A 57,451-nucleotide genomic window follows, 5' to 3' on the forward strand; every position below is an offset into this window, starting at 1 on the left:
AGAAGACCGACGAGTATGCCTACCAGTGGGCGACAGTCCAATTAGTCGGCAACGCTGTCCCGATCGTTCTTGACGCGCGGCCAGTTCGGAAGGGTGAGTCCCGTTTAGAAATCGTCGAGGACCTCTTGGATTCGGCCGAGGAACTGGTTCACGTCGACAACGTGCTGATGGACCGGGAGTTCGACAGCCAGCACGTTCTGGAGATGATTAGTCAGCGCGGGCTGTCGTACGTCGTGCCCAAGCGGATGCAGACCAGCGAGAAAGCCCAGGCCAAGCGCCTCCTCAAACGGGGAACGGACCGATACGAAACAGACCGGAAATTACATCTTGGGAATAACGAGTGGCACGAGACGACGCTGATCTACCGCCGGAAGGAGAACTCTGAGCACGATGACTATCGGCAGTATTCGGTGTTCATGTCGAATTGCGGGAGCGGGCACCTCACAGAGTACGGCTATCGCTGGGAGATCGAGAGCGGCTATCGCTCGATCAAGCGGTTCATGGCTGCCACCACGTCGAAAGATTTCGGGCTGTGATTCTTCTATTTTGCGTTTGCGTGCCTGTTGTACTCGATCTGGCCGGCTGTCGATCTACTCGTCCAAGTCGAGGCAACTGGCGAGTACGAGCATTCGCCGATCGTGACGGCGGATAATACGCTCACACTCTTGAAGAAGGAGACGGGAATCGGATAGACAGCCGCTCAAGTCCTCAGAATGCCGTTTTGAGTGGCAACACTGGATATAGTCTGGAAAATCGCCAAAACAGTTGATCAGCGGACAAGGATTATCTCCTCAGAGCCGTCCTGAGCCAGATTCCGTGATGAAATTCGGTCGAAACCACGCATCATAGCCCCGCTAAACCCCCTGTAGTCTCAACTTCACACTCCTCGGGAAGCCCTGAGATATCGACAGTGGCCAAGACCGGATAGACGTAGGACACATTCTCGAAAATCTCCGGAAGAGCCGCTTTTTGTTGCACAGTTAGAGTGGGTTTACTTCCGGATTTCACTTCGACGGGATAGTAAACCCAGAATCGACACCCAATGCGTGGCTCTCGGCGATCCCGGAAGTGGCGATCGCGAAAGAAAGCCCACAAAAAATGAGGCGGGAGTTTTAGTTGCCAGAAGCTCGGTTGCGGGATTTCAGGCGGCTTAGCCGTAATCGCCCACTCCGACATATAGATCAGGTCCGGCCGCCAGCTGACACTGTCAGGGATGGAGAGATCGTCCTTCCATTCATATCCACTGATTTCGGTTAGCTCGACTGATACTGAACTGTCCCGGACCAACTCGCGATATTCGTCGTTGGTATGCTCCTCAATTACACCAATTAACTCCGCTGCTGGTTCTCCGTGAAGGCCCTTCACGAGTCGCTCAGCCAACTTACCCCGTTTCTGGCGTATGAGGCGATGGTGTCCCATCGACTTACACCTCCTCGAGATACGCCCGCCGCTGTTCGAGTTTCACCTCTGCCGACCGCCTGTCGTAGTGCTTGTCCAGCACGTCCCGACTCACGTTCATCCGATCCCCAACCACCTCGGCCGGCACGTCTTCCGTCAGAAAATGCGTGATACTCCCACGCCGAATCGCGTGAGGGCTCACCGCCTCGGGACATTTCTTCTCACTCTCACCCGTACAATCGGGGCAGGGTTCGTTCCGAAAGCACGGCGCAGTCATTCGATAGACGTGATTTCGAATCGTACCCCGGTGCATCCTCCCACGTTTGGTCGTAAAGAGGGGATCCCGGCCGTAATCATCGGTTACCGCATTTCGATTCGTTTCGACATAGGCCTCGACGACATCCACTACAGTCGGCGAGAGGGCAATCGGCCGCTCCCCACTCACTCCATTCTTCAATTGCGTTCCTTCATCGGGTCGGTGAACCAGATCAATTCGGGCTTCCGCCGGATCGAAATCACCGACATCCAGCGAGTTTGCGGCCCCGAGTCGAATGCCCGTCTCCCAGAGAAGGGTGAAGATGGCGTGCTTGACCGAGGCGTAATGGAATTTCGAGAGGTGGGCTAAGATCTCTTGGGCGTTCTCGGCCTCAAGCGTCTCCTCACGCCGTTCCTGCTCCGAGTTGACGCGTGGAATCATCACCTTCTCGTAGAGGTCCGCAGGCACCGCCTCGACGGATGCCAACCATTTGAGGAACACCCGAAGCGTACTCATATGCTGATTCAGCGTGATTCGCTTCAGGTCTCCGTCTTCCTGCCGCCAGAGGCGGAATTCCTGGATGTCTCTCCCTGAGAGCGTGTTCAGATTCTCGATGCCGTTCTCCTCACACCACTGAATAAAGTGATTCGTTCGGTACTTGTGGGCCTGAACGGTCTGCTCCCTGTAGTCCGTGGACTTATGTTTCAGGTACAGCTCCTGGGCTTTTCGTGGCTCGATCGGTTCGAGGTCGTCGTTTTCCGTGCGCATTGTTCACACGGAATCCCTCTAGAAGGCCCCTCCCGCTCGGCGCGCGCGGTGAAGGGAAGGAACGCGTCTCGCGGTCGTTCCGCCCCGACCCACTCGTTTTCCGAACGGTTGTAAAGGGTCCGTTTTTGTGCCGTAGAGCGACTGTAACGCCAGTTTCGCTCTTTTTGGTGCCGTATAGACGGGGTTCTTTTTTCGAGAACCCAATCGTCTTTCGAACGGACCTCGCCTCCGTCTGGGATTCCGGAGAAGTGGAATTTGGCAGGCCAATCTCGAAGTGGTCACCGACGCCGTACGGGCGATGGCCGAGGACGGCTACGACGACCATTTCTGAGTCAGGGGACGCCGTCCTGCCAGTCGCTCCAGTTCTCGATGATGTCGTCGACCACTGTCGACCCGACCCGGTAGGCGTTTGTGATGCTCGGGATGAACCCGCCGGAATCCGCCTCGAGGCTCTCCATGACCGTCTGGTCGGGATGGGGCTGGTCGAAGTTCGACACGCTCCGGATCGAGAGATACCGGTCGAGGTGCCCGTGCTGTTTGACCGCCGTGGCGGTGGCGTAGTCCTCCATCTCCGTGGTCGCGTACGTCGACGCGCCGTACTCTTCGGCGATGTACTGCGCCTGATCGGATAACGTCGGCCCGTGCCAGTACTCCTCGCCGGAAACAGTGGTTCCGATGTCGATAAACGGGTCGCGATTGGCCGCTTCCTGGGGATACAGCTGGCGGTACTCTTGGGCGCGGTCGGAATCGGCCAGGTCGACGCCCTCGCTCAGGGTGACTACTCTGTCTACCAGATCCCCGTTCAGTTCGTAAACGTAATCGAAGGGGCGGCCGGGGTAGATCTGGAGTGCGAACTCCTGGTCGGGTCCCTCACCGCCGTCCAGGTCCTGGGGGTCGTCTTCCTGGGCCCACCGGTGTCCGAAGTCCCAGTTGGCTACGTAGTCGCTGACGAAGACGCTTCCCAGCGTTCCCACCTCCGGCGGCGTCCCGCTGATGCCGGCGCTGAGGAAGTAGGTGTCTTCGAAGTTGAACGCAGGTGAGGCCAGAATCGCCGCCACGGAGGGCCCACAGAAGCTGTGACCCATTCCCGTGAGTGTCGCGGCGACACCGTCCTCGTTGTAGAACACCGGGGCCCAGGCGCCCGGGACCTCCACTTGGTTCATGAGGTCGTACCCGTCGTACCACTGCTGAAACTCTCCGGGCGTATCCCCGGAGTACTCCCCCACCTCGAAGTGCGTAAAGACCAGTGCCTTCAGGTCGACCGGTCCGTCCGCTTCCTCGGTCGTCTGATCGGACTCTTCGGTTGTCTCGTCCGGTTCTTCGCTCGTCTGGGCGGCTGGTTCGTCCGAGGCACACCCCGCCAGGGACGTGCCGACTGCCGCCGCGCCAGTGGCTTTGAGATACTGTCGCCGTCCGAGCCCACGCTTGTCTTTTTCTGTCATCCACTGCCCGCCACCGAGGTAACGATCTTAAAGATTTTCTTGCATAGGGTACCACGATGGACGGCCCACGACGCCCCTTGGGTTCGCCCTGAACCGAAGGTGGAGGGGTGCCCTGCCGCTCTTCGGCGGACGGTGGGCTTCACCCATTATTTCACCATACTGGAAGGTTCTTTTCCGACGTGGCTCGCGAGAAAAAATCTTACTACTTAGGCGATGTAATCACGGTGGGCCTTGACTGTTAATTATCCTGAGGGGAAGTACTGAAACCGATTTCTGTAGGCTGCAGCCGGTTTCTGACAATTCCTGAGTAGATCTTTGTGAGTCTGCTGAATACATAGCGCGAGTTCAGTACCCCGCCGATATTACAAGCGGCCTCTGGATTTCGAATTGACGCGGTCATCGGGGCCCGGCACGACGCGGAGGGATATGGTCCCATACGGCGCTGGCAAAACATCGAGTAACTGAACGGGAAGGGCAACACCCATTTGCGAACCAATTACAAACATACCTATGGGATACTGGAACCGACTTCTGGTGGTCGATTTGACGAGCCGCTCGGTTGAGACGCGAGAACTCTCCGAGACGTTCGTCCGGCGGTATCTCGGGGGCGCGGGCTTTACAACCCGCCTGCTTTACGAGGCGGTCGGGCCCGAGGTCGATCCCCTCGATCCCGAGAACGTTCTGGCGATCGCGCCTGGGCTCCTCGTGGGGCCATCCGTCCCGACGGGCTCGAAGACGTCGTTTGGCTTCAAGTCGCCGTTGACTGGCGGCTACGGCAAATCCATCGTCGGTGCAAAGATGGGCGACCAACTGAAACGGGCCGGCTACGACGCAATGCTGATCAAAGGCGTTGCCAAGTCCCGGACGACACTCGTGATCGAGGACGAGGAGGTGCGGTTCGAGAGCGCAGCCGACCTCTGGGGGCTCGACACCTGGGAAACCGACGACGCGCTCAAAGAGCGATATGGCGAGCAGGTCCGCACGGCTGTTATTGGGCCGGCCGGCGAGAACCAGTCACGGATCTCCATGATCGAATGCGAGGACCGACAGGCCGGTCGGGGCGGTCCCGGTGGTGTCATGGGATCGAAGAACCTCAAAGCGATCGCGGTCAAGGGAACCAAAGACGTACCGGTCGCCCGACCCGACGAACTCGAGGAATTGAACCAGAAATGGCGGCTCGAAACCACCGGCCGGGGCGAGACAGAAGTCGAGGGGACCGGCTCCGCCACTGTCGACGTCGAGTTCGGCACAGGGGAAGCCTTCGATGTTAAGAACACCGTCCTCGGCATTTATCCGACCCGAAACTGGCAGTCGAGTTATTTCAAATCCGCGTACGATCGACTCGAGGACCCGGAGAACGATCGAGTGTCCCTCGACCCACGCTATTGGACCGAGAAGTACGTCAATACCAAACGACCGTGTCCATACTGCACGAAACCGTGCAGCCAGTACTTCGAGGCCGAGGACACCAAATACGGCGATATCGAGGTTGACGGCCCGGAATACGAAACCCAGTATGCCCTCGGTGGCAACGTCGGGATCGACGAGATCGAGGCCACGGCGAAAGCCAACGAGATCTGTGATCATTTGGGCCTTGACACTATCGACGCCGGCAACGCTATCGCGTGGGCGATGGAGGCCGCGGAACGCGGTCTTCTCGACGAAACGCACCTCGATTCGATCGAGGCGGATCTGGCATTCGGCAACGCGGACGCCGTTATCGAACTCCTCGAGAAGATAGGGAAGGGAGAGGGCGAACTCGCACAGCTCCTGATGGACGGCAATGCCCGGGCCGCACAGACTCTTGGCGCCGGCGAGGAGTTCGCCATCCACGTGAAAAACCAGGCGCCGGCGGGATTCGAAGCTCGGGGTATCAAGGGGATGGCCCTGGCCTATGGGGTTGCACCTCGTGGGGCAGACCATCTTTCATCCTGTCTGTACGCCTTGGAGATGGGTGGGGACTTCTGGAAATTCGAGGGGTACGATCGCCAGCGCATGGACGGAAAGGCCCTCGCCCTGAAAGCGATGGAAGATCTCATGATGGTATACGACATGACAGGGGTTTGCAAGTTCACCAGGGGGCTGACCCTCGCCGAAGGGGTTCGCGAACTGGTTAACGCGATGACGGGCTTTGACCTTTCGACGTCCGAATTGCTGACGGCGGGGGAGCGGACTTACAACCTCTCGAAAGGGTACAATCTTCGGGAGGGCTTTGACCGCTCAGACGACCGGCTCATCCCCAGATTTACCGAAGAAATCCCGAACGGACCGAGTGCCGGGGAATCCATCGACGAGGCAGCCTACGAGAAGGAACTAGACCGGTACTATACGGTTCGAGGCTGGGACAGCGCCGGTGTTCCCCTCGGTCAGACGCTCGAAGAACTGGATCTCGAGGAGATTATGGGTGCGATCGGCACCGCTCACGAACTCGTCGACTAAACGGAGGTGACGGACCAATGATTCCACCGATAGCTAACAAATTCGTCGCCGGGGAATCGGCCGGATCAGCTATCGACCACGTCAGGCAGTTGAACGGGTCGAACGTCAAGGGGATCATCAACCATCTCGGTGAGCATTATCCGGACACAGAGCAGGCTGCCGCGGATCGGGACGAATACTTCGATTTGATCGGCGCACTTGCGGACACAGCGGTGGAATCTGCGGTCTCGGTAAAACCGTCACAGATCGGTATGGAAATCGATGAGAAGGTTTTCCGGGAGAATCTCCAGGATATCGTTGCCCTCGGGGCTGAACGGGACGTGTTCGTCTGGGTTGATATGGAAGATCATACAACCGTTCAGGCCACCCTCGATGCCTATGTGGACTTCGCACGGGAGCACCCGGGAATGGTTGGCGTGTGCCTTCAGTCCAATCTCAAACGGACCAGAGAGGATCTTGAACGCGTCGGTGACGTGCCCGGCAAAATCCGGCTGGTAAAGGGCGCATACGACGAACCGTCGGAAATCGCTTATAGGGATAAAGCCCAGGTCAACAAGCGTTACCGTGCGGATCTCGAATATATGTTCCGGGAATTCGACGAATCTGCGGGTATCGCTGTTGGCTCACATGACATGGAAATGGTGGATTATGCCATCGATCTCGGCGGCGAGCACGTTCACGACTTCGAAACGCAGATGCTCATGGGCGTTCGGGGGGACAAACAAAAACAACTCGCCAGCCAGGGTATCGAGGTGTACCAGTATGTCCCCTACGGAAACAAATGGTTTTCCTACTTCTTCCGACGCGCCCGCGAGCGCAAAGAGAACATGTTGTTCGCCCTGAGAGCAGTACTCGAGTAGCCAGTATCGACCGGCTTACGCCTCCTCGAGGATTTGCTAATTGTCAACGATTACGCCATCGACCCCAGCGGCCCGCATCCGGTCTCCCGTTTCCCTGTTTGAAACAGTTCACGGGTTCACTACAAGCCCTCGTTCGTGACCTTCTCTGACCCGGTAAGGTCGACGAGTTCGTAGTGGGGATGGACGGCCGCTCCCCCAATCGATTTGGCTCCAGCCAACTCGGCCTCCCAATCAACAGCTAGCTCCGGTCCGATCAAGGATGCCGCCTTCGAACCGGGAATCGCCCGACTCCCAGACCACGGGATTCAGCCCCACATATCGCACCACCTCTTTGTCGGCGTCGAATCGGTCGATATCTCCAAGCTCGGCGTAGATCACCAGCGACGTGTAGTGACTGATTCCCGGAATCGTCATAAGCAACCGCGCCTCTCTCAATCCCTCGGCCCGCTCATCGATTCGTTTGTCGAGGTCGTCGATTTCCTCGGTTAGTGTCTCGATTACCGACAGATGCGAGGACAACAACCCATCCCACGGTGCCGGGAGTGATAGCCGTTCGAGGTACTCTTGGCCCCGCTGGGTGAGTGGCTTCACCTGGCGAGTGATGCCATTATCCAGGAGCACTGAGTGAATGGATCTTGTTGGCGTATTTCGTCCGTTCCTGCACCAGGTCAATGCGGCCCCGAACCAGTGAACGGCATTCCCTGATCTCGTCGGTTGGGACGTAGCTTTCGGGTACCGATTTTAACCACAGTAACCGAGACAACTCCTTGGCGTCGATCTTGTCGGTCTTCTTGTCGGTCTGAGCGATGGCTTTCAATTTCGGCGCCTGGCCCACTTTCACATCCAGATGCTCCGAGAGCATGTCATAGACGTAGTAGTAATTCGTGGTGGCTTGCAAAAGCGCCTCACCGCCAGCGTAGCGGTCCGCGATTGTTTCGAGGTCCTTATTCTTCAGACGAGTTTCCTCGATCAGTTCTCCGTCGGTATTGCGAACGGCCACCTGGGCCTCTCGTTTGTGAAGATCTATACCTAGGAACATCGTATTCTCACTCCGGGGCACCGGTGCGGCAGAAGAGTCTCAGGTATCCGGGGTTTCCCGGCTGGCATCCTCCGTGGCAGCCGGTCTGTGACGCCCCACTCTCGGCTTCCTTCGCACCTGGACCAGTCAGCAGCGCGCGGTTTGAACCGCCGAATACAGCTCGGTCTCTTGTGCCCCGTGCTTGGCCTTTCACCCTGCTATGGGAGCAGATTTTCCCATCGAGTCAGCAGTGAACTCTACGCCAGCAATCTCAAACCCCGCCCCGCCAGTCTCGCTGTTGGAGACGGCGATATCCCTCCCGTGGCCCTTGGCAATCTCCTGCACGATGTTCAACCCGGAGCCGGTGCTCTCATTTGCGGTCGAATAATCAACGGTGAACACCCCGTCACACCTATCTGGGGGAATACCGGGTCCGTCAGCGGGCACGAAGAACCCATCGCCGATATCTCCCACCGTTACAGGTACGACGGGATCGCGGGGGCATTCCTTTTCGAAGTAACTACCTTTGGGAAACTGGCGCATCCGATCTCTTGCCGGCGATGTTCCTGGCCGGTCTCGTATACCCGGCGCACTTCGGCGGGGCTGGCGGGGCATTCGGTGGATTCCTCGAAGAACGAACGGACGGCGAATGGGCTGAAGAGAGCAGGTAGCGAGCAGCGGACAACAGCCGAAGGAGGAACGCATTCTGAGACCGGATCGAGACGGCATGCCCCATAGTCGTCGAACCGGGACAAGACGGTGATGGAGACCGACAGGCTGTTCGGTTTGAAACCACACCAGACGGGTCTAGAAGCGCTTTTCATTGACCGGTCAAACCAGGACGTAGTGGCAGACGCTGAGCGAAAAGGAATCGACATGACGACGGGGGCCATCGGGCCCAAAATCACCTCCTTGGCCTGGCCGCTCGTGCTCGGCAACCTCTTACAGACCGCCTACAACCTCGCGGACATGTTCTGGGTCGGCCGGGTGAGTGGCGAGGCCGTCGCCGCAGTCTCCCTGATGTTTCCGCTCTCTTGGATGTTCGTCTCGACGGCAATGGGCATTACCGCGGCCACCATCGCCCTTGTCTCTCAGCACGTCGGAGCCGGCGAACGGCGAAAGGCCGACCGGGTAGTCGGGCAAACCATCCTCCTCGCCCTGACTGTCGCCGTCGTCCTCGCAACCGGCGGCTGGTTGGTCAGACACGGGCTCCTAGCCTCGATGGGGGCCGAGGGACGCGTCTTCACCGACGCGCTCGCGTACATCGAGGTAATCTTCATCTCGCTCCCGTTCACCTTCCTCTTTTTCGCGTTCCGGTCGGCGCTACAAGGTGCCGGTGACACCAGGACGGCGATGTGGCTCGTCTTCGTCTCGGCGGGGATGAACGTCGTCATCGATCCCTTCTTGATCCTCGGCTGGGGACCGTTCCTGCCGATGGGGACGCGGGGCGCCGCCTGGGCGACCCTGGCCTCTCGCGCGTTCGCGACCGCTGTCGCCGTCGGAATCCTCCTCCGAGGCGGCTACGGTGTCCGATTGCACCTCTCCGACTTATGGCCCGTGAAAGAAGATCTCACCCGCCTCGTCAGAATCGGCTATCCGGCGACCCTGGACGGGTGGGCGCGCAGTTCCGCGGCGGTCGTCATGGCCTCGTTCGTGACCCCGTTCGGCACGGCTGCCATCGCCGCGTACGGAATCGGCCTCAGAATGATGTCGGTCACGTGGTCCGTCGCTGGCGCGGTCGGGCAGGCGACGGCGACGGGCGTCGGGCAAAATTTGGGCGCGAACACGCCGGACCGGGCAAGCCGCGTGACCTGGATCGCCACCGGCGGTACCATGGCGTTTCTCGGCGCCGCGGCGGTGATCGGATTAGCTTTCCCGGAACCGCTCTACCGCATCTTCATCGACGATCCGGCCATCGTCACCGAAGGCAAGATGTTCATGTACGTCATCGCGCCCGTCTGGGCATTCTTCGGCGGCACCATGGTCATCCAGGGGGCGTTCCGGGGAGCGGGACAGACTGGAGTGGCAATGGGGCTCTCGCTGCTCTCACGGTGGGTTTTCCGGGTCCCCGTTGCGCTGGGGGTCGCCTTCTCGGCGACGGTAGCCGTCCCTTGGATCGACGCAATGGCGACACTCGGGTTCGGAATCGGCGTCGTCGGGGTCTGGATCGGCTTCGCCTTCGGCGGACTCGCCGCGTTCGTCGTCGCAGTCCTCTGGTTCAAACGCGGTAACTGGACCGAGGGGATTCTCGAGACGGGTAAAGATCCGCCCGTCTCGGACGCGACGGCAGACGCGACCGAGTAAAAAAAAAACGCCAGCCGACCAATCGATTATTGTCAATAAAATCAGTGTTGGGGAAGATTTAGTTGATTTGTCCAGCTACACGTTCTCTAGATACCCTCGCCGCTGTTCCAACTTTACCTCATCAGGTCGCTTGTCATCGTGTGTATCCAGCACATCCCGACTCACGTTCATCCAATCGCCCACAACCTCAGCAGGCACATTTTGAGTAAGGAAGTGCGTGATACTCCCCCGCCTATTGGAATGCGGACTCACAGCCTCGGGACATTTCTTCTTTTGGTCACCCATACAGTCCGGTCATGGTTTGTTACGAAAGCATGGTGCAGTCACCCGATAAAGTTATCTCCGAAACGAAGATCGAGTTATTCGCCCGTAAAAACGTGTTTTTCAGTCGATTTTTTGCGAATTTAATTTTCACAACTCATACGAACTCCGTATGCGGGTCGCCACCTTCTGGAATCTTTGTTCGGGAAAGTACTGGGTACTAATGAATATTGGACATTAGTTTCAAGCTCATTGGTTGATGTGTATGAGATACTTTTTCCAATTCGGATAATTTGATAAGTTGGCCGTGATGTATTTGGAGCATCTATGCATCAAGCTTCCCAACGTTGGCAAACTCGAAAGTGAGTATTTCTATCGGTAGCGGACGTTATTCGATTGGTTTGAGCTTATTTGAATCGTGCTACGGACTATGAGAAATGAAACAACCTCGCAGTGGCACATAGTCTGACGATTGCCTCAACCACAGTATCGATCTGCTATTTACTGACGGTAAGGGGGGTTCCAACCGAAGCACGTTCGGATTCGACATCGTGTAGGCCGTGATGATATTGTGCTCGTTAAGAAGGAGAGAAGCGAATATCGCGCTCGGATATTCCTCACTCATGCTTTTGCCAACACGGAGTTCATAGAACATTAACCCAAGCATCAGGCCTTTGCCACGGACTTCTGCGAGCATCTTATGCTCCGTAACCACTAACTTGAGTTCAAAAGGAAATACGCTCCCAGTTCGTCTGCCTCGTCTGGCAGTTCATCGTCGCGCAGAACTTCCAACGTCTTCAGACCTGCTGCACAGCCCCATATGTTGGTAAACGTCGAAGCGTGTAGCATCGCCTTATCGGGAGTACCATATCCTGCTTGCCAGACTTCGTCTGTTGCGATGTACGCACCTATCGGAATTGTCCCACCAAGGAGGTTTCTCCCAATCGTCATGATATCTGGTTCGGCGCCGTCGTGATCGTATGTCCAGAGTTCCCCAGATCGACCGAGACCGGTCTGGATCTCATCGGCAATGAACAGTGTATTTTCCCGCTCGCAGATGTGCTCTCCCTCTTTCAGGTAGCCTTCTGGCGGAACATGAATGCCAGCTTCAACCTGAACCGGTTCGACGATGAATACCGCGTACTCATCGCTACTCAATCGCTCACGAAGCGCCGTTGTGTCTCCAAACGGCACGGAGTTGAACCCAGGGACGAGCGGTGCGAATGGATCCCTCAAATCGGCTTTGCCTGTTGCTGAGACCGCTCCGAAAGTCGTTCCGAGATAGCCGGTATCGGTTGTGAGAATCTTCTCTTTTCCCGTACTGAATCGGGCCAACTTCAACGCCCCGTCAACAGCCTCAGAGCCGCTGGAACTGATGAACACTTGCTGTAGTTCGCCAGGAGTCACGGCCGCTACTGATACAGCGAGTGCTGAGGCCACGGCGGGAATCGAGACTTGCAAGAAATTGGGCATTTCTTGAACCTGTTGGAGCGCCTCATCGATAGCAGGATGGTTATGGCCGAGATTGAGTGAACCGTAGCCACCCAAGAAATCGTGGTACGCCTACCCCTCCATATCTTGTACCGTCGTCCCATGGGCGGTGACGAAGGTTTTCTCGAGGCCGAGCGTCGACAGCATCGACGCGAATTCGGGATTGATGTTTCGTTCGAACCGGGCCAATTTTTGGTTCTCTGACGCCTGAATCGCGTCCGTTAAGGGTGTGATTTCCGAGCTCATTACCTTATACTAACAGTTTATACCACCTAATAACAAGATGCACGAGGATGCGGGCCTTGATTCACTGAGACAGGGTGAGTACTCCTCTCACGGATAACTCCCGACCGTGAGGCGAAACCCGTATAGAATAGTAATTGTGGATTAGTTGCTGCATTCTCATCTTGCATTCAGCAAGCGGCGATTGTACAAATACAGATAATTACCAAAACCAGGCTGCTGAAATTAGCGCACACAGTCGGCTTAATGCCCGATTTCATTCTTCGCTGAACCGACCGCTCAGTACGCGTGCAAATTCACCGTCATTCCAAGCTAGCAACAGTCATTTTCATCGGGATTCCAGTCACACGCATCGCCCGTCGTGAGATTGTTCTCGTCGATGTATACGGAGAGACAGGCGTGGTTACAAAAGTACTCGGGGGACCCACAGTCATCGGTACAATCACGGACACAGATGGGGTCGTGGTCGAAGATACGAGAACCACAGTACGCACACGCCTCGTCAGCGTCAGGGGTTGTGACGGTTATAGACATACCCGCGATTAGGAATTTGCCACGGAAAATAGTTCCTCGGGAAGCGATGAGTAGTTCATCTGTATTGAGCGATCTTTCCCCGATAGTGGGGCTGACCCCAGTGCAAAACTCGCTCTATTCACGACGGATCAATTGTACCCATCTAATGGCACCCAAACCACGAGATGGATCGGGACCATCAATTCAGCATGTTCTGCCTTGTTCCCCTCTTACCCAATTCGGGATTTTGTTTTCTGCATCAGGCCATTTTCTAACCGATTTGGGGAGCCCAATTTTTTGGAACCACCAGTGTTTACTTTCTCTTAGCCAGGAGCAGTAAACACACGATGGTGCATGACGAAATCCTTCTCCCGATCGATGGGAGTAACGATCTAAATTGTCGTTTTAGTGGATGCTGTCTATAGAACGACGAAGATACCGGTAAACTGGGAACAAATGATCTTCAAGACGCTCAACCATACCACCGGAAGTTGCATACATTAATACTGGTAGGTCCAAATTATCGGTCGCTTTGATCACTTGATCGGGCGTACTGCCGAAGATCCATTGACTGAGACGCCTGTCTCTGGAGGCCCCGATTACCAATATACCACCCATTTCCGAGGCAGCCTCTACTAAACCGTTCGCGACCGACGGTGCCTCGACACTCCGTACTTCCACGTCCACTCCATCCAATTGGCTGATGGTTTCACCCGGATCTTCTTCCGTTTCCGATCCTATCGATCTCACTGATACGACCTGTATTGCCGCCCCCTGTTCGGCCAATGCGCGGACGGTCGATAACGAACCGATGTGGTGAGGACCGCCTCCTGCGCCAACTATCACATTTTCAATAACCGGGTCCCCCCGATCCCCAAACCCGGAGGCAAATATGACATCACAGGGTGCCTTGAACTCGACTGCCTGGGTTAGTTCTGGCCGTTCTTCGGGATATCCCATCATAACGAGATCGGCTTCGTCCTCTCTGGCAGTCTGCACGATGTCGAACGCGATGTCTCGTGATGTGTGCCCCTCAACGGAATAGGCCACGTCTAGCTCTTGCCCCTCAAGCGTGGATTCGATTCGTCTCGCTCGAGATGCTGCGGTGTCCGTGACCATTTCGTGCGGCGTCTGATCCTGAATCTCTGTCACGTTGAGCACCTGTACGAACGGCTCCTTGTCCCTGCCTTGAGCCAGTGTTTTAGCAAGACGCACGTATTGAGGGGCTCTGTCGGGACGGGCTACCGAGACGAGCACTCTGAACGTCTCATCTTTGGTCGACACTGAGGCTTCAGCTGATTCGGGGAGTTCGCTCATTGGCTCCGGTTTCTCAGTTCCTTCTGAGGCCGTATCAGGTGTCGCGGGGACAACTTTTTGGTATAGCTCCGCCATTTCGGGCTGTCCTCCCCACAGTAGATAGGCGACCACAAGAAGTGTAATCAGCACGACCCCAGTACCCACACCCTTTGGTGGCAAGTTGTAAATCAACGCCAGGTTTGCAATGATTCCCAAAATCGGCAGGAGGGGAACACCTGGCACTCTGAACCCGCGTTCGATGTCCGGAAATTTCCGACGATGGACGATTAACGCTACGTTAACGACTGCGAGGGGAAGGAGGAGATTGAGCGTCGCGAATCCAGTTAATGCCGTCAAACCCAAATTCAGTCCGAAGGGCGCCCCTTCAGTCGGGAAGAGTGCGATGAAGAACACGATCATCGCCACGATTGTCGCCGTGACCGTGGTAACGCTCCAAAATGGCGTTCCGTATTTCGGATGAATGCGAGTAAACGGTCGGGGGGCCTGCCCCCGCTGTCCCATCAATGATCCGATGCCGGATGCTGCTAATATCGAAGCATTCGAAGCTGACACCATCGAAAAGACCGCTCCAGCCACAATTAGGGTCCGCCCCAACGGTCCGAGGAATCCCTCTGCTACCAACCCCAACGCCGTTTCGCCCTCTTCAGCAACAACCGCCGGGGGAACCGTGGAATTTGTCATAGCTACAATTACCAGTGCATAAAGAATCGTCACGGTCACGATACTCGCAGCGATGGCTCGGGGAACGGTCTTTCGTGGTTCAATGATTTCACCCGCGCTCGCGGCAATAGCCGAGAATCCGAAAAACGTAATGAAGGCCAACGCGGCGACCGTGATGATGCCAACAGCATCGGCCTGGAATTGGGCGGTGAAGTTTGCAGTGGCCGTCGCAGGTCCCCTGAAGGCAAAGGCACCAGCAATAAAGGCCAAGAGGACCGCTACTTTTGCTCCAGTAACCATCAATTGGAACGTGCCCGATTCTTCAGTTCCACGAGCGTTCAATACGCCCAAAAGCACCGCCGCGAGTATTCCAACACTCCCGTGGGGGAGCCAATGCAACGACTCAGGGATGATAAATCGGACGAACCATTCATCCATTGTTGCCAAGTAGAAGGCCGTTGTTCCGGTGTATCCGAGAAAGAGCGAGCCCCCAACGCTGTAGGTAAGCAAGCGACGGTCTTCGAACGTTCGTGAATTGAACAGGTAACCTCCGCCGTTTTGGGAGTAAATGGATGCAAATTCTGAATAGCTTGCTGCCGTGATTCCGGCGACGACAGCCGCGATAACGAATCCGATCACGGCACTCGACCCGATCATCGCCACTGCGGCTCCAGAAAGCGAGAAAATCCCTGCGGCGATCATTGTTCCAAGGCCGATAGCGTAAGCGACCTTGAAGTCAAGGGTCCGAGTGTGCTCTACCATTGGTTTCGCTATAAGTCAAAGAGACGTTGAGAGAACAGGTACATATAAATTTTCAAATAACGCGTGCTGAAATCGTGGCGATTAATGAGCACGCTTCGAGGCATTTTGTTCAGAAAATCTGAGATGTCTCGGTGACTTTTCCAACTGCCGTGACTAACGGTTCTGTTTTTGTTTTCTCGTCTTTTTGCTCGTTTTACCTTGGCTGGGTTACCATTTTCTCCTATTGGGAAATGTCAAATCTCCGTATCCTCATTTTCATGGAAATACCAACGCGAAAGATTTGTGCTGTTTCGGTTTTACTTAGCACGGATTTATTGACGGCCAGCTAATAAATTCAGATCCGCGTGCTGAATATAGAGGATGTAGTCAGCAGGAGGTGATCGGCAAGTTTGAGGGCTCGGTGTCAATTCACAATTGGTAGTTCAATCACAAATACACTTCCCTCAGGATCGTTATCTTCAATCCAGATTTGGCCACCGTATTGATCAACAAGCGAGCCATTCCAAACATGTAACTAGTAAGCAAGTCAAAGGTTAACATATGTCCGGGGACGAAACCGACACCAAAGCGATCGTGAAGGAGTACCTGAAGGCGTTCAACGAGCAGGACTACGAGGCCCTCAAAAAAAGGGCGGCCGAGGATATGGTCGAGCACGGAACAGAGGAAGTTCTAGAAGGTATCGACGAGGTGGTCGAGTATCTACAATCCTACTACGAGATGTTCCCAGATTACGCCGGGCAGATGGACGCCATTATGGCCGAGGACGACCTCGTGACTATCAGGTACACGGCCCAGGGAACCCACACCGGGTCGTACAAAGACATCGATCCGACCGGGCAGTACGTGGAGTGGCCTGGGATGGCCATGTATCGAATCGAAGACGACCAGATCGCCGAGGTCTGGGTCGAAGAGGACAGGCTCTCACTTGTCGAGGAACTCAAGAACTTTGACATTTCCGATTATTACTTCGAACTGGGTGGGTGACAGTGTCATTTCGGGATTACAGGTTTTTCAGGGACACACCCTTCGATACACAAACAGAAAGATCGGTTATTTCCTGAATATATGAAAGTAGGTGGCTCGTAAAAGCGTCTCGTCTCCTGAGCTAATGGGGAATTGATGTTTGAGAGCTGAGAACCGACGGGAAATCGAATCACCATCGCGCTCCCCACCTGACTGACTTCGTTCCTCTTTTCGGCCAGCACTCTTTGAGCGGTTCGAGAGAAATCAACTGTGAGTCAGTTTGTTGTGGTAACCAAATGAGCGATATGCGCCTTCTATTCAGCACGGGGATCTGGTGCCTATTCAGATAGTAATCAAAACAGGCTGGAAGATACAGACCTTCTATTCTGCAAGAGTGTAACCAGTACTCTCAATGGTTTAGCGACGATTGAGGTCCATCGTCACGATAATATCATGCGGTACGTTTACCTCGAAACGGAGCGTCCCTGGAGTGATAAATAACAAGTTTGATATGTCACAAGCCGAGCCCGCTACCATGATGCAGACTGTCGAGTTTGGTTTCCCCATGAAGATTATGTTGCCCAAGCTCCGCTATGTATGGATTCTCATCGATAATTCTGAAGCGAATTGTGTCTTCGGCCGTCTCCATTCGGTCGATTAGTTCGGGCCTGGTCCCGAATGACTGCAGATTATCAGTGACCGTTTTGTGCAGCTGACAGAAGACGACCGTTACCAGGGTCATCATACATACATAAATACTAATGGGATCGCGAAAACATTCAATGTAGAATGAAACAACCGTGGTCCGGCCTGATTACCGAACCGGCGGTGTTTTTGGTGGGTCTGATGATCTTGTCGATGGTCGCGGTAGGCGGGGTAGGGGCACAAGAAACAGCGTTTCCGAACGATATTACAATTGAAACCGTAAACAGTGAGGACGCGGGCCAAGTGAACGATGTCGATCTTGGGGGGCCGCGTGAATTTGATGTTACTGTCGGTGGTGTTGAAGAATTCGGGGAACGGTACAGCTGGACTATATTCATTGATGGTGAACGTAACAGTGAAAAGATTGCAGATGATTCGACAATCACGGTTCGTTTCCAACCTGAAGAATTACAAGAATTTGAGGAAGGTTCCGAACATACCGTGGAAATTCGATTGAGTCAACGGGAGAAATCTGTCGCTGCGGAAACGACAGTCCGCTTCCAAAATATTGATGACGGAAGTGGTGAACAGTCCGTGAATCTCCCTGACTCCATTTCAATTGAAACAGTAAACGGACAGGACGCAGGACAAGTGAACAATGTTGAACTTGTCGAAGGTGGTGAGTTTGAAGCGACAATGGGTGGCGTAGAGACATTTGAGGACGGGTACACTTGGAAAGTCTTGATCGATGGAGAAGTCACTCGCGAGACGGAAGCAGTGGATCCGACTGTCCGAATCCTTCTGGACGAGACTATAGAAGAACTAGAAGAGGGGGACACGCACATGCTAGAGATCCAGTTGACTTATCGCGATCAGTCTGTTGCGGCGGACACGCAAGTTCAATTCACCAATCTTGCGGAAGTGAAAAGTGGGAGAGAGGAGTTTGTCACTTCCGAGATGATCGCATTGCAGAGAACACAAGGGGTGCCGGCAGGCGTTCCAGCGGAACCGAAACCAACCCAAAAGGTCACGTTGAACGGTGAATTTGAAGATGGTGTCGAACGGACTAACGTAGAATTATCCGCTAAACTGTTTGGTGAGGGGCGGTTGCCATCTGGGATGGAAGTCACATCGGTTTCTGCAACATCGTCGGCCTGGGAAGTCGATGCAACACCGACCGACGACGGATTCGACTTGCAGATAGCGGGAGACGGCGGGCCTGAATCGGGCGAAATACAGTTAACGATTAATTTTGACGCAACTGGTGTGTACGAAGAAGGGAATGACGTGAACCGAGATATACAGTATTTGATCGAGGACTCGGAAGGAGAAGCAGCAGGGTACATCGATACGTACCTTTGGGAAGTCCCGTTTTACGTTGTTGTCGAGAACCCACAAGGTGAACGACTTACACCGAACACTGAACGTGACAACTGGAAAGATTACTACACTAGGCGTTCGCCTCCGTTTGGCCCTGATATCGACGTGTTTGTCGGCGACGGAAAGCAAGTCACCACCAGCAGATCTCCACCAACTGAAGATGGAGTCTGGACAATGGGTCACCGAACGAATCATTATCTCCGTGTTACCGTCGACGGCTACGCTGATCCTGTAATCCCGTTGGAGGAAATCGACCCAAATAACCACCTCAATTCGGAGAATCCTTACGTTGTCGAACTGTCGGAGGGTGGCGAAGTAGCGGTTACTCTCTCCGATCAAGACGGAGAACCGCTCCCTGATGGATCCCTCGAAGTCACCGACACGAATGACATCAAGTATAATCTACGAGCAGACGATGACGGAGTCGTCAGAGCTCACCTTGCACAAGGGGAGTACACCGGGACGGCATTCGCATACACGGCATTGCCGGAAACCGACATTCAGTTATCAGTGACGGAAGGTGAGCGAACGGAAGCCGGATACAGCCTTGTTGCGCCGGAAGTCGTCTCGGCGGACGTAGAACACATAGGTGGGACGGAACCCGAGATGGATTCGATTAGCGTCGATTCGATTTACTATGAAGGAGCGATGATTATCAGCCTTAAACCTGAGGGGGCTGATCCGATTAGTCGCGACCAAGTTGATGATTTCGGAGTAGATAAAGAACTACACGACATTTCGGAATTGGGTGTTGATGATACCACGGAGTTCCGCATCACACTCGAACTTGATTCCTTCGAGCCGAATAGTCTCTTGTGGGCTGCCAGGGACGCCAATTGGGAAGTCGTTGAGAGTGGAGAAGAGACAACTGTCGTTGAGATAGAGACGAAAGCCACGGAAATTCAGAAAATCGACGAGATACGCGCCGGGTTCGGCGATGCAGATAGCACCAATTGGCCCAGCGAGGAGCAGGACGTGGCCGACGAAGCGTACGATTCGGTTGTGGAATTTTGGTTGTGGGATACTGATCAATTGAGTATAGCCGCCGATTATTTGAGAGGAATGAGTGTGACGACAAATGCACAAGTCTTCAGCCTTCCCGAAATGGAGGAAGGTGAACTCTCAATATACATGGCCGCACCTGGTCGAACCGTTGACGGAACCGACCACTCCGGGTATTACCAGGCCTATCTTCCAGACGAACTTCTCGAAGAGTGGAATGTTGAAGACCCAGAAACCGAGCTTCAAGTGACCTGGGCTGGCGAAGAAGAGGAGTTCGATGTCCAAACAGTCGAAGAAGGGGTCTATCTTGAGATCCAACCCGTTCATTATTCGGATGGTCAGATGAGTGTGAAGTCCCTGACCTACGAGCCCGACATGGGTTCTTCAGGAGGGTTGCTGGGGACGCTTCCATGGTATGTTTTGGGTGTTGTGGTGTTGGTTGTTGTGATCGTCATTGGCGGTGTAATCTTATTGGACAAAGGATAGGTTGCTATGGAAATCGTTTGCCCGCACGATAGATAGGCAAAAGGAAAACTCATGCGCAATTTACGCTATCCGTCCATCAATCCCCCATTTTCGTAATATAATACTCAAATCATTCCCAAAATTCGAGATCTCACTTTTTGTTGAATATGCGTCTTCTATTCAGCACTCATCTATTGGTAACACAGGAGTAGGTTCAGCTCACGGTGCTGAATATACACAATGAGTTCAGCATGGTTCTATTCACAAAATCCGGGTCGGTTCGGACTTCTGAGATGAATGGTAAACCCGCAATGGCTGACAGCAATCTCCCGCTGGGCTCCAATCACAAAGATTGACATCCTCCCCGCCCTGAAGGGTGAGGCTTGCGCTTGAAAATCACGTCACCGGCCATTTCCCGCAGACTGTCCGACTGCAAGGTAAATCGTTCCTGCCAGCAGTTACTCCAGAGTAGTGGCAGACACCCGTAGTGAAACCATATAATACGTGAATATTTGAGTCGTCCCGGTATCGCTGTATCGACTCGTCCGTAAAGTACCGAACCAACTTTCTCATCGGTATTCGAAGCTAGGGTATGCAGCGAGACCGCGTCGAGCCACAGGTAACGGATCTCCCAGGCGATCGGGGGCAGGATGTCGTCGAGTACCACCACGTCCATGCAGCGCCGAGCACCTACGTCTACGAGTTCGTCTGGGATCACTCCGAACCCGCGATCGGACCGTTCTGTACCGACGTCGACGGCAACGTGGTGATGGACTTTACCGCCCACGTCGGTTCGATGCCACTCGGTTACAACAACCCAAAGATTCTCGACCCACTTGCGGAGTTCGATCTGGTTGATCCGCTGAAAATCGCCGGACAGGACTTTTATCTTCCCGCCGCTGAGGTGCTCGAAGACGCGGCCCTCCCCGGCCCGGCGGACCTGATGGACCGGCTGACCGACATCTCCAGCCAGTACGAGATGGATACCGTCTTTCTCTCGAACACCGGTGCGGAGGCCGTCGAGAACGCACTGAAGATCAGCTTCGATCACACTCATGGGAAGTATACCATCACCTTCGAGGGCGGCTTCCACGGGCGAACACTCGGCACGCTTTCCCTGAACCGTTCGAAGGAGATCTACCGCAGACAGTTCCCCGAGATTTCGGGGGTGGAGGACATGCCATTCTGTACCAATGCCTCCTGTACCTCCGAGAGCTGTGAGTGTGGCTTTTTCTTCGACGATACGTCCTCCCTCCGAAAGATGCTCGTCGAGAAATCGGCCTACGTAAACAGCGACGAAGTCGCCGCACTGGTGATAGAACCGATTCAGGGCGAAGGTGGGTACCGCTTCCCGAGCGAGGCATTCATGCAGGAAATCGCGGATATCTGTGATGAAACAGGGATCCCGCTCGTCGTGGACGAGGTCCAGTCAGGGATAGGCCGGACCGGCGAGTGGTGGGCCTCGGATCACTACCCCATCGAACCGGACGTCATTGCGACCGCAAAGTCGGCCCGGGTCGGCGCGACCATCTCCCGCGAAGAGGTGTTCCCCGACGAGGAGAGCCGACTCTCTTCGACCTGGGGTGCCGGCGATATTCTGTCTTCTGCGCAGGCCGTGTTCACGATCGACGCCATCGAGGAGTTCAACCTCCTCGACAACGGGACTGCCCGGGGCCGGCAGATGAAGGAGGAACTGGCCGACGCGGAGCTCCCCGGTGTCACTGATGTTCGGGGAATCGGATTGATGCTCGCAGTCGAATTCGAGAGCACGGAGCTCCGGGATGCAGTGCAGGAAGCGGCATTTTCACGGGGCTTTCTGATTATGGGGTGTGGAACCCGGACGATCCGGATGCTTCCGCCACTGGACGTAACGGAGCGGGAGATCACACTCGGCGCGGAGCTATTGACCGAAAGCGTCGCTGCAGTAAAGTAAAACACTAGTGACCAGTCACTGAGGCACAATTTGTCTGCGTGTGCACATGAGTCCGGTCCTAGATTCAGTTAGGCCTCCTCGAAACACCGCAATGGCCATTTTACCGAGGACCGGGATGTGGCCCTTGTTTTCACCGAGTAACTTTCCTCGGTTCCAAACCCTGCCCCACAATTTTGCTCTGGAAAACTCGCCCGGACCTGTCATCCACTACTTGACCCGCATTTCGGCTGCCGCTGCCGATTTCACTTTCACCGTGCATGGGATACAATTATGGGCCCCTCGCACCTTATCACGTGTAGAGGGCCCCTGGTCCTCGTGTCACACCTCTCCGTTCCCGATTTGAAGGTATGTCAAGTCAAACTTCACGCGTTGGACGATGTCCGCACTGTACCGAATCTCTCGGCCAACACGACGTGCTGATCAGTTACGAACGCGGCGGCAGCACCGAATACTACGCAGAGTGTCCGACCTGTGAGGCTGTTGTCCGCCCGGAACAGTCGTGACCGGATTTCCAACCGTGTCGGACTTGTGACCGGAAATCCCGAACAGGAATGACCCCGAGTTCGATGGCTCGTTCGATGATTTCTCTGCTTTCAGCCTCGTCGAGGACCCAGTCGCGCCAATCACTCGACCCGAAACTCATACAACCCAATCCGATTCGGCTCACCTGGAGGCCCGTGGTACCGAGTGTCGTATATTCCATGCATTGAGGTGGGTGGGGCAGGGCCCTACCTATTTGAGCCGGGGGCAGTTCGGGGTCCGAGGTGTAACAATCGGCAGTGCTCCTCGGGCAGGCGACAGTTTATTCGTCCCCATCCCGTCATGCATATAATGAGCGACTCCCATCCCCCGAAACGAACAGACGAGGGATCGACTGATGACTCGGGCTCCGGTTCGGATGGATCGGCTGTCGCCCTGCATTTTGCCAGGCGATTCGTGCCCTTCGGCGTTCTGTTGCTCTTTGCGTACTTCACTCGACCACTCTGGCATGGGTACGTCTATGGAATGCTGTTTTCACCAGGGATGGCCGTCCTGGGAGGTGGGACGGTACTTGCGGCGGTCATCCTCTGGTTCATGCCGCCCCTGTCGGAGAAAGAGACACCATCTCGGGCCGCCAATCGCGGTTCTGATACTCCTCAATCGGTATTCGAGGTGATTTTCGAGTCCGAGGGCGCCGGAAACCGAAAGGTTCGATTGTTACTTGGCATCGTCGGGGTATTGTTCGTGTTGTCGATTCTTGTCGGGATTCCGTCCGGACTCCTTGAACAACGAACGTTGGCCGAACAGACGATGGTCGAGGCAGATGAGGTCGCGGAATTCCCACAGGCGAACCCGGCGAACCCACGGGTGGTCCCTCGACAGGTGGCAGATATTACGACTCGCGGCTCGGTTTCGTATCGCCAACACCGGCTTGGGCCGAGTGACATTGCCAGGATGGAGAATGGGGCGTTGGCCTGGTCCTATGCGATTCAACCGGATGGCTTTCGGAATATGCTGATCGAGCACCAACGGGGTGTACTCGTCACCGACATGACTCGAATGGATGATCGTCAGATTCAGGTCTACGAGGAAGACTTCAAATTCGGCGAAGGGATGTTGCTCCATCGCTCGGCCGACTGGAACCTCAAGAAGACTGATTACATTGCCAAATACGACGACAGGCCGGTCGAATTCAGCCACGACGGGGACCCGTACATGTACTACCCGAAAACGGGACACGATTGGCATCTGGCCCCCTTCCCGCATACCACACCGAAATGGATCGGCGGGGCACTCGTCCATCCTGACGGGAAGATCGAACATTTGAGCCCCGCGGAGGCCCAGGCACATCCGGTGCTGGAGGGCCAACGGCTCTATCCGGTTACAGTTACCAGAGCTGAGATGGGCTCACTTGGGTTCAGAAACGGGATCATCAACCAATTCTCGATCGTTGGCGCTCACGAGGGTGAGGTCGAGATGGCTCGTCTTCCCTCGGGCGTGGACAACGCCCAGCCGTTCGTGATCGATCTGGAAGGAGAACGAATCTCCTACGTAACCGCACTCGAGCCGTATGGTGAGGACACCAGAGGGCTCGATGAGGTGTGGTTTGTCGACGCGGAAACAGGCGAGTACACGTTCTTCGGGACCGACGCCGAGACGTTGACCGGCCCGGAACGCGCCATGGGAATCGCCCGCTCGTCGGATTCGCGAACGAACTGGGGACAGAACTTCGTCGTCACTGAACCGGTTCCAGTAACGATCGACGGCGAACTGTGGTGGCATATCAAAGTTTCACCGACCGACTTCACTGATGTCACGCGGAACGTGTTCGTCAACGCTGATACCAGTCGCACCCTCGAGATCCGGGATGATGCTGCAGTTCGGTCGTTCATCAACGGAACGGTGTCAGATGACGATCTGCAACCCGTCGACGAGGAAGAGGAGGACAAAGACGTCATCTATTACGTCCTCATTACTGACGAGGAGGGGAACGTGGTCGAACGGATTCCAGTCGAACGCGGCCAGAATACACAGATTGTCGACCCCGCAGCCGAGGAGGCCCAGGGGAACGAGACGACGGTTACCGGCTAAGGTAATTCACAAACCTGAAGCCTGCATGCTCCCTATTGGGCGCCACGAACGACGTGGCCATATTTGAGGACGGCCACGAATATCGCACCCCCGACCGCATTGCCAATTGTTGCCAGTATCTGGAAGGCTAGATAATCCGCGAGCGTTATTGCTGGCGACATGAACAACCCGAAAAGAACCTCAACGTTCCCGGCGATCGAGTGTGGGAGATGGAGGATGCCGATCGTGGCGGCGACGATCCAGATGATGACGATTCGACTCATCGTTTCCTGGGCGGCGGTGATCAGCCAGGCCATAAGCCCCATCAACCAGCCAGCGAAGATGCCGGCAATGAACAGCCAGGACAGGTCGTGACTGACGAGTTTGTAGGCGATCGTTTCGAACGCTTCCGGAGAAACTACACCCAACCCTGGCATCAGGAGGACGGCAAGGAAGGTAAAAACGGCTCCGCCCACCAGGTTACCGGCGTACACCAGTCCCCACAGGCGTCCCAGTTGCCCGAACGAGGCCTGGCCATCCAGAACCGGGATCACCGCAAGGGTGGTGTGCTCGGTAAACAGTTCCGAGCGACCCAGAATGACGAACAGAAACCCCACCGAATACGCGGTAGCCAACAGGATTTCAGTCGAGAGGTCCCCGAAGGTTCCTTCGGACAACGTCAGTAAAACCGCCATCAACAGGGGTCCAAAGCCGATGTCGAGCCCGGCCGAAAAGCCCGAGAGTAGCAGTCCTGACCGTTCGCGTTCCATCTCGTGTAATCCGCTCTCGATGAGCGAATCGAGCACGTCCCCTGAGGGCATTTGCTCCATATGGGCCAGTGTTTCGGAGTCGGAGTCGCTCACGAGTAATTCCGTTCGTACTATTTTCCCGAACGGTCTCAAACCTTTGCATCGGGACCGAGATTCGAAGTGTCAAGTCGGGATTGAACCCTCCAATACCTATTTGCAGGCTGCTCCGAAACTGATTAGTCATGAATCGCTCTCGCCGGGATTTCCTCTCGAGTGTTGCTGGAATGGCGTCTGTGGGCGGCCTCATTGGGCTTGCCGGGTGTTCCTCTTCGTGTCCGGATTCGGGCCGACCGAGTGCAGACGAAACCCTCTCGTTTGACGAGGAACCGATCGGTGGCTTTGATACTGTTCCGGCGGGAACCTGGCCGACGGAAACCGGCGATGCGGCGAACACGGGCTTTGCGACCGGTCAATTGCCCGAGAGCGACCTCGCCGTCAGGTGGCGGACACAACTCGACATTCCGACGGAGGACGGTGTTGGCGTTGACGCAAGTGCACCAGTCGTTGGTTCAGACCGGGTGTTTGTGGCGGATCCGGAGGGTGTCCATGCGCTCTCGCTCCGCACGGGCGTCCTCGATTGGGTGAGTGGGCCACATTCCGTGACTGAAACCGAGCGCTATGGAACCTATCGGCCCGAAACCATCGCTCCGCGAATCGGACCCGAGGGCCGGGTTTTCGTCGGCCTCGAGTCGGGGCTTGTGGCCCTCGACCGGACAGACGGCACAGTTCTCTGGGAAGCGCGGGACTTCTCCGCGGTGGCTCCACCCACGATTATTGATGGAACCGTGATCGCACAGGGCGAACGCTCTGTCCGGGCCTTCCAATTGGATGGGACCGAACGGTGGGAGGTCGCCGCTTCTCGTGGGACCGGCCGGCGCCAACCGGCTGCCGGAAGCAACACGGTCGTGGTGCGGAGTGACAGGGGCCTTCGAGCATATAACATCGAAACCGGTGACCGGCGCTGGACCCGTTCGTTCAGAGCCGAGTCCGCTCCGGTCATCGATGGAGCGACCTGTTTTGTCGGCACGGATGACGGGCTCGCGTTACTCGATCTGAGTGACGGAACGGACCGGTTTTCGTACTCTCGGGGAGAGTATATGCAATTCCAGTCGCTTGTCCTCACTCCGGAAACGGTCTACGTCGTCGAACAACCCCCGGAAGCCGGGGCCGCTTCCTTTGCACTCTCACGAACAGACACTGGAGTGGAACCGCGTTGGTGCTCGTATATCGGTGACGGGACAGTCAACGCCGCGACCGAGGACTGGGCTCTTGGCCTCCTTTCGCTGGACGAGGGACCCGGCTCGGAACGGAGCGTGGCCGCCTTTTCGGCAAATGTGGGTTCAGTCCCCTGGGGTATCACAAGCGGAAGCCGATCTGACACCTGGTTGAATCCGCCAGCAGTTCTGGACGGTGTCCTCGTACTGACGACCAGAGGCGGCCAAACGCTTGCGGTTTCGGGAGGTGACTGACGTGTTCGAACAGTGGCGTCGGCTGACGGCGGGCTGCAGTCTCCTTGGAGGGGTCTTGTATGTCGTCTCGAGGATCCCCCCTGCCTGGTATGGGTATGCCCATGGGGATTCCTACGTGTTCAACCCGGCGGTATTCAGTCCGATCTGGATCGAACGGGAATTGATGCCCATGCTTGCTTTGGTTGGAACGATCGGACTTATCTGTGGCCTCGGAGCACTTGTGTACCGGGATTGGGCAGCGAACCGGGTCTTCAGGGTGGCTGGTGTGCTTTCGATCGTGGGCGCTAGCTCGTTGATCGCTGGCCTCTATGGCCCCGAACTGCTTGCCCCGGCGAATACACAGGTCGGTCCGGTATCGGGGCTTGCTGGACTGGCTCTCGCGCTCTGGGGCGTGTTATTGCTACTCGTTGGCGGGCCAATACTGGCGTATTCGTATGTCAAAGCTGACCGGGACCGACTTGGCTGGTCCTTGGTGGGATTCGTGCCGGCGGGAGTGATTTTGAGCGCGTTAGTCCCGGGTGGGTTCGGGCAACTCATCAGTACGGTCCCGCTTCTTGTTCTTGCCGGAGTCATGGCTTGGGAGTTGGAGATCAAGCGAGCAATCACCGTCGACGAGTCGGGTTCATAAGTTATCGAGAAGCGATGGGTAACCACGCCAAAGGGATTAAATAGCTCACTCAGGTATGCTATTATGGTTACTTTCATGACGACTTACTACGACTACGTTCTCGGCTTCATTCCACTCGTTCTGGTGGGTTTCGGTGCTGGATTGCACGCCTTTGGCATGCCTATTGAGATCGCTGTCGCAATCGGTGGACTCCTTGCACTTACCCTGATGGGTCACGCACTCTTTGTCAACGCCCCAGTCGATCGAACCACTGGCTCCCCGGAGTCCGAACAGAGCGACTCGACGACGGTTTCATTCTCGGATTGAAACCGTGCTCGGTTGCTCCGAACCGAGTGCGCCCAGTTCAGTCCGTTCGACCCACGATCCCGATTGCTAAGTGACTCGGCGACACACCAACCCCATGGCGAATGCCGTCGGCGTCGACTGGGCCGGAAACGGGTGGGTTGCAGCGAGTATCGAGGCTGAATCGACAGCGGTTGAGTTTTTCCCCACGATACTGAACCTCTGGCGCCGCCACCGGGACGCTGACCTCGTATTAATCGATATTCCGATCGGACTGCGCGAGTCGGGAAAGCGGGCCTGTGACCTCGCCGTCAAGGATGCATTGGGCGGCCAACGACACGGGAGTGTTTTCCTTACCCCTACCCGTGAGGCCATCTACGCGCCAAACATTGAAGCGGCCAAAGCCCGGCAAGACCCGGCCGAATTTAGCGTCCAGAACCAGGTCTGGGCGATCGTGCCACGGATTCGGGAACTCGACGGTTTTCTTCACGAATTCGCCGCCCAAATCGGGACCGATCAGATCCTCGAGGCCCATCCGGAGCTGTGTTTTGCCGGGTTCAACGGTGGCACACCGATCGAGGCCTCGAAGTCCACCGAAGCGGGTCGCGACGCTCGCTTGGCCGTTCTCAAATCTGTCGATCCGCATCTGGTCGAGGCCTACGAAGCGGGTGTCGACCGACTTACCGAACCGTCGTATGCCCCGATGATCGGTGCTTCGAAAACAGATGACATCGTGGATGCACTCGTCTTAGCCGCGACGGCTGCACACGGTGCTGACCAATTGACTCGACTCTCGGCCAAAGCAGAACGGGACCCGGTTCTCGACCGGCCGATCGAAATCGTGTATTTTCAGGCTGAGTGAGTATACCTGCTTCAGTCGAGGTCTGCAACCAGCGACGCTATTTCAGTGGGCGTCTCGCCTACTGGTGCCCCAGCGGCTTCCAGGGCTTCGATTTTGCTTTCGGCCGTTCCCGTGCCAGAGCCGGACACGATAGCCCCGGCGTGGCCCATCCGTGTCCCTGTCGGTGCCGTTCGACCGGCAATGAACCCGACTACAGGCGTGTCCATCTCTTGTTCGATGAAGGCCGCTGCAGCCTCCTCGTCCTCGCCGCCGATTTCGCCGATCAGGACGACAGCGTCGGTTTCCGGATCGCGTTCGAAGGCTGAGAGGACCGATTGGAAGTCCGTGCCGACGATAGGGTCCCCACCGATCCCGACTGCGGTCGACTGCCCCAACCCTTCGGCGGTCAGGTTCTCAACTACCTGGTAGGTCAAGGTCCCCGACCGCGAAACGACGCCGACTGACCCCGGCTCGAAGATGTTTCCGGGCAAAATCCCGAGTTTACTTTCACCAGGTGTAATGACTCCTGGGCAGTTCGGACCGACCAGTTGGGTCCGGACTTCTTGAATGCGTTTGTAAACCTTGGAAACGTCCTGGACCGGAATGCCTTCAGTGATCGCAACCACCAAGTCGAGGGGTGTATCCAGGGCCTCGAACAACGCGTCGCCGGCAAAGGCTGGCGGAACGAAGACCACCGAGGCGTCCGCGTCTTCTACCTCGACGGCTTCTTCGACACTGTCGTAGACCGGGACGCCGGCAGTCGTTTGTCCACCACGACCTGGTACCGCCCCGGCCACCACGTTCGTCCCGTACTCGATCATTTGCTCAGTGTGAAAGCCCCCCTGGGAGCCGGTGATCCCCTGGACAACCACTCTCGTGTCCTCGTCGACGAAAATGCTCATTGGCCACCTCCAGCGGAGAGATCAACAGCCCGTTTGACTGCCCTTTCGAAGGTCTCCTCTGTGTGGACGGCGGTGGTCAATTGATCGCGGCCCCTGGGGGCGTTCGTGCCCGCCAGCCTGACCACGATCGGATTTGGGACCGTATCGTAATCTGCGAGCGCCTGGTTGATTCCCGCCGCAACCTCGTCACCCCGAGTGATGCCGCCGAAGATGTTGATCAGGACCACCTCGACGCTCGGATCCGAAAAGACCACGTCGAGAGCCGCCCCGACGCGTTCGGCGTCAGCACCGCCACCAACGTCGAGGAAATTCGCCGGCGAGCCACCGTAGTATTCGATAAGATCGAGTGTCGTCATCACTAACCCGGCCCCGTTCCCGATGACACCGACTGACCCGGAGAGCCGGACGTATTCGAACTCCGCGTCGGCGGCCAGGGATTCGACCCCCTCTCCAGTCGCTTCAGCGTCCATATCGGCCAGCTCAGGCTGTCTGAAGAGGGCATCGTCGTCGATATTCAGGACGGCATCGGCTGCGATCACCTCGTCCGATTCGGTGACCATGAGCGGGTTGATTTCGGCGTCCGTGGCGTCCTGAGACTCCCAGACAGTATAGAGGGTTTGGAGGACCTCGGCGACCTCTGAGGCGACTGCATCAGGGATATCGACGCGGTAGACGACGTTCCGGGCCTGGTAGGGGTGCAGACCAAACGCGGGGTCGACGTGTTCTCGGCTGATCGCGGCCGGGCTCTCAGCAGCCACGGTCTCGATATCGACTCCGCCTTTGGCTGAGGCCATGATGACCGGCTTCCCTTCTCCACGGTCCATCGTGACGCCCACATACAATTCCTGGAGTGGGTCGATTGCTGCTTCGATCAGGACGATATCAACGGTGTACCCGTCGAGTTCCATGTCGAGAATCTCCGCTGTGGCCGCTTCGAGTTCCGATTCCGATTCGACGATGGCGATACCTCCAGCATTGCCACGGCCCCCGACCGGGACTTGGGCCTTTACGGCGACTGGAAATCCCAGCTCCCGGGCCGCTTCGAGGGCCGATTCAAGGTCAGCAACTGGCGTGGAGGGCGGGGTCGGAATCCCGGCCGCAGCGAAGCGTTCCTTGGCCCGGTACTCGTGGATGCGCATGCCCAAAATGGGGGCGGGAGCGCGCTTAAACCCCCGCCATCGGGCCGATTCGAGCTGTGCATTTATCGGGCCAGCGACCTATTCGTTTCGTATGCGGGCTGTTCGCTATCACGAATACGGCGACACGGAGGTTCTCGCGGTTGAGACGGTAGATCGGCCGGAACCCCGTGCGGACGAACTTCTCGTCGAAGTCCACGCGGCCGCGGTCAACCCAGTTGATACGTATTTCCGCACCGGGGAGTATACCCCGGCTGGGCTGCCGATGATTCCTGGTGCCGACCTTGCAGGGACGGTGACAGCGGTCGGGCCGGGGGTCCAGTCACTCGAGCCTGGCGACCGGGTATTCGGAACTGGACTCGGTCGGAATCGCCAGGGAACCTACGCCGAGTACGCCGTTGGACCGGAAGACAATCTTGCGAAACTGCCTGATGGGGTCTCCTTTCAAGAGGCGGCGGCAGTCGCTCTCGTCGGTGTCACCAGTTGGCGGGCTCTCATGGATCACGGCGGGCTTGCATTGGGCGATACCTGTCTCGTCCATGGAGGGTCCGGAGGCGTGGGCCATGTGGCTGTCCAACTCGCAGCAGCAGCCGGGGCTAAGGTGATCGCGACGGCTCGACCCGAGTATCAGGCCCGGCTTGCGGACCTCGGGACAGACCTCACGTTTGATTATCGCCGCGAAGACCTTGCAGAAGCCGTGATCGATGCTGGCCGACCGGATGTCATTCTTGACCACCGGCTCGACGACTATCTCCAGTTCGATGCGACAGTGGGACATGTCGGCACCCGGGTCGTCGGCATCGGCAATACGAACCCAGCAGCCGGGTTCGAGGACGTAGCAGCGGCCCGGGCGAAGGATCTCCAACTCGTGTTGATGAGTATGTTCAACACACCCAGCTATCGGCCAATCCTCTCTCAACTCGCCACCCGTATGGACGCGGGTGACCTGCAGCCCGAAATTGCCCGGACGTATGATTTGGCGGATGCAGCTGCCGCCCAGCGGGCGGTGCTCGACGACCAATTCCTCGGCAAGCTGGTCGTCGAACCGTGAGTATAACTTTGGTACGCGGTAACATTTCGTATGGACGTCACCTTCGACTTTTCGGATCGCGTCGCGCTGGTAACTGGAGTTTCCGGCAGCCTGGGGAGCCACGTCGCCGAGGCGTTTCTCGAGGCTGGCGCAACTGTGGCCGGCACCGACCGTCGGCCACCATCAGAGACCGATTCGGGCCTCTCAGCGGCGGCTATTGACTTCTACCAGGCGGATCTCACCGAGGAGTCGGCCGTCGAGTCCCTCGTTGAAGATGTCATCGAGGATCATGGACGAATCGATTTCCTGTTGAACATCGCCGGTACCTGGGCCGGCGGTGATCCCATCGAAGAGACCCCCCTCGAGACGTTCGAAATGGTTTTTGATGTCAACCTGAAGACGATGTTTTTGACCTCGAAACACGCGCTTTCCCACCTGAAAGAAACCGAGGGCGCGATTGTCAACGTCAGCGCGAAGGCTTCACTGTCCGGCGGCGACGGAGACGGCCCCTATCGGGCGTCGAAAGCCGCTGTTCGCTTGTTGACCGAAACAATCGCCGAGGAGCAATTAGGGACTGTCAGGGCCAATGCGGTGATGCCGAGTGTGATCGATACGCCCGCCAATCGGGAGATGATCCCCAACGGGGACGTTGAGAAGTGGGTCGATCCCGCAGATATCGCACGGACGATGCTGGCACTCTGTAGTGACGCTACCGGTCCGACCAGTGGGGCCGCACTACCGGTGTTCGGCGAGGTGTGATTCACTCAGGCATCGCCGTCAAATCCGACTCTTCGCCTGCCTGAACGGTCATCACTGGTACCGGAGCCGAGCGGACGACCCGTTCGGCGACGCTTCCAAGAAGCAGTCGGTCCAACCCTCCACGACCATGCGTTCCCATGACGATGAGATCGCCGTCTTCTTCGGTTGCGTATTCTACGACCCGTTGGCTGGGCCGTCCTTCGAGACGGAGCCGTTCAACTGGGACCTCACGAGCTTCGCAGGCTGCCTCGACTATGTCGAGGGCTTCTTGGCCCTCCCGTTCCAGTGCCTGGGAGACCCCTTCCCAGGACCCCTCCGTGGGCACACCCGAGAAACTCGCGATGTTTACCACATAAAGGGCGTGAATCGTCGCGTCGTGAACGGTCGCGAGTTTGATGGCGTGGTCGATAGCCGGCCGGCTCGACGCTGATCCGTCCGTGGGAACGACGATCCGGTCGTATAGACCCATGTTACCGAATTACACTGTTTGGGTCTTTAATTGTTCGCCGGGAGCTGGACGTGTTTGATGTCGTCTCTACCGGCTCGGCGGACAATCGCTCGAACCGGATCTCTGGCGCCAACGAGATTATCGGATTCGCCGTCGAGGACGACGAGTCTCGCCGGTTCACCCTCCTCAATGATGCCACCCTGTTGTCCGGCAACTTCCGTTCCGGCTCGTGTCGCCATGTCAAGGACCTCGGGGTCGGTAAGCTCACAGCACTTCGCGACGAACTCCATTTCCCGAAACATCGAGGGACTGTTGAGCATGACGTTGTCCGTCCCCAGCGCGACTGTCGTGTATTTTCGTAGGTCCGAAATCGAGGGTAAGCCAACCTCGGTGACGAGATTTGACCGTGGAGAGACGACGATCGGGATGTCCATGTCCGCGACTCGTTCGAGGTGCGCTGATTCGGCATATACCATATGGACCAAATGGTCCGGTTCGAGATCGAGCGCTGCATCGATGTCCGAGGCGTCCCGCTCTCCGGCGTGAATGGCGAAGGGCTTGCCAGCGTCCTGGGCGGCCGCTCGTGAAGCAGCGAAGTCCCCGTCATTTGCTCCGCTCGCCCCGAACCCGTCCGCGACATCCAGTACTGTAGGATCTCCTCGACCGAATGCAACGGGTTTGATATCCAGTCCCGCCACCGCTTCGTGGAGTGCAGCCACCCCCGCAATTCCTTCCTCGCGGAAATCGACGAACGTCGCTGTTCCGCCCGATTGCATGAAGGAAAGTGATCGGCGCATAGCTGCAATCTGGTCCTCGCGACTCGATTCGGCGAGCAACTGGTGTTTGAGCCCATCCGGCGGAGCGACGAGTGATTTGAGGCTGAGCTCACGACCTGCCTCCTTTGCGATCGAATCACCAACATGGGTATGGGCGTTGACGAAGGCGGGGAAGACGATGTCCTCGCTTTCGACTGGCGTCGCTTCGACCGCGACGATTTCCCCGTCTTCGACGACGACGCGGCCCTCGAGTGACCGGAAATCCGCCCCGGTGACGATCTGTCCCTCGATGATCATTCTGTCCCACCCTCGAAATCCGCCAGTGACGTGTACCGACCGGGCGAGTCGGTTTCGGCAATTCGACCACCCTCGATTTCGAGCCCGAGTTCGCGTTCCGCGGCTTGACCGACCGATTCGGTGTGTGCCGACGGACAGTACACCCCCAGGCGCCACTGTTCGAGTTGCGCTCGCTCGAGTGCGGAGACGAGCGTTGATTGGTCGGTCAGTTCACGGATTTCGCCGTTCACCGTGACCTTGGTGGTTGATTCTCGCATTGCTGGTGGGCCCTGAACGTCCAGAAGAACCATGTCGGCCCCGATCCCTGCAGCCTGGGCGATGTTGGCTTCGGTATCTCGAATCGCTTCCGGATCGGCTTCGAGCAACGCGTTTGCACGGTCACGGCCGACGTCGCCGTATTCGGCCCAAATGGCACGCTTGTAGAGCCGACGGTCTGCGAGTCGCTCGGCCAGCGGCGCAGCCGCCTCGACATCCCGAAGCGCGACCCGCAGGGCTGGATCGTCCATTCGGGCGACCGACGCAGCATCGGCCGCTCCGGATTCGAGCAGTCGCACCGTGGCCCGCTGGAGCATCGCCTTGCTTATTCTGGTGACATGGTGATTGTAGACAGTTGGATTCATCAGCGCGCGTGCGACCAGCAAACTCTCTGCGGTCTGGACGTTTCCCTCTCCGAGGACCAGATCCCCATCGACGAACTGGAGTGCCCGGAGCAGCCGTTCGATGTCGATCGTCCCGTAGGGCACCCCGGTGTGGTGAGCGTCTCTGAGGAGGTAGTCCATCCGGTCGACGTCGAGTTCACCTGCGAGGAGTTGCCCCAGTCGCCCCCTCCCGGCGATCAGTGCGGCAACCCGGTCCGGATCGACGTCGTGGGCGTCGAGAACGGCGGCGACCGGCCCCTCTTCGATCAGGTGGGACATGTCGTCGTGATAGCGGTTTGTGTGTCGATACAGCAGTTCTTCGATGCTATGGCTGAACGGTGTATGGCCGATATCGTGGAGGAGGGCTGCCGCTCGAACCGTCCGGGCGTCATCCCCTCGAACCTCGAGCTGTTCGAGCGCCCGTGTGGCCAACTCGTGGACGCCGAGGCTGTGTTCGAACCGGGTATGATTCGCTGAAGGATAGACGAGGGAAGCGGTCCCGAGTTGGTTCACCCGCCTGAGACGCTGGACCGACGGGGTTTCGAGCAGCGCCGCGCCGACCCCCTGGACCTCGATGTGGTCGTGGACGCTGTCCTTGATGGTAGTCATTGAATCCAGTTTGGTCGGGTTCGCACAAAAACTCGGGGTTGGGCAGTCGGCAGCACAAGTGATCTCCGGGGCCGGCCTTTCGGGGACTATCTTCCTTCGAGAAGAGAATCCCGTCCTTCAGGACGGGAGTGAATCCGACAACGCGGACACAAACTACCGTCGATGGCAGTCTGGATATTCTCCGTTGATCCACACCATTAAGTAGGGGTCTGCGATGGCCTCGATTCGCTCGGCGATTCCGCCTCGAAAATCTGGAACGTCGCACGCTGGACAGGCGACCGCATCTGGGACGCAACCGGCGAAATCCCAGATGATGGCGTTTTGAAGGGGTACATGAAGAACCGCGAGTGCTGGAAAGACTTGAACGCTCAATCCAGTCAGAAAGTCATCGAAGAACTTTCCGGCGCTTTCCAGTCGTGGTTCGACCTGCGACAGAAAGACCCGGAGGCGAATCCACCTGGCTACCGCAAACACGGCGATAAACGCCCGAAGAGTACGGTCACGTTCAAAGAAGACGGCTTCGAGCACGACCCCGAAAACAACCGCGTCAGACTCTCGAAAGGCTCGAACCTCAAAGAGTACTGGTCGGACTTCCTTCTTTGCGAGTACCAAACTCGCCCGGACGTTGACCTCTCGGACGTCAACCGGGTGCAGACCGTTCGCGCTGTCTGGACCGGTGAGGAGTGGGAACTGCACTTCGTCTGCAAAGTCGAACTCGAAACGACCGATGCAGTAGGCGACGAAGTGGTGGGCATCGACCTTGGTATCACGAATATCGCCACAGTCGCGTTCCCCGACGAATACGTTCTGTACCCCGGCAACACGCTCAAGCAGGACAGGCACTACTTCACCCGCGCAGAGTACGATACCGAGGGGGAGAACGGCCCGTCTGAGAAGTCGATGTGGGCGCGGAAGAAACTCACTGACCGCGAAACCCACTTCTACCACACACTTACGGACACCATCATCACAGAGTGTGTCGAACGTGGTGTCAGCACGCTGGCGGTGAGTTGGCCGGAAGACGTTCGGGAGTCCGATTGGGGGAAAACTGGGAACAAGAAATTACACTCGTGGGCGTTCGACCGGATCTACCTGTACCTTGCCTACAAGGGGGAGAGACGTGGGGTCGAGGTCCTCAAGGAGAACGAGTGGGACACGAGTAAGACCTGCTCACGGTGTGGCGACGAGACGAGCTCGAACCGTGTCGAACGTGGTCTGTACGTCTGCTCGGCGTGTGGAATGGTAGCCAACGCGGATTGCAACGGGGCGGAGAACATGCGCCAGAAGATAACTCCGAGTCCTCACGGCGAGGATAGGAGTAACGGCTGTGTGGCACAGCCATCGGTACACCTGTTTGACCGCGAGAGCGGGACCTTTCGCACGAGAGAACAGGCGGTATCGTAAACCGGCAAATATCCCACCTGCAGGACGGGAAGCCGCACCCTTCAGGGCGCGGAGGATGTCACACCGACGGTTCTCGCCGATGGGGCCAGGAAGCCGAACCGACCACCAATCAACCGGGGGTCGTCACGGTAGCCGAGGAACCCGGCCGCAGTCAGAAGCCCCAATATTTCCAAGACGAGGCCCGGACTGCTGGGCGGAAGCTATTGCAGTGGACAGTTATCGGTGGTTCCGGAGTTTCTGCACATAGTGGAATCCGAGACGCTCTTCGAATACCTGAAATACGGGGCAGACGAGCTCAGCGTCGGTCGCAAGCGATGACCCAGCAGTTCTGAAACGAGTTCAGTCTGCACTTACCGAACTGCGGTAACAGTTCGCTGCTCGCTTGGACCGGAACGAATGGTTTTAACCTGACCGGCCGGTACACCGCGGTATGGCCATCAAGCCCGACTACGTCAAAAAGACTGGTACGATCCTTCTCGAACGGTATCCCGAAGCATTTCAGGCTGATGACTTCGAGCATAACAAGGAAAGCGTTACCGAGCTCACAGATATCGAGTCCAAGGGCGTCCGCAACCGAATCGCTGGGTATGTTACCCACAAACTCAACTAAGCCGTCTATTGGCTGGAGTTGATGCCCGACAAATAGTACCCGCATCAGAAGGGCTTAGGGATGGCATCCCCAATCCCGAATATGACTCAGGTCGGTATTCTCGGGGCGACAGGTGCCGTCGGACAGCGGTTCATTCAGCTTTTGACGGATCATCCGGATTTCGACATTGGGGTTTTGACAGCGAGTGCTGACAGTGCCGGTGACTCGTATCGGTCAGCCGCGAAATGGCAGGTCGATACACCGATCCCGGAATCCGTGGCTGATCAGACCGTCCGGCGAACGGATCCCGAGGCGGTTCCTGATGACGTCGATCTTCTCTTTTCCTCGCTGCCATCGGATGTGGCTGCGACGGTGGAACCGGAATTCCTCGATGCGGGATACGTCGTCTCCTCGAACTCGTCGAATGAACGACAGGCCCCAGATGTGCCACTCGTCATCCCGGAGGTCAATCCGGAGCATCTCGACCTTCTGGCTGAACAACAGGATCGTCGCGGCTGGGACGGTGCACTGGTCAAAAATCCCAATTGCTCGACCATCACAATGGTCCCGGCACTTGCAGCACTCAGGGAGTTCGAGATTGAACGGGTCCACGTCGCGACTCTCCAGGCCGTTTCAGGTGCCGGCTACTCAGGGGTCTCCTCGATGGAAATCATCGACAACGCACTTCCCCATATCGGGGGCGAGGAGGGGAAGATGGAACACGAATCCCGGAAGCTTCTCGGGGAGTACACCGATGCAACGATCGATTGGCTTGACGCCGACGTCACGGCCTCGTGCAATCGGATTCCGACGATCGACGGCCATCTGGAAAACGTCTTCGTCGAGTTCGGCTCTGACCCCTCGGTCGGGGATGTCGAATCGGCTCTCGCATCGGCCGAATCTGCGGCGCTCCCCTCGGCACCGGACCCACTCATTACGGTCTTCTCGGACCCCGATCGACCCCAACCCCGGCTTGATCGAATGGTCGGTGACGGGATGGGTATCGCCGTCGGTGGCATCCAGGAGACGGCAACGGGTGTCCAGTTCAACGTCTTAGCGCATAACACGATTCGGGGGGCCGCTGGGGCCAGTATTCTCAACGGTGAACTGCTGGCCGCCAGGGGCTGGCTGTAGTTACAGGATCTGATTGTGAAGGTCTTCGAAGCCGCCGTTGTCTCGTGCTTGTTCGACGTTTTCGGCTAAAATGTCGGCTCGACGCTCCCAGTAGTTCGGCGTAAAACCGGCGTTGTGAGGTGTGAGAATGACGTTGTCCATATCCCAGAGGACGTGGTCTCTTGGAAGTGGCTCCGGGTCAGTCACGTCGAGGACGGCCCCCCGAATCCCGTTTCGCTGGAGTGAGTGGACAAGCGGGTCTGTTTTAATGATTTTGCCCCGTGCGATGTTTACTACCACCGCGTTCGGCGGCATTGTGGAGAGTGCGTCAGCGTCGATGAGCCCCGCTGTCGTTTCCGTAAAGGGGGTTGCGATCACGACGTAGTCGCTCCGTGCGAAGGCATCGTACCGACTGCGTTCGTCGAGGGCTCCGATCTCGTCGGCTGGGCCACCTTTATCGGGGGTGTTACGGAGGCCGATCGTGTGCACGCCGAACGGTTCGAGCCGTTCGAGAACTGCCTGCCCGATGGCCCCCATGCCGACGACGGTCACTGTACTGCCCTTCAGTTCGCGGGTCTCGAAGGCCCGCCACTCGCGGCGCTCCTTGCGTCGCCAGGCGGTGGGGAACCCGCGGGCGAACGCAAGAATGCCACCGAGCACATACTCGGCGATGTTGGGCCCGTGAACGCCTGAGCCATTTGTCACGGCAATCCCGCGGTCGGCAAGCGCGTCGAGTGGGAGATGTTCGGTTCCGGAATAGATACAGGCGAACAATTCGAGATTCGAGGGTTCTTCGAGGGCGGTCTCATCGATGTCCGGGCCGGTTGCGATCTGCGCCGAGGCCAGTAACTTCTCATTTTCAGTGGGTGTTCGGGCAACTTCGATCTCCGTGTCGGGAAGTCGCTCGGAGAGCACGTCAGCATAGGACTCGGCGTCCAGTCCCTGCAACTGTTGTCTGAGCACGGCGATGTCCACAGTCACAGGTGAGAATACGACGAGTGCGGTAAAGAAACCCGGCCCCCGTTGCGGACAGCCTTTTCACCGAAGCCACCTTAGTCCGATTCGCGTGCCTCAGTCCCCATCCGAGCTCGCCCATAAGGGCGCGATGACCGGTGGAGAACCCAGGCACGCTATAGACACGCCCGGCACGAGGGTTACCCGACCGACGCGGCACGCCGCCAGGGATGACGTCGGGAGTTAGTGTTCCGGGCGATATTTTGTGACACAGAGACTCGTATCGAACATGCACGTCGCCTGTGGCTCCGTTCAGTCCTGGTCGGAGAGCAGATGGACCGTCCGTAATCACAGATCACCTCGGCCTCAAGGGGCTGGGTGCAAAATACAAGCTGGTCAGAAATCTTTGGACAAAAACACGTTGTGGCTCAACCGACTCAGATGTCGAGCCACTCGTCGTTTCGGATCTCGTAGCCAGTGTCCCGACAGTATTTCCCGGCTCGGCGTCGAATCTCTCGCGACCCGGGTAATGTCCCGTTCTCCTGGAGTTCCGAAATGACCCAATCTGTTACCACATTCATTCCACCGTCTTCGTAGACCGCATCGATCTCAAGAAGCTTTCTGAACGTCTTCTCGTAGGCCGTTCGCTTCGAGCCCGATAATGTCGTGTCTGGCACTGCGTCGGTGGCTTCGACGATCCGCTTTATCGCTTTGGCAACGGTCGGTCGCTGGACCTGCACTCGAACGTTTGTTGGGTCTTCGAACGTCTCGCTGTCTGTGGTCGGAACCAGTTCCGACACGCTGTAACTCTCATCACCGACGTCGAGTTCCCGATGCCCGAGCGAGGACACGATTTCGGTTCCAGTGGCTGGGAACTCTAATTCTTCCAGAGCGGTTTCGAAGAAGGCGAGTTCCCCTTCGTCGATCGCCGGCTCCGGATCGTCCATTTGCTCGAGTTCGGCCGCGATCGCATGTTCCCGTTGCCGACGATTTGCGTTGCGCGCCTGTTTCTCTCGGCCCCGCTTGTCGTCCGGCATGATTCATACTTACAACGTCGGGGCTATAGGCCTATTGGACGCCTAAAGCGGGAACCACCCGGTCAGAGGATGAAAAATCGCAGCACCCACAGGGCTCCCATCCCGGCCACGAGGGTCGCAAGGACGTTTTCCGTTCGCCAGGCCACGGTGCCAGCGGCAAGCCCCGCGAGGAGTTTGTCCACTTCGGGACTGCCACTGGCGCCGACGGTCACAAACGCCGGAAACACGAGCCCCGCGAGGACGGCGGCCGGAACGTATCGGAGCAGCGTCTTTACACGCGGTGGGATCGCTTCAAGTTCGCCGAACAGCGCGATGAAGGACACCCGAATCGCGAATGTGAGCAGCCCGATAGCGATGATCGCGACCCAGAGGAGCGGGTCCCCGAAACTGGTCGTCATGGTCTCACCCGTTCGGCGATGGCTCCGGCGAGCACGCCGGCGGTGGCACCTACGGGGAGGCCGAGGTTCAGTGGCAAGCCAGCACCCAGCACTGCCCCACCGCCGCCAACCGCCGCCGCGACGAGTGTTTCCCGGTCCTCAACCGCTGGGACCAACAGTGCGAGGAAGACAATTGGGACGGTAAATTCGAGTCCCCACGAGGGTGGCACACTTGCACCCAAGACGACGCCGGCGACGGTCATCACCTGCCAGACGATCCAGATTGGAACGGCTACCCCGAGATAGTACGACCGTTTCTCGACCGGTTCCTCCGTTTCGAATCGGGCGATTGAAAGCGCGTAGGCCTGATCGGTGAGGATGTAGGCAAGGGCACCCTTCCACTTCGCTTTGAAATCGCGGAAGTGTGGCGCGATCGAGGCCGAGTACATCAGCATTCGCAGATTTATGATGGCAGCGGTGACGACGATAACGACCAGCGGGGCGTCGGTTCTGATGAGTTCGAGGGCGGCGAGTTGGGCGGCCCCGGCAAAGACGATCACGGACATCCCGACTGCAAGCTCGAGGTCCAAACCGGCATTGACAGCTGCGACCCCGGTCACGAGGCCGAAGGGGGCGATTCCGAGGAGCAGTGGCGCAACGTCCCGGAAGCCACGCCATAGGTCTTTGCTGTCCATTCGGTCTATCGGGGGTCTGTGTGGGAGGCCCAAGACCGTTTCCTCTCGCCGGAAGGGTCCAATCCGAGTTTGATTGTCCAGTAAACATTGAAAGCCCGCGCCCCTATAGTTCCGTATGCATCGACGCCGCCTCTTGGGGCTCACGGGGTCGCTTCTCGCTGGCGCACTCGCAGGCTGTTCTGCTCCGACCCCACGCACGGCCGTTGAATCACCCGAGCCAGGAGTCGTCGCGGACATCGACGACGCCACGCTCGAAACACTGGTGAGTGATACGAACGCCTTTTCCCTTGCCCTGTACCGGGAGACGACCGACGAATCGCCCACCGAAAACGGCCTGGTCTCGCCGCTGAGTGTGACAATCACTCTGTCGATGGCGTATGCGGGCGCGCGGGATGAAACCCGGAGCCAAATGCGCGAGGCGTTCAACTACACGGCGTCCGAGGATTCACTCCATCCTGCGTTCAACGCCCTCCAGCGCGAGTTGAACGACCGCGACGACGAGATCGATTCCGCGGAATTGCCCGAAAACTTCGAAGCTGAGGATGACCCCGTGCCCTTTGAACTCTCCCTGGTCAATGCCATCTGGGGGCAGTCTGGGTTTCCGTTCAAAGAAGCCTATCTCGACGTGCTCGCCGACCACTACGGTGGTGGCCTTCGGGAGGTCGATTATCAAAGTGATCCAGAGGGTGCCCGCCAGACGATCAACGGGTGGGTTGCCGACCGGACCGAGGACCGAATCGACGAGTTGCTGCCGGAGGGTGCACTCACGACACTTACCCGGTTGGTCCTCACGAACGCTGTGTACTTCCGGGCGAACTGGCAGGACCCGTTCGAGCCGGACGACACTGAACCAGCCCCCTTCACACCGCTCGAGGGACCGGTTGTCGATGTTCCGATGATGCAAAAACACGAGCCAGTTCCCTACACCGAGGTTGCTGGCGCGAAAGCGATCGACCTTCCCTATCTCGGGGGTGCGGTGTCGATGCTGTTTGTGCTTCCCACCGCGGGTGAATTTGAGGCCTTTGAGGACGACTTCGATATGGACACCCTCTCAACGACGGTCGACTCGTTGGAGCGCCAGGAAGGATTGGTCGCGATTCCGAAATTCGAGTTTGGGAAGGGCCTGCAACTGAAACCAACACTCGAAACGCTCGGCATGACAGCAGCGTTCGACCCTCAGGAAGCGGACTTTTCGGGTATGGCCGACCTCGACCAGAGTTTGGATCGGCTTTTCATCGATGAGGTGTACCACGACACCTTCATCTCGGTCGATGAAACGGGAACCGAAGCAGCGGCTGCGACGGGGGCCGTAGCCGGGTTGACGTCGGCGCCGAAAAACGAGTTCGAGTTCGTGGCTGATCGACCATTCCTTATTGCGATCCGGGACCGGCCGTCTGGTGCGCTCCTGTTTCTCGGACGGGTCGTTGATGCAGGCGCGGCCCAATAAGGGGACAACGACGGCTCCGGACGGTGGTTTTCCCGGAACGTTTAGGGATTTCCTCCAACTACACCAGGTGATGGGATTGTTCCGGTCGAGTGAACTCCTTGGCATCGCCAGGGAGACGATGGAGTTCACGCTTGAGGCCTGTGAGGAGACACATCCGAACGAGTACATGGGCTTTCTTCGGACCGAAGACACCAGCCAACTCGACCTGGACAAGACCGGGCAGGTAATCACGGACGTACTGGTCATTCCGGGAACGAAATCCAGTCAGGTGAGTGCAAGCGTTCGGTCGCACATGAAACCGAACGATATACGTTCGGTGGGGTCCGTCCACTCCCACCCCAATGGGGTGCTCCAACCCAGCGATGCAGACCTCGCCACGTTCGGCCAAGGCCAGGTTCACATCATCATCGGCGCGCCCTACGGATGGGGCGACTGGAAGGTCTTCGACAATCACGGCGAACAGACGACCCTGGAGGTCCTCGACGTCGAACTCCCGGAAAACCACTTCTTCGATTTCACACAGGAGGAGATCGACGCGGAGTTGGCCGCAGAAGGTCGACTCAACGACCTGGAACCGGACGCCCGGGACTCGGACTCCGGCTGGTTCTTCTAAGATTTCCTATTGGGTATTTCGATTACTGGCCGCTCGGTTTCGGATTGAATCCGGTCGTCACGGGCATGACGTTCACGCCGCCTTCGGGGGAGGCCACGACCAGACAATTACCCGTCCGTTCGAGCTTGCTCTTTTCGAAGACGTCGTCGTCAAGCGTGATCGTCCCGTCGACGTCGATGGTGTGCACCCCGATCATCGTCCGGTCGTCTGTCATACATGGCCATTGGCCGGCAAACGTAATTGGCTACCGGATTCAGCCAGATTGGCTACCTATTATGATCGGTTCCATTCGGCGCCATAGTCGCCGGTCGGAGACCATCTTGTCGAACGCTCCGGTCTAGCGGTTGAGGGATGCAAGCCCGATTGCCCACCCGGCGGATCGCCTCTCTCGAACAGGGACCATATAAGCGATGGGCCCCTACATTGATTCGATTGCTCTGAGGCCCAGAGCCGACCTCGGGGTAACGGGTACACATGACTGGTCAGGTATTCCGACTCTCCGCGTCGTTCGAACTCCCGCTCGAGGATCTCGAGGCCTATCTCGAGGACCCAGATCTCCCCCCGGAGATCGAGTCTATCGAGCGGACGAGACGAAACAACATCTTGCTTATCAAGGCCGTCGCCGCCGGGGACGGGGTGGGCAAGTACACACCGACGGCCCAACTCAAAGCGAGTATCGACGAAAAGCGCGTCTACGAGGAAGAACCCCCACGGGGAAAACGCTGGAACTCCCTCGACGAAGACGAGGAGATCCCGAGCGAACTCGTCACGATGGCGAACTTCAGTGGGGATCGCGAGGCCGTGCTGCAGAACACCGCTCTCCAGTACGAAATGTTCAGAGTCCTCACGGACATCGCATTTCTCGATACCGAAGGGACGTTGACGGCAATTACGGCAGTCGACGGATCGCTGGAACCGTTGAAAATCGAGGATGGGGAACCGGTCCCAGCGACGGTCGAGGTTGTCGAGGTTCCGGTCGACAACACTGACGAAGGCGACGGCGGCGTCGATTGGCGGGAGAACCCCTACATCTCGGAGTGAACCCCGTCGGTGCGACACCGTTGGTGGCGTGATGCCAATCGTTTTCCTTCTACCCGTCGATTGGTGAGTCATGCAGCTGCCACCAACAGAACTTACGGATTTGGGCCCAGACCGACGTGAGGCGCTCATTGAGAGGGACTCGGGGGTCGAGTCTGAACGGGAAACCGTTCGGGACATCATCGCCCAGGTTCAGGAAGACCGAGACCTTGCCCTCTACGAGTTGAGTAGCCGGTTCGATGACGTCGACCTCGACCGGATCGAGATTACAGACCGGGTCGCGGGCGCCGCAGCAGCCATCGACCCGGCGGTTCGAACGGCAATCGAGGAAGCGGCGGCGAACATCCGAACCTTTCACGAGGAACAGGTCCCGACGGATTGGCGGGCCAACTTCGACGGCCGCGAACTCGGACGTCGGTTCCGCCCGCTCGAACGAGTCGGCGTGTATGCGCCCGGTGGAACCGCAGCGTACCCCTCCAGCGTTCTTATGGGGGTCGTTCCTGCGAAGGTCGCCGGCGTCGAGGAAATTGCCGTTGCGACGCCACCGGCCGAAGAACTACATCCGGCGACACTTGCGGCGATCGAAATCGCTGGGGCCGATGCAGTCTACCAGATCGGTGGTGCCCAGGCGATTGCGGCGTTGGCCTACGGGACCGAGAGCGTCGACCCGGTGCAGAAGATCGTCGGCCCCGGGAACCGTTTTGTCACGGCGGCAAAAGCGGAGGTCCAGGGCGACGTAACGATCGACTTCCTCGCTGGGGCCAGCGAACTGCTGGCCATCGCTGACGAAACTGCCGACCCCGATGCAGTCGCTACGGACATGCTTGCGCAGGCCGAACACGATCCCGATTCGTCGGTGGTTACGGTTACGACAGACGAGTCGATCGCGGCGTCAGTTCGAACGGCCATCGACGAACAACTCCAAGAACGCGACCGGGCCGAGACCATTAGGGCTGCTCTTGAGGGCTCCCAATCAGCGATTCTTGTTGCCGATTCGATGACCGAGGCGACTGAGTTCGCGGAGGCCTACGCTGCCGAACACCTTTCGATTCAGACTGTTGCTGAGGAGGCTGTTCTCGATAAAATCGACAGTGCGGGCTCGGTCTTTTTGGGCGCAAACACACCCGTGGCCGCTGGTGACTACGCAACCGGAACGAATCACGTCCTCCCAACTGGCGGTCAGGCGAAACTGGTTGGTGGATTATCCGTTGATACGTTCCTTCGGGCGACGACGGTCCAACGGCTGGATCGGGACGCATTGGGTGACCTCGGAGAAACTGTCATGACCCTCGCGAAAACCGAAGGTCTGGACGCCCACGAGGCAAGTGTGGCCGTCAGACTTGCTGACGAGTAGATGGTCAGGCCTCGGGTTCTTCGAGTTTGAAGGCCACTTCCAGTTCAACCTGATATTCGCGTCCTTCGACCCCGGCGATTTCTACACCCATTTCCTTGACTTCGGCCCACATCACGTTATCGAGGGTCATTTCGGCACGGTCAACGGCATTGTCGGCCGCGTGTTCGAAACTCTCCTCACTTGTTCCGGTCAGCGTGATTTTCTTGAAGACCATCGATGTGGGCTACGGGGTCGTCCCCGATAAAACTACGCGCCGTCCTGGTCTCCGTGAAGGTTCGACGGCCGAACCCCTCGATAACCTGGCCCTGTCAGCTAGGACTGATTGCGAGCCGCTCGCTGAGTCTCATTCGATTGCCTCCGCAACCGCCGGGGGCAATCTGGTTCGTCCGGCGGCCAGGCGGCGGAAATACAACGCAAAGATAACGCCGGCGAGGACGCCACCGACCGTCGCGGCGACGAAGTCCCACATGAGAGCCTTGAGGGCAACTTCTTCGATGGCCGGGTCGACGGGTGGGGGACTCGAATACACCAGGGTCGTTCCGAGGAAGACGTCCGAGAGCCAGCGGAGGACTGCCCAGATTCCGGCCGTGGCCATCGTCGTGACGACGACGAAGAACACGGCGAACCAGGTCGTCATTCGAACGGGTGTAAACACCTCCAATTCGACGGCGATGACGAGTGCTACAGCGGCGACAGCCAGGTACGCGGCGATATCAGCGACGAGTCCGGCAAATAGGCCCCGAGTAACAAGTGGCACAATTCCGAGTGCGAGAACTTCCCAGGGGAGCATGACGAAGTGATCGCTGAAGACCAGTGACGGGAGGATGCCGAGGCCGACAACCGAGAAGGAAACGATCACCCAGACCCAGTCGCCATCCAGGGCACTTTCGACGCCGACGAGAGCTAGAATGGCGAGCAATAGCCAGCCGATGGCGGCGTTGAGGCGTGTATTGCCAAGCAGCACCGCTAATTCAGTGCCGCGGTCCATTACCGGGAGTTGTGATGGAACGGTAAGATAAGTATCGCTCCCCTGGCTCGGGAGTTGTCAGTCCGGTGTAGGCCGGGTGTTGTTGTCCAAAACAGACCAATTGTTGTCTGTTCGGTTAGACCGCGGTGAGCAGATAGGCCCCGGAACATGCCGCGCCAGTGAGGGTGACTGCAGTCCGAGCGAGAGCGCCTGGTGTCGGGACAGCACCATATAGTGGGCCCCGAAGTACACGATGATGAACGCGAGGGCTGCAAGCCCGAGGAAATATTTCAACCCTCGTAGTCCGAAAAAGAAATCCGCTTCCGCGTTACGGTGACTTGGCTCCCGTCTCGGTGACGAGTGTCTCGATCAGCCTGGTCGGTGTCGCGTCGTATGCTGGGTTGCCGACGACAAACCCTTCTGGCGGTTCGCGGATAACCTCACTTGCCGGTCTGAAATCGTTCTCGAAGCGAAAGCCCCCGTCGACGACTTTCGCACTGGACCCGGTGACTGTAACCGGAACGTCTCGGTCGGCGGCCGTAGCGGCGATCGGGTAGGTTCCGACGCGGTTGTACAGCATGTCATCGACAATACAGTCCATTCCGATCAGGACTGAATCGATTGTTTCGAGGTAGTGACCGGCGGCACTGTCGATGATCAGGGTCGTCTCGATTCGATCTATTTCTCCCAGCACTCGGGCCGTTTTTCGTCCCAGGTGGCGGGGTCTGGCTTCCGTGATGAAAACTTCGAGGTGGGCGCCATCACGAGCGGCCGCTTCCAGGGCTTCGAGGACTGTCGAGGAATAGTCGTGGGTCAGGATCGTCGAACCGTCTTCGATCCGATCTGCCGCGTTCTCCGCAGCCCGGTGTTTGGCGGTTTCGATCGTCGAAACGACCTCCTCGATAGCCCCTTCCGTCCGCGCCTTGGCTGCCTCTATGGACTTTGGATCGGCCTCTCGAACGGTTTCGACGATTTCTCGTTGGGTCGTGATGAGAGAGGCGTGAGAGGGATTGGCACGTCTGAGTGCCGAACTGTTGTGTTCTAATTCGCGCAGGTACTCCTCGACGCTTGGATACTCCCGACCGAGGAGTTCTTCGAGGGCGTGGGAGGCATTGGCCGCGACGACCGAGGAACTGTGGGTCTGCATGGATCGGATCTCCTCGGCGGTCTCGTCGATCATACTCGTATTCCAAGCCGGTCAGTCAAAAAGGTCCCTGCTCGAGGGCTCGATCAGCCTTTGATATTGAGGATTGGGAAGGTTCTGACGACAGGATCACCAATTCCTAACTCCTGTGAGACCCTGACAACTTCGTCGACATCCTTGTAGACCCCCGGCGCTTCCTCGGCGATGGTGGCTCCGCTCTGGGCCCGCACGTAGATCTGCTCCTCGGCTTCCAGTTCGTCTTGGACGTCCTCTCCCCAAAATTCCTGTTTGGCCTGCGTGCGACTCATCAGGCGCCCGGCGCCATGGGCCGTGGACCCGAAGGACTTTTCGAGGGACTTCTCACCGCCCCGGAGCACGTAACTTCCCGACCCCATCGAACCGGGAATAATGACAGGTTGGCCGACTGCTCGATAGGCTTCGGGAACCTCGGGATGCCCTGGTGGGAACGCTCTTGTGGCCCCTTTTCGGTGGACGTACACGTCTCGCTTGACGCCGTCGATCTCGTGGGTTTCCTTCTTCCCGATGTTGTGGGCGACATCATAGAGCAGTTCCATACCCAAGTCCTGCCAGTCGCGATCGAAGACGTCGGCGAAGACCCGTCTGGTCTGGTAGGTGATCAACTGCCGGTTGACCCACGCGAAGTTGATCGCGGCGTTCATCGCACCGTAGTAGTCCTCTGCGAGGGGGCTACCAGCGGGTGCAGCAGCGAGTTCGCGGTCTGGAAGTGATTCGAGGAGATCCGCGTGTTCCTGTTCGATCTTCCGGAGATAGTCCGTGCAAACCTGGTGGCCCAACCCTCGTGAGCCACAGTGGATGAGGACGACCACCTGGTCCTCCGAGAGCCCGAACGCCGACGCGACTGATTCGTCGTAGATGTCCTCGACACGCTGGACTTCGAGGAAGTGATTCCCGCTGCCGAGGCTCCCCAGCTGTTTGCGACCTCGATCTTTGGCCTCCGAGGAGACGACACGTGGATCGGCTTCCTCCCGAAACCCGTTGTCCTCACAGTGGTCCAGGTCTGCTTCGACCGCATAGCCTTGATCGAGCGCCCACTTCATCCCTCGGTCGAGGACCGCCTCGATCGTCGAGGTGGTTCCTTCGACGACGCCGCCAGCACCCAGCCCGGACGGGATTGCGTCGAAAAGCGCGTCGACAAGTTCCTCTTCTTTTCCGTTGAGGTCCTCCGGGGTGAGATCGGTCCGAAGCATTCGGACGCCACAGTTGATGTCATAGCCGATCGACCCGGGACTGATCACCCCGTCTTCCGCGTCGATGGCTGCGACGCCGCCCACCGGGAAGCCATATCCCTGGTGGGCGTCAGGCATTGCGATTGCTGGCTCGTAAATCCCTGGTAGATGAGTGACGTTCCTGAGCTGTTCCAGGCTGAGGTCGTCGGCGATTTCTTCCAGGAGCGTCTCGCTCGCGTACACCCGAGCCGGGACGTTCATCCCCGCTTCCTGTTCGAGTTTCCAGGTTAACGGAGCGGTCCGCTCCAGAGTGAAGTCGTCGGCCTCGAATGTTGTCATATCCGATGATTGGGGCTCGCCCTACAAAGCTTTGGCTCGACTCACACGTCGACGACGACGTAGGCGTACCACCCGTCATCCTGTTCTCGCAACTCCATTTCGGAGTACGTGATCGCTTTGACCTCTCTGGCATCGATTTCTGACACGGGAACGCCCCTGGCGGTCGCTTTGACCGTCCATTCATCATCGGATTCGGTCACCGTGGCATCGTTTTCGACCGGGAGGACGCTTTTGACGTCTCGAAGGTAGAGCAACCGATCGAGGTAATCGAATAGGAGGGCCGCCTTGCGTTCCGCGCTCATGGCAACGTCGAGGTGTTTTCTCTCCAATTCGGGGATCGAGTCGACATGAGCAGCCCCAAGCCCGTCGGCGACCGCTCCGAAAACCTCCGAAAGTGTGGCTCCCCGTGCTTCGATCGCGACGTCGGCTGTATGGGCTTTGAGTTCGTAGTGACCTGTCATACCTGTTTTTGGTCGACGTTGAATACCGTTGTTTTGCTCCTGTTCTCGGTTAGTACGTGCATATTCGAACTCCGTCCGGGCGGTGGAATTATGTTTCGGGACTGGGTATCACCGCATAGTGAGTGTCACCCTCGAACAGAGAACCGTCCCACCGGGTGAGGACGACCACCTGCAGGCGGCCTGGGAGCTCAAAGAACACATCCGGGAATCCGAGGACCTCCTCAAACAGCGATGGGGCTTTTTCGCCGACGCGTACCGCAAGGCGACCGTCTATGCGTATTTTGATGATGACGAACTGGTCGGGTTTGCAGCAGCCAGAGGGGACGGCTACATTCTCTTTCTTGGGATCCATCCGGAGTATCGGGGCCGTGGCCTCGGTGAACGGTTGGTCGCGGCTATCGCAGACGATTCGAGCGGCGTCTCTTGTCACGCTCGGGTGAGTAACCAAAACGCCCTCTCCTTTTACGAGCATCTGGGTTTTGAAACGGTGCGGCGGATCGAGGATTACTACGAGGACGACGTCGACGCTTATTACATGCGGCTGGGGGACAGCGATCGGCTGATGGCACGGTTGTCAGAGTTGCTTGGCCGATAAGGCAGGACGAAACGGCTTATACATGGGGGCCGAGTACGATTCTGTCCATGGAGGAGCGAACGCGGTCCTACCTACGGGGCCGGTTCAGGGACTTCTACCGTCGAGAAGCCCCGCCAGAACCCCCGGATGCGACCGCCCGCGAGTGGGGCTACATTCCCTGGGAGGACAGTTCGGGGACGACCATGATCCGCCATCGGTCGGTCCACGACCTTGGATCCCTCGAGGCCTTTCTCGTGCGGGAACGCCCTCGTCACGTCTACTTTTCGGCCGGGCACTACGACGATCCGAGTGCCAGATCGATGGACGACAAAGATTGGCAGGGATCCGATCTAGTCTTCGATCTCGACGCCGATCATCTCCCCAGTGTGAACCCCGCCGAGGACACCTATGGGGAGATGCTCCAAACCTGCAAAGGGGCCCTGTTGAAACTCCTCGACCTCCTCGAGCGGGACTTCGGGTTCGACGAACTGAGAATCACGTTTTCGGGAGGCCGGGGCTATCACGTCCACGTTCGGGACCCCGAGATCCAGTCGCTCGACCGGGAACAGCGCCGGGAGGTCGTGGAGTACGTCCGGGGAAGCGGGCTCTCTCTCGAATCGCTGGTCAGCGAAGAGCCAGTCTCGGGACGGGGGCGAAAGACGCCGACTGCTCGTCGGTCCCTCCCGACGACCGGTGGCTGGGCTCGCAGAGTTGTGGCTCGCCTCCAGAACTTAGCCGATGAACTGCTCGGGTTGGAGGACGAGGCGGCCATCGAGCATCTCAAGACGTTTGAGGGGGTGGGACAAACGAACGCCGAAGCAGTTTTGTCGGTGCTCGAGACGAACACCGAGGCGGTCATGGCCGGGAACGTCGACGTTCACCCGGCCTTTCTCCCGGTGGTTCGAGCGATGGTCGAGCGGACTGTCGAAACCGATGCCTCGGCCATCGACGAGCCAGTTACGACTGACACCCATCGCTTGATCCGCCTGCCCGGATCCCTACACGGGGGCAGTGGACTGCGGGTCGTGCCACTCGAACGGGATGAATTGGATGATTTCGACCCCTTACGGGATGCCATTCCCGAGACGTTTCGCGGACACCAAATCGGGGTCGAGGTGGCGGATGAAACGTTGCTCGAGTTCGACGGGGAAAGCCTTAGTGTGAGCCCGGGCTACCAAGAAGTACCGGAGTACGCGGGCATCTTCCTCATGGCCCGCGGGATAGCGGAGAAGGCCCAAGCGTAATCATGGATCTATCGGAGCTACACCGTGTCCAACGACAGGAGCGATCGACCGACAGCCTCCAGGAGCTTCGGGAAACCTTTTACGCGGACGTGGCCGAGTACATTGAATCCTTGCGGGAGGAACGCTCGGCGGCTGCAGCGGAGGCCGAGGATCCGTTCAGGTCCGCCCGGGTGAGCGAACTCTCCAAGGAAATCGAGACGGCAGAGCACGTGGCTGAAGCGATTTATCAGCGTCGGATCGGCAAACTCGTCGACGAGGCAAGTCTCTCGGCGACCGGCAATGGCGGCGACAAAACCGGTCTGACCGCCGAAGAACAGGACCTCTATGAGGATCTCGTTGAGCGCATCGAGGCGAACAAGACGAAGGTCCTCGATCAGTTCTCCGGGAATCGGGTGCCGAGTAGCGATTCAATCGATGACGCAGGGGCACCCGACTCCTCGACCCGAACGCCATCAGATGAGGCTGGCCCGGGTTCACCTGATGATCCGGTCGATCCGACTCCACCGCCGGATGATTCGCTTTCGGAATCAGAACCCAGCCCGGCCGACGCGATGGGAGCCGATTTGGGCGATGGCGCCACTGGTGCATCGGATTCTGAGCTGGAGGAGACCGCGACCGAAGACCAAAACGGCGTCGACCGAACCACAGTCAGGATGACGACCGACGTCGGCGAGATTTTCGGTGTCGACGCCCAGTCCTACGACCTGAAGCAGGACGACATCGTCGACCTCCCACAAGAAAACGCCGACCCACTTCTCGATCGGGACGCCGCAGAACGAGTCGAATAATTCTCAGCCGGTTCGTTATTGGAACGTCCGACCGAGTTGGTCGTCGGCTCCGTGATCCGGTTCGGCTCTGGCTTTGTCGAAGCGTTCTTCGAGTTCCTCGTAGCGTCGTTTGATCTCTTCGTCTATCGACGGCGAGACTTCCTCGAGGGCGTATTCGAAGTGCTCCTCGGTTATCCGGACGTTGCTGGCACTCTCAGTTGCTTCCTCGGGGTCGACACTGTTGAGGAATTCCCGAGTCGCCTGCATCGTTGCTTCCCGGCAGACGGCCTCGATGTCTGCCCCCACGTAGTTCTCGGTGCGAGCAGCAAGGTTCTCGAGATCGACGCTTTCGGCGAGTGGTTTGTGCTCCGTGTGCACCTCGAAGACGGCCCGACGGGCCGCTTCGTCAGGAATCGGGACGTGAATATGTCGGTCGAGCCGACCGGGGCGCAACAGCGCATCGTCGATCAAGTCGGGTCGATTCGTGGTCGCGATGACCACGACGTCTTCGAGTGACTCGATTCCATCGAGTTCGCTCAACAGCTGGGAGACGACTCGTTCGCCGACGCCGGAGTCTCCCATCTGTCGGCCACGCTGGCCCGCGATGGCGTCGATTTCGTCGAAGAAGATCACGGCCGGAGCGTTCTGTCGGGCCTTCTCGAAGATTTCACGAACGCCTTTCTCGGACTCGCCGACGTACTTGTTGAGTAGTTCGGGGCCTTTGACCGAGATGAAATTGTTCCTGGCCTCGTTGGCAACCGCCTTCGCGAGCAGCGTCTTTCCCGTTCCGGGCGGGCCATACAGGAGGATGCCCCGGGGTGAATCGAGGTCCATCTGCTTGAAGACCTCGGGATAGTCGAGGGGCCACTGAACGGTTTCGCGCAGCCGCTCTTTGGTCTCTTCCAGGCCGCCGACCTCCTCCCAGGTGACGTCTGGAATTTCGACGAAGACCTCTCGAAGACCCGACGGAGTGATACCTTTCATCGCTTCCCTGAAGTCGTCGTCCCGGACGGTCAGGTCCTCGAGGATCTCGGCGTCGATTTCGTCGGCTTCCAGGTCGATCTGTGGTCGAATGCGCCGAAGGGCGTTCATCGCGGCTTCCTTTGCCAACTGTTCGATGTCGGCGCCCACGTAGCCGTGTGTATTTTCGGCGTATCGGTCGATATCGATGCTCTCCTCCAGGGGCATCCCTCGCGTATGGACCTGGAAGATCTCTTTACGGCCCTCCCGATCTGGGACGCCGACCTCGATCTCCCGGTCGAATCGACCGCCTCGACGGAGCGCGGGATCGATGGCGTCCACTCGGTTCGAGGCTGCGACCACGACGACATCGCCCCGCTCTTCGAGACCGTCCATCAGCGAGAGCAACTGGGCGACGACCCGCCGCTCCACGTCCCCGGACGTTTCCCCGCGCTTGGGGGCAATTGAGTCGATTTCGTCGATGAAGATGACGGCCGGAGCCTTCTCCTCTGCCTCTTCGAAGACCTCCCGGAGTTGCTCCTCACTCTCGCCGTAATACTTCGACATGATCTCCGGCCCGGAGATCGTCTGGAAGTGAGCGTCGATCTCGCTGGCCACCGCTTTCGCGATGAGGGTTTTCCCCGTTCCTGGGGGCCCGTGGAGCAGCACGCCTTTTGGCGGTTCGATCCCCAGTTGCTGGAAGAGCTCAGGGTGACGCATCGGCAACTCAATCATCTCACGGACCTGTTCGAGTTCGTTGTCCAGGCCGCCGATGTCTTCGTACGTGATGCTCGGGGTCTGGGTGTCGGCAGGTTCGGCGCCCGACCCGACCTCCTCTGCCGGCTGTTCGCTGACGCGGACATCAGTGGAGTCGGTCACAACGACCGTTCCATCAGGGTCTGTTTCCGCGATCTTCAGCGGAATCTGTTGCCCGGAGACCGCAGCCATACCCCCGAGTCCGAGGGAGACGTGGACGGTTTGGCCGGTTGTGACCGGTCGTCCCGAGAGTTTATCCCGAATCATCGGTTCGATGTTTCCGCGGATCCGGAGGTTCTGCGGGAGCGCGATGGTCACGGCGGTCGCTGGTTTGATTTCGGCTTTGGTGACTTTGACCCGATCATCGATACCGACGTTTGCTTCTTGCCGGAGGCGGCCGTCGATTCGGATGACGTTATTCCCCTCGTCTTCGGGATAGCCTGGCCAGACACGGGCGACGGCTTTTCCTTGTTGGGGACCTTCGAGAAGGATGTAATCGCCATTTTCGAGGTCTAACTCCTCCATCACACGTCTGTCGATGGCCGCCAGGCCTCGCCCGGCGTGCTTTTGCTTGAGCGGTTTGACGACGAGTTTGAGCGGGTCGCTCATTGGCCTCTCACCTCGATGGTGAGGACGCCGTTCGTGATAAACGTATCCGCCTCTCCCGTCTCCGGAAGCTCGAGCTCGAACTGGGACTGGCCGTTTCCGTGTTCGAGGACGATCAGCGCAACGTCATCGAGCAGGTCGACGCTGGCGTGGTCAACCCACGGGCCGAGATCCACGACGATCCTGTTTCCCCACTCGAACTCGTCTCGCCGCATCGGTACATCCGACAGTATCTCAGCATTTGGTTCCATGGTGATGACTCTCCGTAACTCGTTCTACTATTTAAATCTGTTGGGAAATAACCCAGTGAAGGCGGCGGTTTATGTTTTCGCTAGTGGTGTTGCGGTTCCAACCCAGTCGAAGCCGCTCCGGTTCCCTGATCTCAGTTTCCTGGGAAACTTCCGTCTTCGACGGCCCTCCGATAGTCGCCGATTGCCGACCGCATTTCCCCGGCGACGTCACCGAACTGCTTGGAAAACGGGGGTGTTTTTTCAGTCAACCCAAGGACGTCTGCCAGAACGAGCACCTGCCCGTCGGTGTCCGGACCTGCTCCGATCCCGATCGTCGGGACATCGACGGCCTGGGTCACCGACCGCCCGACTGAGTTTGGAACGTGTTCGATGACGACCGCGAATGCCCCAGCATCGGCATGGGCCTTCGCGATTTGTTCAATTTCCGCGACTTCGGACTCGGTAGTGCCCTTCTGTCTCAGTCCGCCTTCCTGATGGGCATGCTGGGGGCGGGTCCCGACGTGAGCCATCACCGGAATTCCTCGGTCGGTCAGTTGTTCCGTGAGCGATTCCGTATGGGGGCCGCTTTCGAGTTTGACGGCATCGGCGCCGACGTCTTTCAGCATGCGACCACAATTACGGATGCTCTCACTCAGATCTACTCCGTAGGAAAGAAACGGCATGTCCGCGACGACTGTGATTTCTGTTGTCCCTCTAATTACTGCGGCCGTGTGACGCTCCATTTCGGCCAGGGTCACCGGGAGGGTCGAGTCGTAGCCGAGCACAGTGTTTCCGAGACTATCCCCAACGAGAATGATGTCAACCCCGCTTTCCTCGATTAGCCGCGCCGTCGGGGCGTTGTAGGCAGTGAGCATGGTGATCGGTCCCGATGCTGCCCGGTCCCCGAGGTCGCCGATGCCGGTCATACGCCATGCTGGAACGGCAAATCGCTTAAAAACCGCCCCCAAAAGGGGCTATTCGAGACGGGATAGGGCGTCGTCGACGTCGAACGCTTCGGTCTGCTCTTCCCCTTCGTTGGCGCGTTCGACGTCCTCCTGCTCCTCGTCAATCTCGACCTCCGGCCCACCGTCGTCATTGTACTCGCTGTGAACGCCCCAGGGCATTAGCCTCCCCTCACTAGCTGCGTTCCTCGGTCTGTGCGGCCCTGTTCCTGCATATTGGTTCGTACGGGAGAGGGTTATATTCCCGTTTCGGCTTGGGTCACGAGGAATTTCCGAACCGTTTCGATGTCGGCATCGAGGCCACCACCCTGTGCGAATGTCTGACCGCCTCCACCGCCACCGCCGAACTCGTCGGTGACCCTGTCGATGATTGCTGCGGCGTCGACTGATCCATCGGTGGCGACGACGACAAATGGCCGCCCGTCGCCACCTGTCGCGGCCATAACCGGCGATACCTCACCGGCCAGATCTTGGATACGTTCGCCAATGTCGTTTGCCTCGTAGCCCTCGACGGTCCCGATCTGCCACTCGTCAACCGTCTCCATGTCCCGCAATGCGTCCTCGAGAGCGGCGTTTTTGTACGATTCTAGCTTGGATTCGAGGGTCTCGACCTCGGATTGCAGCCGCCGGACTTCCTCGGGAAGGGCTTGGACAGTCGTTCCGATTTCCCCTGCTGCCCGACGTGCCGACCGATGTTCGCTGGCCTGCTGCTCGATTCCGGAGGGACCGACAGCGAACTCGATTCGGGTCAGCCCTTCGCCCGGGTTCGAGCGGTCCAGCACCGTCACCGGTCCAACTTCCCGCGTGTTCGACACGTGTGTTCCGCCACAGGCCGCAACGTCCCAGCCATCGATGGTAACGACTCGGATACTGTCGGCTTCGGCCATCACTCCTTCCTCTGTCGCCGTGTTGAACGCGATGTCTTCCAGATCCATCGCTTCGTCCCGCGGGAGTTCATCCCACGAAACGTCTCGGGAGTCCCAGATCGCTCGATTCGTCAACCGTTCGAGCTCGACCAGCAGGTCATCATCAACGTCAGTCGTGGTGGTGAAATCCACTCGCACCTTCTCGTCGGTGATGTCAAAGCCACCGTATCCGATATCTTTGAACACGTGGCGACCAGCCCCGTAGATGATGTGACTGGCGGTGTGGGCCCGCATGGTATAGGTCCTGAACTCCCTGTCTATCACCGCGGCGATAGTGTCGCCGACGTCGAATGCCGGCTCACGCTCGAGTGTATGGAGTACTCTCCCGTCTCTTGACTGGACATCCACGACAGGGATCCCCCCGATGGTGCCTCGATCGGCGGGTTGCCCCC

Annotated in this window: 53 protein-coding genes and 3 pseudogenes (1 of these 56 cut by a window edge); 25 read left to right on the forward strand and 31 right to left on the reverse strand. The window is 58.0% G+C overall.

Translation table 11 applies throughout. The annotated features are described in order from the left end of the window. A pseudogene (locus tag V5A26_RS04770) lies at positions 1-692 on the forward strand (transposase); the annotation flags it as partial. 151 nt (positions 693-843) lie between these two features. Here V5A26_RS04770 and V5A26_RS04775 read toward each other — a convergent pair. From V5A26_RS04775 to V5A26_RS04785, 3 genes are all read right to left on the reverse strand, one after another. Next, positions 844-1,419: a hypothetical protein gene (locus tag V5A26_RS04775; protein ID WP_332322244.1), complete on the reverse strand. Its 576-nt coding sequence runs from the start codon at positions 1,417-1,419 to the stop codon at positions 844-846. Between the two features lie 4 nt (positions 1,420-1,423). Beyond that, positions 1,424-2,422, reverse strand: a complete 999-nt coding sequence (locus tag V5A26_RS04780) for a tyrosine-type recombinase/integrase (RefSeq protein WP_332322245.1) — start codon at positions 2,420-2,422, stop codon at positions 1,424-1,426. A 332-nt stretch (positions 2,423-2,754) separates the two neighbouring features. Continuing rightward, on the reverse strand, positions 2,755-3,864 hold the full coding sequence (locus V5A26_RS04785; RefSeq protein ID WP_332321542.1) for a phosphorylase: 1,110 nt from the start codon (positions 3,862-3,864) through the stop codon (positions 2,755-2,757). Between the two features lie 510 nt (positions 3,865-4,374). Here V5A26_RS04785 and V5A26_RS04790 point away from each other — a divergent pair. Together V5A26_RS04790 and V5A26_RS04795 are read left to right on the forward strand one after the other, a co-directional pair. Beyond that, positions 4,375-6,303, forward strand: a complete 1,929-nt coding sequence (locus V5A26_RS04790; protein ID WP_332322246.1) for an aldehyde ferredoxin oxidoreductase family protein — start codon at positions 4,375-4,377, stop codon at positions 6,301-6,303. Between the two features lie 17 nt (positions 6,304-6,320). Further along, a complete protein-coding gene (locus V5A26_RS04795) occupies positions 6,321-7,163 on the forward strand; it encodes a proline dehydrogenase family protein (protein ID WP_332321544.1) in 843 nt (280 codons plus the stop codon). Between the two features lie 249 nt (positions 7,164-7,412). Here V5A26_RS04795 and V5A26_RS04800 read toward each other — a convergent pair. Together V5A26_RS04800 and V5A26_RS04805 are read right to left on the reverse strand one after the other, a co-directional pair. Then, positions 7,413-8,202: pseudogene (locus V5A26_RS04800) on the reverse strand (IS110 family transposase); the annotation flags it as partial. A 189-nt stretch (positions 8,203-8,391) separates the two neighbouring features. Continuing rightward, positions 8,392-8,724 carry an ATP-binding protein gene (locus tag V5A26_RS04805; RefSeq protein ID WP_332321545.1) on the reverse strand — a complete coding sequence of 111 codons (333 nt, stop codon included), beginning with the start codon at positions 8,722-8,724 and terminating at the stop codon, positions 8,392-8,394. Positions 8,725-9,057: 333 nt separating this feature from the next. Here V5A26_RS04805 and V5A26_RS04810 point away from each other — a divergent pair, with 333 nt between their 5' ends. Next, positions 9,058-10,485, forward strand: a complete 1,428-nt coding sequence (locus V5A26_RS04810; protein WP_442908752.1) for an MATE family efflux transporter — start codon at positions 9,058-9,060, stop codon at positions 10,483-10,485. A 975-nt stretch (positions 10,486-11,460) separates the two neighbouring features. Here the strand turns inward: V5A26_RS04810 and V5A26_RS04815 are convergent. The 4 genes from V5A26_RS04815 to V5A26_RS04830 all read right to left on the reverse strand — a co-directional run bounded on the left by V5A26_RS04815 (position 11,461) and on the right by V5A26_RS04830 (position 15,732). Next, a complete protein-coding gene (locus tag V5A26_RS04815; RefSeq protein ID WP_332322247.1) occupies positions 11,461-12,294 on the reverse strand; it encodes an aspartate aminotransferase family protein in 834 nt (277 codons plus the stop codon). 15 nt (positions 12,295-12,309) lie between these two features. Next, complete coding sequence (locus tag V5A26_RS04820) at positions 12,310-12,483, reverse strand: hypothetical protein (protein WP_332321548.1); 174 nt, start codon at positions 12,481-12,483, stop codon at positions 12,310-12,312. Between the two features lie 309 nt (positions 12,484-12,792). Next, positions 12,793-13,014 (reverse strand): hypothetical protein, encoded by a 222-nt coding sequence (locus tag V5A26_RS04825; RefSeq protein ID WP_332321549.1) that lies wholly within the window; start codon positions 13,012-13,014, stop codon positions 12,793-12,795. A 384-nt stretch (positions 13,015-13,398) separates the two neighbouring features. Then, positions 13,399-15,732, reverse strand: coding sequence for an amino acid permease (locus V5A26_RS04830; RefSeq protein WP_332322248.1), 2,334 nt, complete (start codon positions 15,730-15,732; stop codon positions 13,399-13,401). A gap of 540 nt (positions 15,733-16,272) precedes the next feature. Between V5A26_RS04830 and V5A26_RS04835 the strand changes: the two genes are divergently transcribed. The 4 genes from V5A26_RS04835 to V5A26_RS11410 all read left to right on the forward strand — a co-directional run bounded on the left by V5A26_RS04835 (position 16,273) and on the right by V5A26_RS11410 (position 22,623). After that, entirely contained in the window at positions 16,273-16,716 is a 444-nt protein-coding gene (locus V5A26_RS04835; protein ID WP_332321551.1) for an ester cyclase, read from the forward strand. 768 nt (positions 16,717-17,484) lie between these two features. Further along, positions 17,485-20,208, forward strand: a complete 2,724-nt coding sequence (locus tag V5A26_RS04840; RefSeq protein WP_332322249.1) for a hypothetical protein — start codon at positions 17,485-17,487, stop codon at positions 20,206-20,208. A 571-nt stretch (positions 20,209-20,779) separates the two neighbouring features. Further along, a complete protein-coding gene (locus tag V5A26_RS04845; protein WP_332321553.1) occupies positions 20,780-22,120 on the forward strand; it encodes a class-III pyridoxal-phosphate-dependent aminotransferase in 1,341 nt (446 codons plus the stop codon). Positions 22,121-22,467: 347 nt separating this feature from the next. After that, complete coding sequence (locus V5A26_RS11410) at positions 22,468-22,623, forward strand: DUF7837 family putative zinc-binding protein (protein WP_442908751.1); 156 nt, start codon at positions 22,468-22,470, stop codon at positions 22,621-22,623. A 50-nt stretch (positions 22,624-22,673) separates the two neighbouring features. Here the strand turns inward: V5A26_RS11410 and V5A26_RS04850 are convergent. Beyond that, positions 22,674-22,823, reverse strand: a pseudogene (locus tag V5A26_RS04850) (aldo/keto reductase); the annotation flags it as partial. A 128-nt stretch (positions 22,824-22,951) separates the two neighbouring features. On the opposite strand from V5A26_RS04850, the gene V5A26_RS04855 reads away from it, so the two are divergent. After that, complete coding sequence (locus V5A26_RS04855; RefSeq protein WP_332321554.1) at positions 22,952-24,691, forward strand: hypothetical protein; 1,740 nt, start codon at positions 22,952-22,954, stop codon at positions 24,689-24,691. Between the two features lie 32 nt (positions 24,692-24,723). Here the strand turns inward: V5A26_RS04855 and V5A26_RS04860 are convergent, their stop codons facing one another. Beyond that, entirely contained in the window at positions 24,724-25,500 is a 777-nt protein-coding gene (locus V5A26_RS04860; RefSeq protein ID WP_442908753.1) for a formate/nitrite transporter family protein, read from the reverse strand. A gap of 161 nt (positions 25,501-25,661) precedes the next feature. Between V5A26_RS04860 and V5A26_RS04865 the strand changes: the two genes are divergently transcribed. The 4 genes from V5A26_RS04865 to V5A26_RS04880 all read left to right on the forward strand — a co-directional run bounded on the left by V5A26_RS04865 (position 25,662) and on the right by V5A26_RS04880 (position 28,720). Continuing rightward, positions 25,662-26,948, forward strand: a complete 1,287-nt coding sequence (locus V5A26_RS04865) for an outer membrane protein assembly factor BamB family protein (RefSeq protein ID WP_332321556.1) — start codon at positions 25,662-25,664, stop codon at positions 26,946-26,948. 1 nt (position 26,949) lies between these two features. Continuing rightward, positions 26,950-27,576 carry a hypothetical protein gene (locus V5A26_RS04870; protein WP_332321557.1) on the forward strand — a complete coding sequence of 209 codons (627 nt, stop codon included), beginning with the start codon at positions 26,950-26,952 and terminating at the stop codon, positions 27,574-27,576. A gap of 63 nt (positions 27,577-27,639) precedes the next feature. Continuing rightward, complete coding sequence (locus V5A26_RS04875; RefSeq protein ID WP_332321558.1) at positions 27,640-27,882, forward strand: hypothetical protein; 243 nt, start codon at positions 27,640-27,642, stop codon at positions 27,880-27,882. A 94-nt stretch (positions 27,883-27,976) separates the two neighbouring features. Beyond that, positions 27,977-28,720, forward strand: coding sequence for a DUF429 domain-containing protein (locus V5A26_RS04880; RefSeq protein ID WP_332321559.1), 744 nt, complete (start codon positions 27,977-27,979; stop codon positions 28,718-28,720). 11 nt (positions 28,721-28,731) lie between these two features. Here the strand turns inward: V5A26_RS04880 and sucD are convergent, their stop codons facing one another. Next, the gene (sucD, locus tag V5A26_RS04885; protein WP_332321560.1) at positions 28,732-29,601 is read right to left on the reverse strand and encodes a succinate--CoA ligase subunit alpha; all 870 of its coding nucleotides are present in this window, start codon (positions 29,599-29,601) and stop codon (positions 28,732-28,734) included. Beyond that, positions 29,598-30,740 (reverse strand): ADP-forming succinate--CoA ligase subunit beta, encoded by a 1,143-nt coding sequence (gene sucC / locus V5A26_RS04890; RefSeq protein ID WP_332321561.1) that lies wholly within the window; start codon positions 30,738-30,740, stop codon positions 29,598-29,600. Before sucC ends, sucD begins: the two co-directional genes overlap by 4 nt. Positions 30,741-30,831: 91 nt before the next feature. Between sucC and V5A26_RS04895 the strand changes: the two genes are divergently transcribed. Then, complete coding sequence (locus V5A26_RS04895) at positions 30,832-31,788, forward strand: NADPH:quinone reductase (protein WP_332322250.1); 957 nt, start codon at positions 30,832-30,834, stop codon at positions 31,786-31,788. 30 nt (positions 31,789-31,818) lie between these two features. Continuing rightward, positions 31,819-32,526, forward strand: coding sequence for an SDR family oxidoreductase (locus V5A26_RS04900; protein WP_332321563.1), 708 nt, complete (start codon positions 31,819-31,821; stop codon positions 32,524-32,526). A gap of 1 nt (position 32,527) precedes the next feature. Here the strand turns inward: V5A26_RS04900 and V5A26_RS04905 are convergent, their stop codons facing one another. The 3 genes from V5A26_RS04905 to V5A26_RS04915 are packed head-to-tail and all read right to left on the reverse strand — an operon-like array spanning position 32,528 to position 35,294. After that, on the reverse strand, positions 32,528-32,995 hold the full coding sequence (locus V5A26_RS04905; RefSeq protein WP_332321564.1) for a universal stress protein: 468 nt from the start codon (positions 32,993-32,995) through the stop codon (positions 32,528-32,530). Between the two features lie 26 nt (positions 32,996-33,021). Next, on the reverse strand, positions 33,022-34,047 hold the full coding sequence (locus tag V5A26_RS04910; protein ID WP_332321565.1) for an amidohydrolase family protein: 1,026 nt from the start codon (positions 34,045-34,047) through the stop codon (positions 33,022-33,024). After that, on the reverse strand, positions 34,044-35,294 hold the full coding sequence (locus V5A26_RS04915) for an HD domain-containing protein (protein WP_332321566.1): 1,251 nt from the start codon (positions 35,292-35,294) through the stop codon (positions 34,044-34,046). The genes V5A26_RS04910 and V5A26_RS04915 overlap by 4 nt, the downstream gene beginning before the upstream one ends. A gap of 249 nt (positions 35,295-35,543) precedes the next feature. On the opposite strand from V5A26_RS04915, the gene V5A26_RS04920 reads away from it, so the two are divergent. The 3 genes from V5A26_RS04920 (at position 35,544) to asd (ending at position 38,421) form a co-directional block, all read left to right on the forward strand. Further along, positions 35,544-36,698 carry an RNA-guided endonuclease InsQ/TnpB family protein gene (locus tag V5A26_RS04920; protein ID WP_442908767.1) on the forward strand — a complete coding sequence of 385 codons (1,155 nt, stop codon included), beginning with the start codon at positions 35,544-35,546 and terminating at the stop codon, positions 36,696-36,698. Positions 36,699-37,128: 430 nt separating this feature from the next. Then, positions 37,129-37,308, forward strand: coding sequence for a 30S ribosomal protein S17e (locus V5A26_RS04925; protein WP_332321193.1), 180 nt, complete (start codon positions 37,129-37,131; stop codon positions 37,306-37,308). An 81-nt stretch (positions 37,309-37,389) separates the two neighbouring features. Then, positions 37,390-38,421 carry an aspartate-semialdehyde dehydrogenase gene (gene asd / locus V5A26_RS04930; protein WP_332321194.1) on the forward strand — a complete coding sequence of 344 codons (1,032 nt, stop codon included), beginning with the start codon at positions 37,390-37,392 and terminating at the stop codon, positions 38,419-38,421. On the opposite strand, the gene V5A26_RS04935 is transcribed toward asd, so the two are convergent. The 4 genes from V5A26_RS04935 to V5A26_RS04950 all read right to left on the reverse strand — a co-directional run bounded on the left by V5A26_RS04935 (position 38,422) and on the right by V5A26_RS04950 (position 41,463). Then, positions 38,422-39,381, reverse strand: coding sequence for a D-2-hydroxyacid dehydrogenase (locus V5A26_RS04935; RefSeq protein WP_332321195.1), 960 nt, complete (start codon positions 39,379-39,381; stop codon positions 38,422-38,424). Between the two features lie 410 nt (positions 39,382-39,791). Next, positions 39,792-40,391, reverse strand: a complete 600-nt coding sequence (locus tag V5A26_RS04940) for a DUF5789 family protein (protein ID WP_332321196.1) — start codon at positions 40,389-40,391, stop codon at positions 39,792-39,794. A 62-nt stretch (positions 40,392-40,453) separates the two neighbouring features. Beyond that, positions 40,454-40,789, reverse strand: a complete 336-nt coding sequence (locus V5A26_RS04945) for an AzlD domain-containing protein (protein ID WP_332321197.1) — start codon at positions 40,787-40,789, stop codon at positions 40,454-40,456. Then, positions 40,786-41,463 carry an AzlC family ABC transporter permease gene (locus V5A26_RS04950; RefSeq protein ID WP_332321198.1) on the reverse strand — a complete coding sequence of 226 codons (678 nt, stop codon included), beginning with the start codon at positions 41,461-41,463 and terminating at the stop codon, positions 40,786-40,788. The genes V5A26_RS04945 and V5A26_RS04950 overlap by 4 nt, the downstream gene beginning before the upstream one ends. Positions 41,464-41,578: 115 nt before the next feature. Here V5A26_RS04950 and V5A26_RS04955 point away from each other — a divergent pair, with 115 nt between their 5' ends. Next, a complete protein-coding gene (locus tag V5A26_RS04955) occupies positions 41,579-42,910 on the forward strand; it encodes a serpin family protein (RefSeq protein ID WP_332321199.1) in 1,332 nt (443 codons plus the stop codon). Positions 42,911-42,980: 70 nt separating this feature from the next. After that, the gene (locus tag V5A26_RS04960) at positions 42,981-43,523 is read left to right on the forward strand and encodes a Mov34/MPN/PAD-1 family protein (RefSeq protein ID WP_332321200.1); all 543 of its coding nucleotides are present in this window, start codon (positions 42,981-42,983) and stop codon (positions 43,521-43,523) included. A gap of 22 nt (positions 43,524-43,545) precedes the next feature. On the opposite strand, the gene V5A26_RS04965 is transcribed toward V5A26_RS04960, so the two are convergent. Beyond that, positions 43,546-43,737: a hypothetical protein gene (locus V5A26_RS04965; RefSeq protein ID WP_332321201.1), complete on the reverse strand. Its 192-nt coding sequence runs from the start codon at positions 43,735-43,737 to the stop codon at positions 43,546-43,548. 260 nt (positions 43,738-43,997) lie between these two features. On the opposite strand from V5A26_RS04965, the gene V5A26_RS04970 reads away from it, so the two are divergent. Further along, positions 43,998-44,564, forward strand: coding sequence for a DUF7110 family protein (locus V5A26_RS04970; RefSeq protein WP_332321202.1), 567 nt, complete (start codon positions 43,998-44,000; stop codon positions 44,562-44,564). Between the two features lie 70 nt (positions 44,565-44,634). Next, the gene (gene hisD / locus V5A26_RS04975; RefSeq protein WP_332322251.1) at positions 44,635-45,915 is read left to right on the forward strand and encodes a histidinol dehydrogenase; all 1,281 of its coding nucleotides are present in this window, start codon (positions 44,635-44,637) and stop codon (positions 45,913-45,915) included. Between the two features lie 4 nt (positions 45,916-45,919). On the opposite strand, the gene V5A26_RS04980 is transcribed toward hisD, so the two are convergent. The 5 genes from V5A26_RS04980 to V5A26_RS05000 all read right to left on the reverse strand — a co-directional run bounded on the left by V5A26_RS04980 (position 45,920) and on the right by V5A26_RS05000 (position 50,034). Beyond that, on the reverse strand, positions 45,920-46,129 hold the full coding sequence (locus V5A26_RS04980; protein WP_332321204.1) for a dodecin: 210 nt from the start codon (positions 46,127-46,129) through the stop codon (positions 45,920-45,922). Between the two features lie 129 nt (positions 46,130-46,258). Beyond that, entirely contained in the window at positions 46,259-46,903 is a 645-nt protein-coding gene (locus tag V5A26_RS04985; RefSeq protein ID WP_332321205.1) for a hypothetical protein, read from the reverse strand. A 307-nt stretch (positions 46,904-47,210) separates the two neighbouring features. Next, complete coding sequence (locus tag V5A26_RS04990) at positions 47,211-48,062, reverse strand: translation initiation factor eIF-2B (RefSeq protein WP_332321206.1); 852 nt, start codon at positions 48,060-48,062, stop codon at positions 47,211-47,213. 50 nt (positions 48,063-48,112) lie between these two features. Then, complete coding sequence (locus V5A26_RS04995; protein ID WP_332321207.1) at positions 48,113-49,573, reverse strand: RtcB family protein; 1,461 nt, start codon at positions 49,571-49,573, stop codon at positions 48,113-48,115. A gap of 41 nt (positions 49,574-49,614) precedes the next feature. Then, positions 49,615-50,034: an archease gene (locus V5A26_RS05000; RefSeq protein WP_332321208.1), complete on the reverse strand. Its 420-nt coding sequence runs from the start codon at positions 50,032-50,034 to the stop codon at positions 49,615-49,617. A gap of 118 nt (positions 50,035-50,152) precedes the next feature. Between V5A26_RS05000 and V5A26_RS05005 the strand changes: the two genes are divergently transcribed. From V5A26_RS05005 to V5A26_RS05015, 3 genes are read left to right on the forward strand one after another with little or no spacing between them, the layout of a single operon-like run. Next, positions 50,153-50,629, forward strand: coding sequence for a GNAT family N-acetyltransferase (locus tag V5A26_RS05005; RefSeq protein ID WP_332321209.1), 477 nt, complete (start codon positions 50,153-50,155; stop codon positions 50,627-50,629). 47 nt (positions 50,630-50,676) lie between these two features. Continuing rightward, entirely contained in the window at positions 50,677-51,852 is a 1,176-nt protein-coding gene (priS, locus tag V5A26_RS05010) for a DNA primase small subunit PriS (RefSeq protein WP_332321210.1), read from the forward strand. A 2-nt stretch (positions 51,853-51,854) separates the two neighbouring features. Next, on the forward strand, positions 51,855-52,640 hold the full coding sequence (locus V5A26_RS05015; RefSeq protein ID WP_332321211.1) for a DNA replication complex subunit Gins51: 786 nt from the start codon (positions 51,855-51,857) through the stop codon (positions 52,638-52,640). Positions 52,641-52,655: 15 nt separating this feature from the next. Here the strand turns inward: V5A26_RS05015 and V5A26_RS05020 are convergent, their stop codons facing one another. The 5 genes from V5A26_RS05020 to V5A26_RS05040 all read right to left on the reverse strand — a co-directional run. Then, positions 52,656-54,944, reverse strand: a complete 2,289-nt coding sequence (locus tag V5A26_RS05020) for a CDC48 family AAA ATPase (protein WP_332321212.1) — start codon at positions 54,942-54,944, stop codon at positions 52,656-52,658. After that, the gene (locus V5A26_RS05025) at positions 54,941-55,192 is read right to left on the reverse strand and encodes a DUF7127 family protein (protein ID WP_332321213.1); all 252 of its coding nucleotides are present in this window, start codon (positions 55,190-55,192) and stop codon (positions 54,941-54,943) included. Before V5A26_RS05025 ends, V5A26_RS05020 begins: the two co-directional genes overlap by 4 nt. A gap of 131 nt (positions 55,193-55,323) precedes the next feature. Continuing rightward, positions 55,324-56,097 (reverse strand): 3-methyl-2-oxobutanoate hydroxymethyltransferase, encoded by a 774-nt coding sequence (gene panB, locus V5A26_RS05030; RefSeq protein ID WP_332321214.1) that lies wholly within the window; start codon positions 56,095-56,097, stop codon positions 55,324-55,326. A 48-nt stretch (positions 56,098-56,145) separates the two neighbouring features. Continuing rightward, a complete protein-coding gene (locus tag V5A26_RS05035) occupies positions 56,146-56,295 on the reverse strand; it encodes a hypothetical protein (protein WP_332321215.1) in 150 nt (49 codons plus the stop codon). Positions 56,296-56,369: 74 nt separating this feature from the next. Beyond that, positions 56,370-57,451: the 3' portion of an alanyl-tRNA editing protein gene (locus V5A26_RS05040; RefSeq protein ID WP_332321216.1), read on the reverse strand. 115 nt of this gene lie beyond the right edge of the window; the window shows 1,082 of its 1,197 coding nt (coding positions 116-1,197); its start codon lies beyond the right edge, outside the window; it ends in the stop codon at positions 56,370-56,372.

Origin of the sequence: Halodesulfurarchaeum sp. (assembly GCF_036626455.1) — an archaeon.
Classification (GTDB): domain Archaea; phylum Halobacteriota; class Halobacteria; order Halobacteriales; family Halobacteriaceae; genus Halodesulfurarchaeum.

Bases quoted from the DNA above. Each gene is read 5' to 3' on its own strand.
- V5A26_RS04980 (WP_332321204.1), bottom strand. From the start codon at position 46,129: ATGGTCTTCAAGAAAATCACGCTGACCGGAACAAGTGAGGAGAGTTTC.
- V5A26_RS04795 (WP_332321544.1), top strand. From the start codon at position 6,321: ATGATTCCACCGATAGCTAACAAATTCGTCGCCGGGGAATCGGCCGGA.
- V5A26_RS04995 (WP_332321207.1), bottom strand. From the start codon at position 49,573: ATGACAACATTCGAGGCCGACGACTTCACTCTGGAGCGGACCGCTCCG.
- V5A26_RS04945 (WP_332321197.1), bottom strand. From the start codon at position 40,789: ATGACGACCAGTTTCGGGGACCCGCTCCTCTGGGTCGCGATCATCGCT.
- V5A26_RS04960 (WP_332321200.1), top strand. From the start codon at position 42,981: ATGGGATTGTTCCGGTCGAGTGAACTCCTTGGCATCGCCAGGGAGACG.
- V5A26_RS04855 (WP_332321554.1), top strand. From the start codon at position 22,952: ATGAGCGACTCCCATCCCCCGAAACGAACAGACGAGGGATCGACTGAT.
- V5A26_RS04835 (WP_332321551.1), top strand. From the start codon at position 16,273: ATGTCCGGGGACGAAACCGACACCAAAGCGATCGTGAAGGAGTACCTG.
- V5A26_RS05035 (WP_332321215.1), bottom strand. From the start codon at position 56,295: ATGCCCTGGGGCGTTCACAGCGAGTACAATGACGACGGTGGGCCGGAG.
- V5A26_RS04970 (WP_332321202.1), top strand. From the start codon at position 43,998: ATGACTGGTCAGGTATTCCGACTCTCCGCGTCGTTCGAACTCCCGCTC.
- hisD (WP_332322251.1), top strand. From the start codon at position 44,635: ATGCAGCTGCCACCAACAGAACTTACGGATTTGGGCCCAGACCGACGT.
- V5A26_RS04990 (WP_332321206.1), bottom strand. From the start codon at position 48,062: ATGATCGACGAGACCGCCGAGGAGATCCGATCCATGCAGACCCACAGT.
- V5A26_RS04905 (WP_332321564.1), bottom strand. From the start codon at position 32,995: ATGGGTCTATACGACCGGATCGTCGTTCCCACGGACGGATCAGCGTCG.
- V5A26_RS04845 (WP_332321553.1), top strand. From the start codon at position 20,780: ATGCAGCGAGACCGCGTCGAGCCACAGGTAACGGATCTCCCAGGCGAT.
- V5A26_RS04880 (WP_332321559.1), top strand. From the start codon at position 27,977: ATGGCGAATGCCGTCGGCGTCGACTGGGCCGGAAACGGGTGGGTTGCA.
- V5A26_RS11410 (WP_442908751.1), top strand. From the start codon at position 22,468: ATGTCAAGTCAAACTTCACGCGTTGGACGATGTCCGCACTGTACCGAA.
- V5A26_RS05000 (WP_332321208.1), bottom strand. From the start codon at position 50,034: ATGACAGGTCACTACGAACTCAAAGCCCATACAGCCGACGTCGCGATC.
- V5A26_RS04775 (WP_332322244.1), bottom strand. From the start codon at position 1,419: ATGGGACACCATCGCCTCATACGCCAGAAACGGGGTAAGTTGGCTGAG.
- V5A26_RS04955 (WP_332321199.1), top strand. From the start codon at position 41,579: ATGCATCGACGCCGCCTCTTGGGGCTCACGGGGTCGCTTCTCGCTGGC.
- V5A26_RS04865 (WP_332321556.1), top strand. From the start codon at position 25,662: ATGAATCGCTCTCGCCGGGATTTCCTCTCGAGTGTTGCTGGAATGGCG.
- V5A26_RS04985 (WP_332321205.1), bottom strand. From the start codon at position 46,903: ATGGACCGCGGCACTGAATTAGCGGTGCTGCTTGGCAATACACGCCTC.
- V5A26_RS04915 (WP_332321566.1), bottom strand. From the start codon at position 35,294: ATGACTACCATCAAGGACAGCGTCCACGACCACATCGAGGTCCAGGGG.
- V5A26_RS05025 (WP_332321213.1), bottom strand. From the start codon at position 55,192: ATGGAACCAAATGCTGAGATACTGTCGGATGTACCGATGCGGCGAGAC.
- V5A26_RS04790 (WP_332322246.1), top strand. From the start codon at position 4,375: ATGGGATACTGGAACCGACTTCTGGTGGTCGATTTGACGAGCCGCTCG.
- V5A26_RS04810 (WP_442908752.1), top strand. From the start codon at position 9,058: ATGACGACGGGGGCCATCGGGCCCAAAATCACCTCCTTGGCCTGGCCG.
- V5A26_RS04875 (WP_332321558.1), top strand. From the start codon at position 27,640: ATGGTTACTTTCATGACGACTTACTACGACTACGTTCTCGGCTTCATT.
- asd (WP_332321194.1), top strand. From the start codon at position 37,390: ATGACTCAGGTCGGTATTCTCGGGGCGACAGGTGCCGTCGGACAGCGG.
- sucD (WP_332321560.1), bottom strand. From the start codon at position 29,601: ATGAGCATTTTCGTCGACGAGGACACGAGAGTGGTTGTCCAGGGGATC.
- V5A26_RS04820 (WP_332321548.1), bottom strand. From the start codon at position 12,483: ATGAGCTCGGAAATCACACCCTTAACGGACGCGATTCAGGCGTCAGAG.
- V5A26_RS04785 (WP_332321542.1), bottom strand. From the start codon at position 3,864: ATGACAGAAAAAGACAAGCGTGGGCTCGGACGGCGACAGTATCTCAAA.
- V5A26_RS04860 (WP_442908753.1), bottom strand. From the start codon at position 25,500: ATGGAGCAAATGCCCTCAGGGGACGTGCTCGATTCGCTCATCGAGAGC.
- V5A26_RS04910 (WP_332321565.1), bottom strand. From the start codon at position 34,047: ATGATCATCGAGGGACAGATCGTCACCGGGGCGGATTTCCGGTCACTC.
- V5A26_RS04780 (WP_332322245.1), bottom strand. From the start codon at position 2,422: ATGCGCACGGAAAACGACGACCTCGAACCGATCGAGCCACGAAAAGCC.
- V5A26_RS05015 (WP_332321211.1), top strand. From the start codon at position 51,855: ATGGATCTATCGGAGCTACACCGTGTCCAACGACAGGAGCGATCGACC.
- V5A26_RS04940 (WP_332321196.1), bottom strand. From the start codon at position 40,391: ATGCCGGACGACAAGCGGGGCCGAGAGAAACAGGCGCGCAACGCAAAT.
- V5A26_RS04825 (WP_332321549.1), bottom strand. From the start codon at position 13,014: ATGTCTATAACCGTCACAACCCCTGACGCTGACGAGGCGTGTGCGTAC.
- V5A26_RS04950 (WP_332321198.1), bottom strand. From the start codon at position 41,463: ATGGACAGCAAAGACCTATGGCGTGGCTTCCGGGACGTTGCGCCACTG.
- V5A26_RS05020 (WP_332321212.1), bottom strand. From the start codon at position 54,944: ATGAGCGACCCGCTCAAACTCGTCGTCAAACCGCTCAAGCAAAAGCAC.
- priS (WP_332321210.1), top strand. From the start codon at position 50,677: ATGGAGGAGCGAACGCGGTCCTACCTACGGGGCCGGTTCAGGGACTTC.
- V5A26_RS04805 (WP_332321545.1), bottom strand. From the start codon at position 8,724: ATGCGCCAGTTTCCCAAAGGTAGTTACTTCGAAAAGGAATGCCCCCGC.
- V5A26_RS04840 (WP_332322249.1), top strand. From the start codon at position 17,485: ATGAAACAACCGTGGTCCGGCCTGATTACCGAACCGGCGGTGTTTTTG.
- V5A26_RS04925 (WP_332321193.1), top strand. From the start codon at position 37,129: ATGGCCATCAAGCCCGACTACGTCAAAAAGACTGGTACGATCCTTCTC.
- V5A26_RS04895 (WP_332322250.1), top strand. From the start codon at position 30,832: ATGCGGGCTGTTCGCTATCACGAATACGGCGACACGGAGGTTCTCGCG.
- V5A26_RS04900 (WP_332321563.1), top strand. From the start codon at position 31,819: ATGGACGTCACCTTCGACTTTTCGGATCGCGTCGCGCTGGTAACTGGA.
- sucC (WP_332321561.1), bottom strand. From the start codon at position 30,740: ATGCGCATCCACGAGTACCGGGCCAAGGAACGCTTCGCTGCGGCCGGG.
- V5A26_RS04965 (WP_332321201.1), bottom strand. From the start codon at position 43,737: ATGACAGACGACCGGACGATGATCGGGGTGCACACCATCGACGTCGAC.
- panB (WP_332321214.1), bottom strand. From the start codon at position 56,097: ATGACCGGCATCGGCGACCTCGGGGACCGGGCAGCATCGGGACCGATC.
- V5A26_RS04830 (WP_332322248.1), bottom strand. From the start codon at position 15,732: ATGGTAGAGCACACTCGGACCCTTGACTTCAAGGTCGCTTACGCTATC.